Source organism: Rhizobium sp. 01N447_2, assembly GCF_056399245.1.
The window spans coordinates 1-55,132 of the sequence record NZ_JBFTQY010000034.1; the positions used below are offsets into that span (position 1 = coordinate 1).

Here is a 55,132-nt window from a genome sequence, read left to right on the forward strand (position 1 = left end):
TTCTTGGCGCGAGGTTTGCGCACCTTCTTCGGTACATTGGGCGTCGCGGCGGCTGGCGTGTCAGCATTGGTCGTCGTATTGTTTTCGTCGGCCATTATGGTCTCCTGTAAAGCCGGTGCATTTGTCTCCTGCTCGATCGGCAGTGTCAACAACGGTCCGGTCTGTTCTTCTCCGGATACAAGCATCTCGCTGCTGCTAGCCTGAGGGGCTGCCGAAAGAAATGGCATTGCCTCGTCTTGCAGATCTTGCGCAACGGACTTGAGATCCATGTCTCCCCAGATCGAGTTCGGATTGGAATTGAGTTTTCGCCGACCTGATCTGTACTCGACGGCAAAGCTGCGCTGCACTTTTTTCACTTTAAGAAGCCTCGGATGTCTGTGGCAATTTTTCAGCGACGTCTTCAGTATCGCAACAAGCCTTTCAGATAACGACTGCAGGCCATTCGGTCTATCCTTTTTAAGTATTCGGCTCAAACGCGGCTCCAATCACAGAGAACCACTTATGGACGCAACTGTTTAATCAAGAGGCGCACCGCCGAGGGTTTACTTTCGGTGCGACCGCCCGCGGATTGTCGGTGCCAGTGTCGCTTTATGGCGGCATTCAGCCATAATGGTCACTTAATACCGCGCAATATTTAAGGCTATTCGGTAACCTCAGTAAGATCGATCCTGGCCGCGAGCAACCCGGCAACCACCCAGGCCCCCTGGCGAACATTGACAGGCCCCTATCCCTCGGCAAATCATCTGCAATGTCCTACACTACCGACTTTATCTCTAAACTGACACGGGCGGCCAACGCGGTCGACAAACTGAGCACTGACGAATACCGCCGCCTAGTCGAACGCGCGGTAAGAATGGTGCGAGAGATGCGCTTGGAAACCAGCAGTCGCCCCAGCCGCGGAAATTGCGTTGCGATGGGGGACCTCGAGATCGCTGCCTTGATGGTAGAGGCTGCTGCGAATCACGACGAAGTCGAGGGTGTTCTGCTCAAACTCGCCGGCATGATCCGAGCGCTGAAGATCATGGTGGATGAGAAGATTGACGCGCGGAAGGGCGAGTAAGCGAGTTGATGTTGGCATGCCCAAACTGCGATTTGTAGAGAAGCTGAGCAGATATCGTTGATCCGCGTTAACTCTATTAGTTGGCATCCTTAAAAACGTGCCGGAAGTTAGCTGGCTGCCCGAAGCCGGCCTCGCCCGTCTCACTCCTTTCCTTCGAGAAGCTTGCCGAACGTTCAATCGTAACCGCTGTTCCGTTCCCATGCTTTCTCCCCGCCCCAATCCGTGATCGTCTTTCCATGGACGAGCAACAGAGGTTCTCCATGAAGATTTTTGTGGTTGCCGTCCGTGGCCCAAGAAGTTTTAAAAACTGCGTCGGAGTTGAACAGCATCCCATTAAAGCGCGACCCTTGAGTTGCTGCATCCATCCTCCTTGAAGAGTTGCAGCCGTGGAAGAAGCTATTCAGCGATGTCAGCGCGGCGCATCGTATATCTTTTCTAGAATCCCTAGAGCGGATGCGGTCCTTCGGATCCTCGACGCGTCGAAATCCGCGTCGTTCTCTAGAGCTGTCACCTCGGCCACAGTCAGACCAGTGGTTTCTGCGACGTCGTCCAGCGAATAGCCGCGAGCCAGGCGAGCTTCTGCAAGCAGAGCGCCAACGGACGGGGCAGCTGGGGATTTCGCAATCTTCGAGACCATGTTCATGTCGTTTAAGGCTCCTTTTGGCGGCCGGAGAACGTGCATCCGTTTTCTAGTTCCACCGCTGCCGACCGCGTCCGGCAACGGACAGTTTCTTCGATCTCCGCGGGCGCTCTTTCTATCAGTTTGTGCAGCGGAGTACAGGTCTGACGCGACCAGGGCGGACAACCACCCTTGCATGGCAGCGGACGAGAGGTAACCCAAGCTCACAGCTGCGGCGCACACTCACGAAGGCCCACAAGCAGCTTCCGATCTGGCAGGAGCGTTCGCCCCGGAAGGGGAGCTCGTGGGAAGTGGTGTACTGATCATTTCCAAGCGGCGAGCGATGGACAAACATTCGAGAATTGCCTCGGCGTGATACGCTCATGGCCGGCAGGTTTGGCCAGAGCGTGTGCGAAACCTGCCGGGCGCTGTTGATCGGCCGTCGTCTTGAAGAGATCGCCGAAGAACGGCGCATCGAGATCAAGCGCGGCCTGAGCTCAGGGGTCTTTCATAGTCTTGGCATCTTAAGGATTGTAGAACTTCGAACGCCAAACAGGAGGCGGGCAAACCCCGCATCCTGTTTTAGCTTTCGGCTCAGTTCTTGGTGACGAAGTCCTTGCCTTTGGAAGGCGTGACGAGTTGAAGGGAATGTAGACCTTCTTTTCGGCCTTTTCGCCCTTAGCAAGCTTGAGTGCGGTATCAAGCGAGCCCTTGCCCTGGCCGGCGGCATCCTGGGACACGTTAACGTCGAGATCGCCCGCCTGCACGGCGGCAAGCCCGTCCTGCGTGGCGTCGACGCCACCGCCGCCGACCTTGCTCATAATCCTTGCCGGTCTTTTGAAACGCCTGATCGTGCCGTGGCTGCCTTGCGGTGGACAGATTTCGGATGCGCGCAGTCAAGCATGTGGTTGAGAACGGCGCAGCCGATGGCGACTTCGGTCTGCTGACCAAGCCGCGCCCTCGCCCGCAGATGCCGCCCGAGGATGGACCGGACCTGTATCGCCCGATTGCCGTTTCGACCAGCGAGCGTTTGCCGTAGGCGTTAGAGATCTGCCATTTCATGCGACCGCCAAAGACATAAAGTGGATATATATAGGAATATATAAAATAATATATTCTATACCTCACGAGCTTCTCACAAGAATAAGTAATATCTTCCAAATTCGGAAAGATATACTATAAAATATATCCGACACATCTGTTGCGTTGTTTGTCGTTTTCATCAAGTGTCCTGTTGTGAGGAGTTACGATAGTGCAACAGGAAAATTCTTTCCCATGAATGCCGAAATCTTACCGGCGACGTCATCGTCGGGAGGCTTGCACAAGGAGCACGACGACATGGATCACCAAAAGACATCAGCCAAGCGTCTTGGCTATTCGCATCTGCGGCTGGCAACCATCGACGGCGTGTCGCTGCCTGGTCTACAATTGTCACTCGACCGGAAGGAGGGCTCTGCGTCGCCGAAGAAGACCTTTTTCCAACAATTGCTCCTCGATTTTGCTGTCGGTTGCGAGCTATTTTATCCGCTCCAGCTATATGAACATTCCGCAACGAGGGAGGGGCGACAAAAGGCGCTAAACCGTTAAGCGAGAGTTACGATATATGATGAGGAGGATTCGGACCGGCCGCCATGTTCCTCATTTGAAATCCACGTCTATCGGGTTTCCATATTCCAGGATGGAAGCGCCGGCTCGGTCGCCAACGCTTGCAAACTCCAACAACAGGTCGGCGAGCGGATGGAGGATATCATGAACGACCTTGATGCGACGCAAGCAAAGGACGGCCCGGGCACACAGGCTTCAACAGGTGTGAACCAGCACGGCAGGAACATCGGAAGATGGTAAGAAAGTCTATCGGGACGCCGACCGTTAAACGGTACCCGCAAGGCGCAGTTCAAATCTTGCGGCCGGTATCAAATACGCTGACAACGCGCGCTCGCCTGCCAAAATCAAGGAAATTTGACGCGCAGGGTTCGCCCATCAAATTTACTGCAGAAAGGATTCGTTCTCCGTGTCATTTTGTTCTTCGAAACGCATTCGCATCGCCGCACTTGCAGCGACTGCCATCGTGCTGGGCACCCAGATCGCAATTGCGCAAGAACCGTCTATAGGGTCTCAGTGGCTGAACTCGCCGACATCTCGAGTGGAAGCGCTTGCGGTCCTTCAGACCTTGAATGCCAATCTCCTGAGTAACGCCAGTGCTACGTTGACCCTTGATCGCTGGTGCGCCGCGCACAAGCTTGCACCGGAAGGTTCCAAGATTGTAGCGCAGCGTGTGGGGGGGCAAGACAAGCCGGCCGATGAGCACATCCGTGAACTTCTGACCGTCGGACCCGGTGAGCTGATCGCTTATCGCCGCGTCCGCCTGGTCTGCGGCGACCGCGTCTTGTCGGAAGCCGACAATTGGTATGTACCCGCAAAATTAACTGCAGAGATGAATCAGACGTTGAAGACCAGCGACATCGCGTTTGGCAGAGCCGTTCAGGCTCTTAATTTCACTCGCACAAACCTGTCTGCCAAGTTGCTCTGGTCCCCTCTATCCGAAGGCTGGGACATGGAGGGCTTAATAGCGCATCAAACAAGTTCCCTTAGCCTGCCGCCGTTCCTGCTCGAACATCGTGCTGTACTGAAACTTCAGGACGGCACGCCGTTTAGCGCCTTGGTCGAAAGCTACACGGACAAAGTACTAGACTTTCCAGTTCCGCGCCTGCTTTCTCAATAGCGCTTCGGTAGCTCGGTATACTTGCTGAACTGCGCGGGATAAAAATCGACAGCCACTGCATGCGACAAAGGCGCACCGGCTTGCGGAAGCGTGCCGGTCGGGCGATCGACTTGTCGATTCGTTTGATCACGGCGACCACGCACGATAGCCTGAGTGTAACCTGACCCCAGGCCATCGCAGATTGTCGCTTGACAGTCCCCTCGGCAAGCCTCTACCCTTTTTGGCATTCACCAGGGGGGTCCCGGCAAGGGGCTGAGATACTGCTATCGCGCGCAGTGACCCGTTGAACCTGATCCAGTTCATACTGGCGTAGGGACGGTGCAAGCGCTCGAAGGCAGTGGATTCACGCGTGGAATCCGTGCCGGCGTCTTTTCATCATTCCGGCTGAGGACTGGGTCTCCAATCGAAACTTGGAGCCTCAAACCATGAGTATCGCCGCCGCCCCAACCGCCACCACCGGCCCCTTGCCGGCATCCAGGAAGATCTACATTCGGGGGGACATCCATCCCGACATTTGCGTGCCGATGCGCGAAATCAGCCTGCATCCGACATCGGGCGAGCCGCCCGTTGTCGTCTACGACTCGTCCGGACCCTATACGATCGAGGGCGCCGAGATCCGTATCGAACAGGGGCTGCCGTCACTGCGACGTGACTGGGTTCTCGCCCGCGGCGACGTCGAGGCCTATAAGGGCCGCCATGTCCGTCCCGAAGACAACGGCTTTGCCAGCGGCGAAAGGCTGACGCCCGAATTCCCCGCGCTACGCCAGCCGCTGCGCGCAAAGGATGGCAGTGCCGTCACCCAGCTCTCCTATGCGCGCGCCGGCATCATCACGCCCGAGATGGAATTCATCGCCGTTCGCGAGAACCTCGGCCGCAAGGCGCAGGCGGACGCCATGATCCGCGACGGCGAGAGCTTCGGCGCCCATATTCCGGACCATGTGACGGCGGAATTCGTCCGGCAGGAAGTGGCGGCGGGACGCGCGATCATCCCCGCCAACATCAACCATCCGGAAGCCGAACCGATGATCATCGGTCGCAATTTTCTGGTGAAGATCAACGCCAATATCGGCAACTCCGCCGTCACCTCATCGATGGCGGAGGAGGTTGAGAAGATGGTCTGGGCGGCCCGCTGGGGCGCCGATACCGTCATGGATCTCTCCACCGGCCGCAACATCCACAACATCCGCGAATGGATCATCCGCAATTCGCCGGTGCCGATCGGTACCGTGCCGCTCTATCAGGCGCTGGAGAAGGTCGAGGGCATTGCCGAGAACCTGACCTGGGAGGTGTATCGCGACACGCTGATCGAACAGGCCGAACAGGGCGTCGACTATTTCACCATCCATGCCGGCGTGCGGCTTCACTACATCCCGCTCACCGTCAACCGTGTGACGGGCATCGTATCGCGCGGCGGTTCGATCATGGCGAAGTGGTGTCTCCATCACCATCGCGAAAGCTTCCTCTACGAGCATTTCGAGGAGATCTGCGACATCTGCCGCGCCTATGACGTCTCCTTTTCGCTCGGCGATGGCCTGCGCCCCGGCTCGATCGCCGACGCGAATGATGCGGCGCAGTTCGCCGAACTGGAAACACTGGGAGAGCTGACCAAGATCGCCTGGGCGAAAGACTGCCAAGTGATGATCGAAGGCCCCGGCCATGTGCCGATGCACAAGATCAAGGAGAACATGGACAAGCAGCTCGAAGTCTGCGGCGAGGCGCCTTTCTACACGCTCGGGCCGCTGACGACCGATATCGCGCCGGGCTACGATCACATCACCTCTGGGATAGGCGCAGCCATGATCGGCTGGTTCGGCACGGCGATGCTCTGCTACGTCACGCCCAAGGAGCATCTGGGGCTTCCCGACCGCAACGACGTGAAGGTAGGCGTCATCACCTACAAGATCGCGGCTCACGCCGCAGATCTCGCCAAGGGGCATCCGGCGGCACAGCTGCGCGACGACGCGCTCTCCCGCGCCCGTTTCGAATTCCGCTGGGAAGATCAGTTCAACCTCTCGCTGGACCCAGAAACCGCCCGCAGCTTCCACGACAAGACGCTGCCGAAGGAAGCCCATAAGGTGGCCCATTTCTGCTCCATGTGCGGCCCGAAATTCTGCTCCATGCGCATCTCGCACGATATCCGCGCCGAAGCGCAGAAGGAGGGTCTGGATGCGATGGCAGCGCGTTATCGCGAGGGCGGCGACCTCTATATGCCGGTAGAAACCCTGCAACATTCGGGCGAATGAGATGCGTGTGCTTGTCAAAGGGGCCGGCGTTGCCGGCCTGACGGTGGCGTATGAACTGCGCGCTCGAGATGCCGAGGTTACCGTGCTCGATCCATATGACGGTTTCAGGCGTGCTGCTTCGTGGCTCGCGGGCGGAATGTTGGCGCCCTGGTGCGAGCGGGAGAGTGCTGATGACGCGGTACTCATGCGCGGTCTCACCGCCGCCGACAAATGGGAGGCAATGGTGCCGGGAGAGGTGCGACGCAACGGAACGCTCGTGGTCGCCTCGGCTCGCGATCTTGGTGAACTGCGACGCTTTGCCTGCCGCACGACGGGTTATGAATGGCTGGAAGAGCCGGCGATTGCGGCGCTGGAACCCTCTCTTGGCGGGCGGTTCCGGCACGGGCTGTTCTTTCGCCGCGAAGCCCATCTCGATCCCCGGCGAGTGTTGTGTCTGCTGCGCACCAAGCTGACGGTTCAGGGGGTCACCTTCGTGGGCGAGAGCCCACACGAGAGCTTCGACAGTGTCGTCGATTGCACGGGCGCAGCGCGCATTGGCGAGGCAAAGGAGTTACGCGGCGTCCGCGGCGAAATGCTTTACCTTAGAAGCTTTGACGTGGATCTCTCCCGGCCGGTCCGCCTGCTCCATCCGCGTTTCCCCGTCTACATCGTCCCGCGTGGAGACGGTGTGTTCATGGTCGGCGCGACAATGATCGAGACGGAATTCGACGGGCCTATTGTCGCCCGTTCACTGATGGAACTGCTCAACGCTGCATACACGCTATTTCCGGCCTTTGCCGATGCAACCATAATCGAAACGGGTGTCGGAATTCGCCCAGCCTTTCCGGACAATCTTCCACGTGCAAGCCATCAGGGAACGGTGATCTCGCTCAACGGCCTCTACCGCCACGGCTTTCTGCTCGCGCCATCCATGGCGGCCGAGGCGGCTGAACTTGTCTTCAACCAACATACCACGGGAGGAATGCCCCATGAAATTGATCGTTAACGGCGAGGCCCAGGATGTCGCGGCTGAGACGCTGTCGGAGCTTTTAGTCCTGATGGAATACGAGGGTGACTGGCTGGCGACAGCCGTCAACGGTGAGCTGGTCCATCGCGAAGACCGGTTCGATCGTTCGCTCAACGACAATGACAGGATCGAAATCCTGTCGCCGATGCAGGGAGGCTGACGGATGCTGACGCTTTACGGCGCCGAAATAAACTCCCGTCTGCTGCTCGGCACAGCGCGTTACCCCTCTCCTGCCGTCCTCTCCGAGGCCGTCAGGCAATCGGCGACGGAAATCGTCACCGTCTCGCTTCGTCGTGAGATGTCTGGCGGCCGCAGTGGGGGAGCCTTCTTCGAGATGATCCGCGCGCTCGGCGTTCGTATCCTTCCCAACACTGCAGGTTGCCACAGCGTCGCGGAAGCCGTGCTGACCGCAAAGATGGCCCGCGAGCTGTTCGCCACCGACTGGATCAAGCTCGAGGTCATCGGCAACCATGATACGTTACAGCCGGATGTCTTCGGTCTCGTCGAGGCGGCTCGCATTCTCGTCGGCGAAGGTTTCGAAGTCTTCCCGTACACGACCGACGATCTGGTCGTGGCCGAACGACTGCTGGAGGCCGGCTGCAAGGTGCTCATGCCTTGGTGCGCACCGATCGGCAGTGCCGCCGGGCCACTCAATCCGACAGCGCTCAGGGCAATGCGGGCGCATTTTCCTGACGTGTCGCTGATTGTCGATGCTGGCATCGGCCGACCGTCGCACGCAACTGCGGTGATGGAGCTCGGTTTCGATGCGGTTCTGCTCAACACCGCCGTTGCCGGCGCCGGAGATCCCGCGGCGATGGCAGCTGCCTTTGCCGCGGCAATCGCCGCCGGCAAGCAGGCCTTTGACGCTGGCGTGCTGGAGCCACGCGACATGGCCGTCCCCTCCACGCCGGTGATCGGAAAGGCGGTGTTCACATGAAGCTCGCTCCGTTCTACCTGATCGTCGACAGCGCCGAGTGGATTGCCCGGCTGGTACCCCTCGGCGTCAAGCTGGTGCAGTTGCGCATCAAGGATCGCCCGGAGACTGAACGGCGCGCCGAGATCCGCCGCGCATTAGCAGTCTGCGCTAAACATCGATGTCAGCTGACCGTCAACGACCACTGGCAGCTTGCGACCGAGGAAGGTTGCGACTTTGTCCATCTCGGAGATGCCTTCATCGTCTTCCGTCCTTTCCCAGCAAGGAAAACGCACCGGAAAACTCTAGCTAAAATTGGCCCAGTTTGAAGGGTTCAGATCAACTCCCCGAGACGCTTGGCAGTTGAGATGTTGGCAGATTGATTATCTCCCGTGAGAGGAGGAAAGGGCTCGCTTCGCCCCACCCGGCAAGTCCCTCATTCGTGTGGAGCTTCACGAAAACGTTATTTACCTCCGGGATCACGCCTACAGAGAGCTGCACTGGCCTTTTTTCGACGCGCTCAAAGAAAATATTGTGACACTTGGAGAAACGACCATGCTTTTTCGAAAATTGATTCTCGCTGCCGTCATGGCAGCGGCAATTCCTGCTATGGCTCTTGCTGCCACGACTGAGGTGACAATCAAAAACAACAGCACATCCGGTACTGCGAATGTCGGCAGTATTAGTTGCATCGGCTGCACGCCCAACTTCCCCTCCAGCATCTCTAATGGAGCGTCAGTTGTCTTTACGGCGCAAGGCAACACCATCGACGGCTTCATGACGTTTCGCTTCGATATGACCAGAGGTGTCGTTCCGGCTCGGACGTGCAGAGCCTCGTTGAGCGTCAACTATGATCCTGCGACCGGCCAAGCGCTCTCACTTGCCGGAACGCCGGCTTGGGTCGCCATTTCAGGTGGAACTCGGGCCCCCACCTGCACGCAGACCTCCGCTCCGACAATCTCCCGCGGTAAAGTCCTGTGGAACCTCTCTTTCGTCGCCARCTGAGGATACCTTCCTCTGGCAGGTCCGTTTTAAACGAACCTGCTCTTTCTTTCGTTGTACTTACTATGGTCGCCCAACCATGCGTTGAGCTTGTTTCAAATGTCTGTTCTCAGAAATGGTTTGGCGCAAATGCGAGGCGCAAGGCAAGCCGCACTCGCCTGGTTCGGGATTCGGACGCCATCGATCGCCACAGCGTTGTTTGCTCGTTACCATCCATATCCTGGCTTTGGCAGAGCTATCCGCCGATGCCGCGGACCGGATGAAGCCTAGTGTTCAATGCCGCATCCTTCACATTGCATCCTATCGCGCTGATCGACCAGCAGCTCCCAACCGAGCGCGGCGACTGCGAGGGCAATGTGCTGTGGGTCCCAGCCGGCGGAGCGTGCCTTTTCGAAAAGCCTGGTAAGTGAGGGCTCGAGTGCGAATTTGCATTCGATTTGATAGGCGCTGTCATTTTTTCGGATCGGAGAAGACGGTATATTGATGTCAGCCACGAGTAGGCGCCTTTGCTGTTGTTTAATCGGCGGTGAATCTTCGAAGGACGTCCTGCTAGTAACTCACCGGTTCGTGGCACGATCATGCTCTGAACATTTCCGTCTTTTACGAATTGTTTCCGAACTAAACGCACCGGCTACGCTGGGTGCCCGCGCCGGATGATCGAAACTTCCCAATAGAAATCACAAGCCAAGGTCGACCGAGCTAGATTGTTCACCTGTTTGATATTCGTGGCTTGATGCGAGGCCGCCTGAGGATCGCCGCTCGAAGGCAGCCGCAGTCTTGCAAGGCCTGGACCGACCACTCTGCGTGGATGCTTGCCGGCCCGATGGAGACCGCCATATAACGCGCGATGACATTTGATTCGAAAATTTTCGTCGGCCTGAGGCCAACGAGCAAAAAATCAGCTCCGCTACGGGAGCCTTGCCAGTCGAAATGCCAGTGGGACGGCTGCGAAAGAGACGGCACCAATCGTGCGCCCGTTGGGCGAGATGGGGATGGTTTGTATCTTATGTTCTGCCCGCAACATACGAGGGAATACAACAAGGGATATAATTTCGCGAGCAATCTGTCCGATCCTGTGACCRCCCGCTATCAGAAGGAAGCAGCAAGCGGCAGCCGTAAGACGTGGGGGACCCGCATTGATCACGCGACAGAGATGCCGCTTCCTTCGACCGTCCGCTCCGGTACGGCAAAAACCCTTAACGCACGCAAGATTGCTGCACAACATCAAGCAACGAAAGCCGATCTCCAGCGACGCAAGCTCAAGGTATTGGAAGCAAAAGCCTTCGAAACGCTCGGCCTTTCGCAGGACGCGGCGCCTGAGGAGATTAGACGCCGCTATAAGCAGATGCTCAAATTGCACCATCCCGACGCCAACCGAGGAGATCGAAACTCAGAAGATCAGCTCCAGGCGGCAATCGACGCCCATAAGATCCTCAAGTTGAACGGGTTCTGCTAGATCTGAGAAACGGCGACTTCCCACTAGGATACCGCAATTTAGCAGGCGTCCGCCGGCGAATTCCAGCCAATTAAGTCCGGAGTGTGAGGTCAGGAACGTCTGGGCCTGCCCTCCAGTGATCGCGGGCCCTTTAGAATCCCCGCGCCACCGCAGTCGGCGGATGCCTGTCCGCAACATTATCGTGACCACCAAACCGGCATCAAGGTCACAACGAACATGAGCAACACGAGAGCCATGTACACTGTCCATCCAATTGCCAGACGAAACAGTCTCGGCGGGCGGGCGATACGAACTCGCAGGCGATTTATTAAGCCTGCCTCCGGGGGAACGTCCCCCTTCCCACGATGATAGCCTCCGCTAGCCATTCGAGCGCTCTCAATCAAACTACTAAACGCTAGGGACGAGTGGCCGCCCAGCGCACAAGAGTGGTGGTTGCCTGGGATAAACAACAATTGCCGAGCGACCAAAATAAAACACCAGAAACACTCAAAGGTTCCACTTGTATACCTCAGGTTTCACGGAAGTGTATTCGAGGTTGCTTTTCAATTTTACTTGAATAACAGTTGTAATTTTAAATGAAACCCTATGGTCTACGCTCTTATGCAGTCATTCAAAACGAATTGATTTCCCTCCAGCACTACTCAGCGACGCCCAGCGTCTTGTTTCGACGGTGTGGACTTTGCAGCGAGGATTTTTGCACTGCTTGCGGATCCTGCGAGGACAAGCCAGCCGCTTAGTGGAAATTTCGCGCTTTCACCTTCAGGGTGTCGATGTGCAGATCCGGAATGAAGATGTCTCTCGGCTTTGCGGCCGCCACCCTGTCCCGCGAATCCGGACCTCCGGGCGACCCATGCGCGAACTCATCTCCCCTGCCGGTCGGGAGCCGGAACTCGGCATCGCGGTCGGCCAGCCCGGACAGATCGCCGGACAGATCGAAGACTTGCTGGGCAACCAGATGGACGACGTCGCCTTCACGCTGAATTCTCCCATTGATCGCGATCATCGACGCCCCGAGGACGACGCGACGCCGCTGCTCGAAGAGCTTGGGCCAGACGACGACGTTGGCCGGACCCGTCTCGTCTTCGATGGTCATGAAGATGACGCCCTTGGCGCTGCCAGGTCTCTGCCGGACAAGGACAAGGCCAGCCGTCATCAACCAACGACCATCCCGCGCGTTCATAGCTTCCGCGCAGATGACGATCCGGCGTTCCGTCAAGGCTTTTCGAAGGAAGGTGACCGGATGGTCGCGCAGCGTCAGCCCGATGTGACTGTAATCCTGGACAACGTTGTGCCCTTCCGTCATCTGACGGAGGGCGACTTCGGGTTCCTGCTGCTCGGCGATCGCCCTCGCCTCTCGTTCCGAGGCGGCTGCAAAGAGCGGAAGGGGTTCGTCACGCAGGGCCTTGATCGCCCACAAGGCGTCGCGCCGCTGCAGTCCCAGCGACGGCAGGAAGGCGTCGGCTTCGGCGAGCTCGACCAGAGAAGCCGCCGGGACGCCAGACCGTCGCCACATATCGTCAACGCTTTCGAACGGGTGATCCATGCGGGCAGCGACGATGCGCGCGGCATCGGCGGCAGCGAGGCCGCGCACCATGCGCATCCCCAGGCGAACGACGTGGCGATCGGCACCGGCAACGGATTCGAGTATGCAGTCCCACCGGGAATTGTTGATGCAGACAGGCCGAATCTCGACCCCGTGGTTCCGAGCGCAACCGACGATCTGGGCCGGCGCGTAAAATCCCATGGGCTGCGAGTTCAGCAGCGCCGCGCAAAAGACGTCAGGGTGGTGGCATTTCACATAGTTCGAGGCATAGGCGATCAAGGCAAACGATGCCGCATGGGATTCCGGGAATCCATAGCTACCAAATCCTTCGAGCTGGCTGAAGGTCTTCTCGGCAAACTCGGCCGTGTACCCGTTCCTGATCATGCCGGACACGAGCTTGTCCTTGAAGCGCGAGACGCCGCCGGTGAACTTAAAGGTGGCCATGCTCTTGCGAAGCTGGTCGGCCTCGCCGCCGGTAAATCCGGCGCAAACCATCGCCACCTTCATGGCAGACTCCTGGAAGAGCGGGACGCCGAGCGTCTTGCCGAGAACGGCTTCCAGTTCCGGCGTCGGATAGACGACTGGCTCCTTGCCCTCCCGGCGCCGGAGATAGGGATGCACCATRTCACCTTGTATCGGGCCAGGCCGGACGATCGCAACCTGGATCACGAGGTCATAGAAGGTCCGCGGCTTCAGGCGCGGCAACATTGCCATCTGCGCCCTCGACTCGATCTGGAAAGTGCCGAGGGTGTCGGCTTTTCGGATCATCGCATATGTCGCCTGGTCCTCCTGAGGGATCTTCGCCAGATCAAGGTGCTCGTCCTTGTGTTCTTCGATGAGCGCGAAGGCCTTCGCCATGCAGGTCAGCATGCCGAGCGCCAGGACGTCGACCTTCATGAATTTGAGCGCCTCGACGTCGTCCTTGTCCCACTCGATCACTTGCCGGTCGGCCATTGCGGCGGGTTCGATCGGGACGAGATCGTCGAGGCGGTCGTGCGTCAGAACGAAGCCGCCAGGATGCTGTCCCAGATGCCGAGGGGCGCCCATGAGCTGCTGCGCAAGCTTAAGGGTCAGCGCAAGGCGGCGGTCTTCAGGGTTCAGGCCCTGATCACGAAGACTGCGATCGCTGACCAGCTCTTCCGACCACGCCCACATGCCCGAGGACAGGGCTTTAATGACGTCCTCAGGCAAGCCGAGCGCCTTGCCGACGTCGCGGATGGCACCCTTCGCCCGGTAGCGTGTGACTGTTGAGCAGAGTGCGGCCTTGTCCTTTCCGTAGGTCTTGTAGATCCATTGAATGACCTCCTCACGCCTCTCATGTTCGAAATCGACGTCGATGTCCGGCGGCTCGTCGCGCTCCTGGGAGACGAAGCGCTCGAACAGGAGATCATTGGTCGAGGGGTCGATGCTGGTGATGCCGAGGATGTAACAGACAGCCGAGTTCGCCGCCGAGCCCCGCCCCTGGCAAAGGATGTCTTGCGACCGGGCGAAGCGGACGATCGAGAACACGGTCAGGAAGTAGGGAGCGTATTTCATCGTCCGGATGAGATCGAGTTCGTGACGGACGATTCTGAGAACCTCCGGCGGCAGTCCTTCCGGATAGCGGCTGGGCACGCACTCCCAGACATAGTGCTCGAGGGATTCCTGCGGGCTCTTGTCAGGGAGGATTGCCTCCTCGGGATACTGATAGGTCAGCTCTTCCAGCGAGAACCTGCATCGCTCGACGATCTCCATCGTCCGCGCCAACGCTTCGGGGTAGCGTGGAAACAGTCTCTCCATTTCTTGCGGAGGCTTGAGGTATCGGTCGGCGTGGCGTTCACGCTCGAAGCCGACGTCGTCGATGGTGTTTTTGTTGCGAATGCAGGTRACGACGTCCTGGAGCTGCCGTCGGCCCGGCTCGTGAAAGAGGACGTCGTTCGTGACGACTGTTCGGACGCGGTGCCTCATTGCCATGTTCGACAATTCGTGCAGCCTCAACTGGTCGTTCGGACGACGCCGGAGGCAAAGCGAGACATAGGCCCGGTCCCCGAATATCTCAGCCATCTTGCGAAGTTGGACGGCGCAGTTCTCGTCAGCAAGGTCAGGCACCAGGATTCCAAGCAGCCCCTCAGAATAGAGAGCGACGTCGTCGAGGCTCAGGACGCAGTTCGCCTTGCCGCCCCTTCCCTTGCCAAGTGTGAGGAGCCGGGTGAGCCGCGAATAGGCGCCGCGATCTGTGGGATAAACGAGGATCGACATGCCATCCTGCAGATCCAGCCGACAACCAACGACGAGGCTGACGCCTGTCGCGCGCGACGCCTCGAGCGCCCGAACAATTCCGGCCAGGCTGTTGCGATCGACAACGCCGAGAGCGTCGATGCCGAGCTCCCTGGCGGTAACGAAGAGCTCGTCGGCGGAGGATGCGCCGCGAAGGAAGCTGAAATGCGTCGTGACCTGGAGCTCGGCATATCTCATCCGAATATCCCGTGCATGAACCACCTATGGGGGCCTGTTTCGGGATCGATGCCGTCGCCGAAGCGAAAGATCCAGTATCGCTCGCCGCTTTCGTTTTCGATAACGAAATAGTCGCGCACCGCCTCGAGTTCGCTGTCGCGTTTCCACCATTCGCCGAAGACGCGTTCCGGTCCGTCCGCGTGTTTTACGCGATGACGCTTGCCGCGCCAGGTGATGCTGGCCGGCGGATGATCCGGCAGCAGGGCTATTGCCTCGATCGGATCGGGACGCGCAAACAGCCGCACTGGCCGCCGCCAATGGTGGACCCAATCTTCCGTCACGTCCTTGCCGACCGCGGCGATACGCTGGACGCTACGCTCCGGAACATCGGACGCGACTGGCGCGACCCGGTAGACGCGCTGGCCTCGATTGCCGAGGACGTCGATCAGAGGCGTGATGTCGGCGTCCTCATCGTCGACAAGCGAGGAGGCCTTCTGCGTCTCCTCGAGCGATTCCGACATCACGGCGACGAGAGTCAGCTTTTCGATCCCGAAACCCGGCTCGATCGTCTGCGTCCGGTCGCGGAACAGTTTCGTCAGCCAGGCGACGTCTCGCACCGGCTTGGCGGTGCCCGCGCGGATCGCCTGTCTGGTCCCATCGACCTTCTCGACGATGAGATCGGTCCGGCGGACGCCAAGACCCTTCCGTTGGAGTTGGGCGACGAGCTGAACAATCAGTCGGCCGACATACTTGTCGATGGTTTCCGCCGCACCGATTGGTTCAGCGAACGATCGAACGACCTCGATGAGCTCTGGGCTACGGATCGGATCTATCGGTTCGGAAACGCGGCCAAACATCTGGTCGAGACGCCGTCCGATCTCCGGGCCGAAGCGAAGCGCCAAGGGAGCGCGCGGCGTCGCCGACAGCTCGCCGATCGCCCGGAAGCCGAGCATGCGCAGATCGCCCACGATCTTCTCGGGTAGCCGCAGTAGCGAGATCGGAAGGCGTTCGACGGCCCGGATGGTCTCGCCACTCGGTATGATGACGGTTTCGCGGTCAATGGTACGGGCACATGCATGAGCCGCGCCCCATGTATCCGCGATGGCGACCCGTGCTGTCAGGCCCTTGGCGCGGAACCGATTGGCGATGCTCGTCAACATCGGCTCCTCGCCGCCCTGAAGATGGTCAGCACCTTCCGTGTCCATGACGATGCCGTCCGGCGCGTCGACGGCGACGATCGGCGAATACTGCGTCAGCGCCCACATGGTGATGCGCTCAAGCGCCGCCGCATCGGCGGCCGGATCGGCGTCGATCATCCGCAGGCCCTGGAAGAGTGCCTGCGCCTTGGCGGCCGGCATGCCGACGTGGATTCCGGCCTTTCTGGCCGCGGCGTCGGCGGCCGAGACCCAGCGCTTGGAGCCACTCTTCGAAATGACGGCGATCGGCTGCTCAACGGGAATAGCGGGATCGGCCCGCCTGATCCTGTCGGTTGGCAGGTCGGGGAAAAATATCGATACGACCCTCGGCATCGCAGGCTCCTACTTCGAACTCGGCGCACTCACCCGCTTTCACCCTCATCAGCTCCAGGAACCACCTCGCCCGCCCGACGCCTGGAACCGGCAGCTCCTCGCTTGAAATGACGCTCACCCTCCAGCGCGTGGTGGACGCCGTCGGCTGCCCGAAGTCGCTGGCCTCGGTCTGCCGTCGCCACCGCCGCACTGCGAGCGCCATCGTGCCGGTCTTCTCGGCAGCAAGCTGCAGCCGCCGGGACGCCGCCATCGGCAGGCGGACGATCTCGCCGATCACCGCACCGAGACCGCCATACGAGAGGCCCTCCTCCATGTTGGCAAGGACGTCCTCCTCCTTGTCGGACTCGACGAAGACGACCCGGTTCGGATGCAGGCCCGCTTGCGCCAGGGCCGGGAAGAACAGGTCGGGACGTGTCAGGCACCAGACGACCTTGCCTTTGGTACGCGCGGCAATGCCAGCCACGAACAGGGCGGCCGCCGCGCCATCGACGGTGCCGGCCCCGCCGCCGGCGCATTCGTGCAGCGCCCCGTAGGCCAATCCACCGCCCGGAAGCCGCTCATCGATCTGCGCCACGCCGAAAGGCAGAACGCCTCGCTTGCGCTGGCTGGCGCTTTCCAGATGCGCTATCTGCTCGCGCAGGCCGTCGAGGACAGCGTTTGGGCCGACGGCTGAGTTCATGATTTCCCTTCGACGGCAACCCGTTTTCAGCTTGAGTAACAGCAATATGTTCTGTATCTGTTCTCAAGGCCTAAATGAGTCAATGCGCATATGACCCGCTGAAGTTGAGCACGAGTTCAAGGCAGAAAAATCGCCAGCGGATTCAATCGGATGGCGAAGAAGGAATATTTTCGGATGCGCCTTACGCGGCCTGTGGACGATGCGGTGCCGAGACTGAAGGATCACAAGGTCCCGGTCATCGAACTCATCTGTCGTGTCTGCGATCGCCATTCAGCCCATGAGCGCAATCTCTTGGTGAAAGCGTTTGGCGCAAGCGTCAGCTTCGCGGAAATCCGCCGACGCATGGCGATGGGCTGCGAACGGATGCAGACGCCCCAAGGTGACAAGTGCGGAGCACACTTTCCATGTTTGGGGAATGGTCTCGCTGATGGAAACTAGAGGATGACAGGCGAAGAAAGCAGCAGGCGGCCGCGCAAGATCGTGCATGTCGACATGGATGCCTTCTACGCATCGGTCGAGCAGCGTGACAATCCGGAGCTGCGTGGCTTGCCGGTTGCCGTCGGCAGTCCTGCTGCCCGCGGCGTGGTGGCGGCCGCCAGCTATGAAGCCAGAAGGTTCGGCGTTCATTCCGCCATGCCGTCGGTGACTGCGCAGCGCAAATGCCCCGACCTGATCTTCGTCAAGCCGCGCTTCGATGTCTACAAGGCCGTGTCGTTGCAGATCCGGGCGATTTTTGCCGAGTACACCCCGATAATCGAGCCGTTGTCGCTTGACGAGGCCTATCTCGACGTCACTGAAAATCTCAAAGGCATGGAGATCGCTACCGAGATCGCCGCGGAAATCCGCGCCCGGATCAAAGCGACCACGGGGCTCACCGCCTCGGCCGGCATTTCCTACAACAAGTTCCTCGCCAAGATGGCATCCGACCAGAACAAGCCGGACGGCCAGTTCGTCATCACGCCGAAGAACGGTCCGGCCTTCGTCGAACGCCTGCCCATCAAGAAGTTTCATGGTGTCGGACCGGCGACGGCCGAGAAGATGCATCGGCTCGGGATCGAGACTGGAGCTGACCTCAAGGAGAGAACGCTCGACTTCCTCGTCGAACATTTCGGGAAGTCAGGACCGTATTTTTATGGGATCGCCCGCGGGATCGACAATCGTCTGGTCAAACCGGACCGCGTGCGGAAATCCGTCGGTGCGGAAGACACGTTTTCGCAGGACATCCATTCCTTTGAGCCCGCCCGCGAAGGCCTTCAGCCACTGATCGAGAAGGTCTGGGGATACTGCGAGGCCAATGAGATCGGTGCCAAGACGGTGACCCTCAAGGTCAAATATGCCGATTTCAGCCAGATCACCCGCAGCAAGACCGTTCCCGCACCTCTGCCGACGATCACTGATCTGGAGGAGGTGGTCGACCTTCTCCTTGCGCCAATCTTCCCGCCGCGAAAAGGGATACGCCTGCTCGGCGTCACACTGTCCTCACTGGAAGAACGGCGGGCCTCTCGTACAGCACCGCAGTTGCGGCTTGCGCTTTAGGCCGCCAGCATCGGCTGGGCCGGAGCGTTTGAATGGCGCCCGACCCGGACTGTCCCTTATGGCAGAAACTATGGGAAACCGACCCCGCAGACCTATCAATCCGATGGACGCAGCCGAAGCATCGTTCAAGCCGGCGAAGTAGACTGCGGAACCGGCTGTCGGGCCACCGGCCTGCCAAATATGAAGGAACTCGTTTCGATCAAAATAGACCGGCTATGACGAGGCAGGATTTCAAGCGCTCGCCCCGAAGCCCTTGTCATCGCGGGGAATGATATTTGGATTGTCCCCTTCGATCTTCGGATAGAACTGAGATTCATGTGCCCAATCAGCCTCAGCCTCTTCCAGTTCCTCAGGAGAAAGGTAGCGGATTACGAGCTTGTCGAGAACGTCTTCCACGTCCTGGGCCATTCTGAGCAGGTCCATGGACTTGCCGAGATGTCCGCGCTCGCCGAAATAGTCGAAGCACATGCCCCAGACTGTATTGCGAAGGTCGAGAACCTTTTTCATCGTCTCCGGTGAAAAGTATGGGTCGTCTCCAAAATCAAGTGAATCAGACACGTCCTGCGCCCGACGGGACAGGCTTTCTGACCGAGACCTCGAACCATCCGTTTCGAAAACGTCATAGCACTGTCTGCCGACATGCTCGGCGTAGACCGCGATCTTCATGACGTCCTGGGGCGAGATGTCCTGATCATTTCTATACAAGATCGTAGGCATGCAGCATCCTCCATTCTCGGGACGGGGTATCGGATCGCTGTAAGAATGTTCTTATTTTGTTCTTTTTTTAGGAGGAGTCAAGGGCGCTTTTTTCGAGGCCGATAGGCAGAGCTTCAACTTCGGCGTTGGCAACGAGCATGGTCGCGCGGCCGATCCCACAACTCCGCTCGCGACGAACCGCTAGCGGCACCCATCATCGCGAAGACGACGAGATACGGAATTGCTGGCACGTAACCAACGATCCGAAATGTCCACGAACGGCAGTCTCGCAGTTCACCATCACTTTCGGTGTCGCCAGATAGCTATTTGTTCAGCCTGAACCCGCCGTAAAAAGCCCGACTCAAAGTTTCATGCCGCAGGCGGCACCACCGGCCAGAGGCGCTTTGCACTCGCAACTGTGCCAAATTAACCCATTAATTAGCATTCACTTGCATGCGCGGACTGCAATGTTACCGTTGCTGACCGGGGGGATCGCGCATGACAATTGAAGAGCTGATCGATTTGCAGGAAGCAGGCTCAAGGGCGCGGGTACTCGGTCTAAAGGCCCACGAGAACCCATACCTGGCGGCCCATAGGGTGCCGATTAGTGATACTAGTGCTCTCGGAGATTGGCTTGCGCGTCACGACGCGTGGAAGTTCGGTTGGGAAGCGGAGGATGCTTGTCGCGAAGGTAGGATTGTTGTTCACTTCAAGGAACTAATCTCGATTGCCGCACAACGCCCGCTCGATGCGTAGCGATGAGCGGACGGATTGTTCCGGAGCAACTTCGGGATGCTCTTTGCGTGCGTCCGATAAGGCGGGTATCGCTTCTCTAAATGCCGTTCACCGACGACAGACAAGGAGGCGGCTGGCAGCGATCAGCAGGCCCAATTCGCATACGCCGTGGCCGGCTCCCATTTGCAGCTCCCGACTTACGCTGCGCTGGCCGGGAATCTGAGCTTCCGGCGCAGATCATAAAGGACTGCATGTTGCCTCCGATGCTRTCGCTAATTCGAATTGGCCGGGGAATGAGCCCGGTTGCGTGCGATGCCCCGAGTCGGCGACGTCAGGGCGCATCCGACATTTCGCAGCGCTCTACGTTGGGCAGAACGGCCTTGAGTTCCGCGAACAAACTGCCCAAGATCATTTCGATTTGGAGTAGAGTCCAAGGTTGCTGCTAATCGCGAATCCGCAACGCCGATAAAATTCTGACAACTGACCATCTCTCTTCGAGATCAACCAGACGCTGTTATACCCTTCAGCGCTTGCGGTTTCAAAAACCGCCGAAAGGAGTGCGGTCCCTATTCCCGCACCCTGTGCTTCGGGCAGCACCGAAAGCTCGTCGAGGTAAATGACTGGGCCGGTATGGCGCCGCTGTCGTATGCCCAATGCGATCCCGAGCACCTTGCCTCTATCAATTGCCGCAAGCGCAATCGATTTGGGTGTGTCGAGCACACAGGTGATATTTTCAACCGCCGCTTCAAGCGACCAATTCTCGTTCCATGGAGGCCGAGCGTAGGCACTTACCAATACATCGGCCGCGCCTTTGAGATGTTCTGAAACAAGCCGTTCAATCTGAAATAACATAAACCCGCCTCACGTCGCGTGAGGTGACATTTGCCCCAGCTCGACGGGTTGCGCAATGGGGCCATTGCCATGGGAACTGAAGCTTTTCCACTTGGGAACGCTTGCCTCCCGTACGCCTTCCATGGCGCGCATTCCAATGGCGGGCGGATGCCCGCCGATACGATCTGCACCCCGGCCTGATGAAGCCGAGATTGATCCGGCCGCTTTCCAGCCCGCCGCTCTGGTGATCTCGGCCCGAAGATCGATCTCGCTTAAGATCCCGACGCAGCACTCGTAGAAGGTCTCCCCTGCCCTCACCATTTCCACTGGTCTCGTCGGGCCGATGAGCGGCGGACAGCCCGAGCTCCCGCCGCAGCGCCTGCACATCGTTGGAAAGCGCCAGCTGGCGACGCGCACCTTGGCTGCTCCCAGGCGTAGATTTATCATCAAATGGTGCTATTTTGTGCTTAATCACGGACGCGGATGATGCGATCAACGATCAATCTCGACGACACACTCTTGGATAAAGCAAGGTCCTTGACCGGCACCAAGGAAACCGCAGCGCTTGTCCGCCAGGCGTTGGAGACGCTTGTTCGCGTGGAATCGGGAAAACGCCTCATTGCGCTTGGAGGAACCATGCCCGATGCGGAGGCAGCTCCGCGCCGCCGGAGCACTGCGTCTAAGTGATACTCGCAGACACCTCGATTTGGAATGATCATTTCCGCCATATGAATGCCGAGCTGGGTTGGGTCATCGAAGGTGATCGGCTACTTTGTCACCCGAGCGTCATCGGCGAACTGGCTCTTGGCAGTCTGCGGGATCGCCGCAGCGTCCTGGCTTTCCTTACGGCTCAGCGCAAAGCGATCGTCGCCACGCATGACGAAGTCATGACAATGATCGATCGACATGGCATTTTCAGCATGGGCATTGGCTACACGGATGCCCACTTGTTGGCGTCGGTCCTCCTCGAGCAGCGAGCAGCATTGTGGACGAGAGACAAGCGCTTGCGAGCAGCGGCCGAAAAGGCAGGAGCTGCCCTGCACATACCGGTCGACAGATCCCATTGAGTGTTCGAGCCGACCCTCTCTCCTCGAAACGCGGCGTTTCAGCCATGGCGGCGATGGACATGCGCTGGCCGGTCGCATTCTTGCGATACCGTCGCGACTTCCACGGCAAGGGCGTCCCTCCAAACAATGAGCATACCAGGCGAAGGCGCTTCCGCGCCGGCGCCAGTTCGCGCACAGCTTGACCGGTTAAAGGGGTAGCCGCAGGAGGGTTAGCATCGCGCCGCTCGGGAACGAGCGGAACCCGGGACCGACTGCCCCCGGCAAGCCGTTCCGCTTGGGCGACACCCGTGGCGCCTCACCTCGCCGGCCGCGCCAGCGACCGGGCGATATCGACAATGTCGTCGCGCGAGGCGGTCGGGTCGTCCTTGCTCCAGGCAACCCCAAGCCCGATCCTGAAGTCGATGCCCCTGACCGCCTTCAGCTCGAAGGCCCGGTTCGGCAGGCCCTCGGTCCATTCTGGCGCAAAGCCGATGCCAAGGCCGGCCGAGACCAGCGACACCAGCGAATAGGTATCGTCGCAACTATAGGCGATGTTGCGGGTCAGATCGTATTCTTCGAACTTCTCGTTGAAGTACCGCTCTGTATAGGAGAGGTTCTTGCGATTGAAGGCGATGATCTTTTCCGCACGCAGATCGTCGATGGCAATCTCTGCCTGCTCCGCCAGCCGGTTGGTACGGGCGACGGCCAGCAGATAGCGCTCATGAGCGATCGAGGCGAAGCGCAGCGAGCCGATGTTTTCCACCGGTCTGATGAAGCCGAGATTGATCTGGCCGCTTTCCAGACCACGGATGATGTCGCCGGTATTGCCGCTTGCGATATGGATGCGGATATCCGGGTACTTGCGGGCGATCTTTCCAAGAAACGCCGGCAGCACGCCGGTGGTCGCCGGATAGACGGTGCCGATCCTGATCTGCCTTATCGTCTTGCCGGCCACCGCCCTGGTGATCTCGGCGGAAAGATCGACCTCGCTCAGGATCCCGACGCAGCGTTCGTGGAAGATCTCCCCTGCCCTGGTAAGCTCCACCCGCCTGGTCGAGCGGATGAACAGCGGGCAACCGAGTTCCCGCTCCAGCGCCTGGACATGATTGGAGAGCGCCGGCTGGGCGATGCGCACCTTGGCAGCCGCACGGCCGAAATGCAGTTCCTCGGCCACGGCGACGAAGTAGGAGAGCTGGCGTAGTTCCATGGACCCGACCTATCAAACTTCGAGACTACATAATGTAGTCATATCACTCCATATCGTTCGTGGCCAGATCGTTATCAATGAGGAACAAATTGTTCCCATGGATATTCTTTCAAAGCGGCTTCGCGAAAGAGCTGAACAGCTGGGCATTTCGAACGCTGAGGCCGCGAGGCGGGTAGGCCTCGATGAGCGCCGATATGCGCACTATGTAGCAGGCCGAAGAGAACCCGACCTAGCAACACTGCTACGGATAGCGTCGTCACTGGGAACAACACCGAATTGGCTGCTGGGCGTCACAGGACACGCTGACGCAGTTGCTGAAACGACAGATCTCCTGGAGCGCTTCGCGAATGCCGCAAACGGTATGACGCTCGAACAACTACAGCTATGCATCATACAGGCGGAAGCGATCGTCGCAGCAAAAACACGGCGCTAATATCTCAGATGAACATGCCCTTGGTCGTCGGCGAAACCCAACCTAGCCGCCTTGAAAGGAAACGAACCAGCGACCCTGTTGTTACAAAAGCCGATGATGGCGACACGTGCTAACGGCTGCTTTCGGGGTAGAATCGATCAGCGCCAAATGGCTGGGATGAAGGCGCATAGCCACTCAATCGATTTTTCAGGCGAGGCCCTACGCGCAGCAATGCACAGGCCCGCTCAGCGCGGGACTGCACATTCTCAAATTTCAGTATCTCTACCGGTTCCAGCGCATCCTCGATGTCGACGGCTAGATACCTGACCGTGTTATGTCCGTGCAGGATCTGGACCGCGCGAACATTGCCAGTGGCTTTGTAGATCATCGCGACCTTTGTTCGTCGGAGCGAGTGCGGGCCGTAATCTTCAGAGTGCCCCACTGATCGACCAATCGGGCATACTGGCGAGTGCTGGTGATCAGCATGATCAACCCTACTGGGACGGCGAAGTCATCGATGGTGCCGCCTCTTCGTTCAAGCCAGGCAAGCAAAACTTGCCCTGACGTCCGCCGTGATCTCGAACTGTACAGGACGTCCAGTTTTCTGCTGGATTATAACATCGCGTGGTCGGATCTCCTGGCCTGTGACGAGGCTTCCGATCTTAATCTTAACGAGATCGCAGCCTCGCACCTTGCTGTCGATCGCGAGGTCGAACAGCGCCCAGTCTCGCATGCGCCCCTCTCTATCGAGGAAGAAACGAATTGCTCAAATCTGCCGCTCCTTCAAAGGCTTCTTTACACCGACCTTCCGACCGGCGTTCCATGCCCGGCGACCCAGTGCAGCAGGATCATACTTTGCGATACCCATTTGAGTTCTCCTTCGGCCACTATTGGCCGTTGGAAGAACGCGCAAATTCCAGGTTCAAGGGGCCGTCAGTGGAACGACCGCTTCCTATGTCGTACCGCTGAAAGCCGATCTTTGTAATCTGCGTAGTGGGCCGACTGAAGGGACGACGAACGGAGCGACGGCCCTTACTTCACCGTGATGGCAATGCCGCTGAGATCGGCGTTGACTTGCAGGCCTACCTGCTTGCCTGAGAGCTCGAGTTGGGCGCCCTTATCATTGGTCATGACGATCACCTGGGCCCCTTTGCCGACCGCGCCGCCACCGCCCGCCGCACCGTAGACCCCCGTCACATCTCKGGCGCGGCGAATGTGGCGAACGGCACCTCGGAAATAGGTCTTAGAAGCCCCGAAAGCGAGGCCGCCCGAGATGCCGCCGACAGAGATGGGATAGTGGCGACCATGGAAGGTCAGCGTGCCCTCGCCTCCAGAACCACCCACAAAGAAAGCAGCCTTGTAGACTGAGAAGCTGATCGTACCGCTGTCGGCATGCGCGGAGCCGGCGAAGCTGATTCCTGCTGCAGCGACAACCGCAGCCGCGACTGAACGAAATCCGGATGAAATCTTCATGATGCGAGTCTCCTCAAAATCGAGGCTTACCCAGCCAGGAGGGAACATAAGCGTCATGCCAAAGTCACTGCTGAAACAGTCTCGCCCGTCATTAGTTCCAAACACGCGGCCAGAATCCGGCTGCGAGAAGRCCGTCACAAAACGAGGCGGATGGCAGACATAGTCTCCGGTGGCAGGGGCGGTGGCAGCCAACGCCCGGCTGACTCAGGATTACCCCACGAAATCTAGAGCCACGAAAGTGAGGGATGCGCAAAGGTACAAACATTTGACAACCGACAACCTTTGACGGCGTTGCTGAGATATGTTCGGACCAAGGCAAGCTACAATTCCACCTGATGCTGGACGAGCTTTTCTGAACCGGCATGCGCCGCTGTCGTATGCCCAATGCGATCCCGAGCACCTTGCCTCTATCAATTGCCGCAAGCGCAATCGATCTGGGTGTATCGAGCACATAGGTTATATCTTCAACTGCCGCTTCAAGCGACCAATTCTCGTTCCATGGAGGCCGAGCGTAGGCACTTACCAATACATCGGCCGCGCATTTCAGATGTTCTGAAACAAGCCGTTCAATCTGAAATGACATAAACCCGCCTCACGTCGCGTGAGGCGACATTTGCCCCAGCGCGACGGGTTCCGCAATGGGGCCATTGCCATGGGAACTGAGCTTTTCCCCTTGGGAAGGCTTGCCTCCCGTACGCCTTCCAATCAACGATCAATCTCGACGACACACTCTTGGACAAAGCAAGGTTCTTGACCGGCACCAAGGAGAGCGCAGCGCTTGTCCGCCAGGCGTTGGAGACACTTGTACGCGTCGAATCGGGAAAACGCCTCCTTGCGCTGGGAGGTACCATGCCCGATGCGGAGGCAGCTCCGCGCCGCCGGAGCACTGATGGTGATCGCGGAGAAAACGATCAATGTGTACATCGTTCCTCGGCAGGAAGGCGCCCTCAACTATAAATAGCAATACGGCCGGAGCCTGGGATTGACAAGATGTTGCAGAGGTAATCACGAGGCCCAATAAAGTTGAGGAGTTGGTTTCGGAACGGCCGCCGTCGCTGCAAACGCAAAATGAGGAGCCGTTTTCGACCACTATTGCCCGCCTTTGATGATATTCGAACCATCAATCCGTTCTTGAAAGTTCAGGGCCGGCCAAGATGCCAAGGCTGTGATCTTGCCCCTCCCCTGCGGTGAAATCACAGAGCCGGTGAGATCAGCACGACAGTTGGGAAGTATGACCGGTATCGACCAACGTCTCGCGTTAACAGCGGAAGTTGCTGAACCGCAGCATGCGCGCCGATGAAGAAATCCGGCAAGACACCCGTTCGAGACCCACCGGCCCGGCGATACCGCGTGAAGGCCTTTCCGGCAAGAAACAGCGCCGCCCGCGGAAACGGCGCGACGACCAGTCCCGCCTCGTCGATGAACGCGTCCAGTTCCTCGATGCGCTCATAGCGGACCGCAAGTTCGGCATAAATGACATCGTTAATCAGCAGCGGGCCGGCCAGATTGGCCGCTTCGAGTTGCTCAATCGACCAGTCAGCCCAAGTTCCGTCATTGGTCACGAGATCGAGCAGGACATTCGTGTCGATGAGCGTCACACGTCACCACGGGTGAGCGCCATGATCGCGTCGGTGTTGAGACCCTGTCCGGCGTGTCCCCGAAGCTTTTGAAAGCGGCTGGTGGGCTGCTTCCTGTCGGCTCTTGTCAGTATCACACTACCATCTGCAGTCCGATGAAAATCGACCTCGCTTCCGGGAACGATCCCGAGCAATTCTCGAACCGCTTTAGGGATGGTGACCTGCCCTTTCGCTGTGACTGTCGTCGTCATGCCAAAACCTCGTAATACCGCTTTGATATTAGGTATTACTATCCGGTTTCGAATTCAATATCCCCGGGGCTTGATCTCACGAAAGATCGATGAGCGATGCCGCCCGAGTTTCTCGGCGATAATTTCGACGCTGATGCCGGCCGGCCGCCAGCGAGCGATCTTGCAGCGGTCATCCGGGTCGATATGAGAGTAGGTGTGTCTCGTTGCGCTTTCCTTGCGAGCAATAACCCATTGGCATCTTTCGCAAGTCCACTTCAAACCCGAACCCATCCGGCTACATGATTGTGTGGCACATATCTTATGTTCCCCCGTGCGAGGATACCGAAAGCTCTCGGACACGCACCATGTCATGATGTCAGCGTGAAGCGATCCGTCGTCAAGCTAGACGGAACTGTATCTGGCGGAGAAGGGAAGCTCGCGTTCACAATCGCGGTGGCGAGCTTGCAAGCTTGATCAAACGGCACGCGCACGTCACCGCGGCTAGGCCAATCGCGCCGGCCCCCAAGATCACCTTCTTCGACGCATTACCTCAGAAACAAGTTTCGATCTTTGGCCCCGTGAGATAGACATTACAGGTCCATACGCGCGTGCTTCGACGCGTCAATCCCCGGAGTTGCCTCATGAAAATCGCGCCGCAGCAGCGGATCTATGTCTGCTTCTTCCTCTTCGCTGTGTCGCTCGGGGCGCTGCTGTCGAGGATGCCGGATTTGCAGGTTGCGCTTGGCGTCAACAAGTCCGAGCTTGGGTTGACACTGATAGGGGCTGCGATCGGCGCCTTGATTTCGTTGACATTGTCTTCGCCCTTGATCGCCCGGCTCGGCGCGCGTACGACGGCATTCATTACTGTTCTCGGCACGTCTGCGCTGCTGTCGCTGGTGCCGTGGATCGGTGCGGCGCCGGTCGTGTTCTGTGTGCTCTTCGTCGAGGGGCTGCTCGCCGGGGCGCTGGAGATCAATCTCAATGTTGAGATCGACCGCATCGAAGCGCAGCTAGGACGCGGCGTGATGAACAGGGCACATGGTTTCTGGAGCCTCGGCTTCTTCGTCACGGCGCTTGTCTCATCGGTTGTCCGCCAAGCGGGCATTTCGATGGAACTCCATCTCGCCGCGACCTTTGTCGCGGTTCTTGTCATCGGCATCTGGGCGATTTCCGGCATGCGGAATGCTCCGGCGCGGATCGCGTTGTATGAAGGCAAGGCACCGCTGATAGCGCTTCCCACCTGGGGCCTAATGCCGCTCTGCGTGATCGGCATCGCGGCCTTTCTGGTCGAAGGTGCCGGGATCGACTGGTCGGCGATCTATATGCGCGATGTGTTTTCGGTCGAGCCCTTCCTTGGCGGACTGGGATTGACGCTCTTTACCTTCTGCATGGCGCTGGCGCGCCTGTTCGTCGATCCGCTGGTCGATCGATTTGGCGCGCGGGCCGTCGCCACGATGTTGCTTGTTCTTTCGGCGATCGGCATCTGCGCCGTGTCGGGGGCGCCGCATCCCTATGTCGCGCTGGCGGGCTTTGCCTTGATGGGCGCCGGCTGCAGTGCGGTCTATCCTCTCGCCGTCTCGGCGGCGGCCCAGCGCACAGATCGCGCGGCGTATCTCAACGTCGCCGCCCTCGGCCAGATGAGCTTTGTCGTCTTCTTCCTGGCGCCGCCCCTGCTCGGTTTCATTGCCGAACATGCTGGCATCCGGACATCCTATCTCGTCTGTCTTCCGCTGATCATTTACGCGCTCTTTTCGACCAAGGCGCTTGCTACGCGCCGGGCTGCCGGCGGAAGTTGCGCTGCGACTGCTCGGAGCGTCAACGGGTAACGGATTGCGTAGCCAGTTTCCGGGCGCGCGATTGGTTCAGCGAAAAGCCCGAACGAGCACTTGGTAGCGGCGTGCTCTCTCCCTAAGCAACACGGCTGGCGGGCTTGCAGCCCGATTTCCCGGCCTCGGAGATCTGCTGCGAAATGTCTGTGCCCGCTCCGGAAAAGATCATCTGCGTCGGCGTGAACTTCCCCGACCGCAACGAAGAATACAAGGATGGGCAGGCAGCCCCTTCCAATTCCTCCCTGTTCATCCGCTTCCCGCACTCGTTTACCGGTCACGGACGCGCTTCTGTCCCTCAGATATCCGCACATGACGATGGCTGACGCCAATGCCGTGCAGTCGGCTGGAGGCTATCTGCTACCCGTCTTTCGCTTGGAAAACCCATCGATGGCGTCGAGCACAAGACGTTCACCGGCTCCCAGATCGACGTTCCATGTCCTTTGACCGAAACGAAGCTTCGCGATTGCAGCCCGAACTGCCGACAGCGTGACCATCGTCGGCATGCCGTTGCGCCAGTCAATATCCAGCAGCAGTCCACCGCGAACACGCAGACCGCGCAAAGACCCCGCCTGCCACGCGTCGGGCAACGCCGGCAGGAGATGAATTTCCCTCGGAGACGACTGAACCAGCATCTCCAGTATGCCGGCCGCACCACCGAAATTCCCATCGATCTGGAACGGGGGATGGGCGTCGAACATGTTGTTATAGGTCCGCTCGGGGGTAAGAAGAAGCTTCAGCACGTCAAAAGCATGATTGCCGTCTCGAAGCCGTGCCCACAGGTTAATGCGCCAGCCGATCCCCCATCCCGTCGCGTCGTCGCCGCGGATTTCGAGGGAGCGGCGAGCGGCGGCGGCAAGCTCCGGCGTGTCCTCCATATTGATCTGCCAGCTCGGATAGAGACCGTAGAGATGCGAGACGTGGCGGTGATGGATTTCGGGCGCCTGCATATCCCAATCTTCCAGCCATTCTTGCAACTGGCCAGCAGAGCCGATCCTGTCTGGCGGAATTCGAAGCAGGACGCGATCGACGTCCGCGACGAGATCGTCTTCGCCGGCCATGGAGGCTGCAAGGGGACGAAGCAGCCCCAGAAAGTCCCGGATGAGCTGGCGGTCCATTGCCGGACCGGCGCAGATCGACGCGTCGTGCGGATGGACGTTTTCGGGAGACAGAGAAGGGTTCGTCACCAGATAGTCCGTACCTGGAAGCGGAACCAGGACATCGAAGAGGAATTGCGCGGCCCCTTTCGCAACAGGAAACAGCCTACGCCGCATCGCCTCCGGGTCATCGAGGTAGTTGCACAGATCAAGCAGTTGCGCCGTCAGCCAGACGCCGCCTGTCGGCCAGAGGCCCCATTTGGCGCCGTCGATCGGTCCCGCGGCTCGCCAAAGGTCGGTGTTATGGTGCATCACCCAACCACGAGCGCGATAATGCCTGTGGGCGACCACGCTGCCCGTCTCGGCCAGCTCCTCCACCATCGCGACAAGCGGCTGAATACACTCGGGCAGATTGGCGGGCACCGGCAACCAGTAGTTCATTTGGAGATTGATGTTGGCGGTATATTTGCTGCCCCAGGGCGGATCGGTTTCTGCATTCCAGATGCCCTGGAGATTGGCGGGCTGGGTACCGGGACGCGACGAGGCAATCATCAGATAGCGGGCGAACTGCACATAAAGCGCAGCCAATGCGGGATCCTTGCCGCTGGCGAAGTCAGCGATGCGGCGATCGGTCGGCAGGGATGCCGCCGCAGTCGAGCCGAGATCGATGGCGAAGGCACGGAATAGTCTTTGATGTTCTTTGATATGATCGCGACGCATCGGCGCGAAACCACGGTGATGGGCCTGCCCAAGCCTCGCGGCGATGTCAGCATCGGGAGTTCCCGACACGTCGTCATACCGCTTGAAGCTTGTTGCGGCATCGAGGAGGAGCAGCACTTCGTCGGCTGCTTCGACCGACAGTGCTTCGGCCGACCTGCCGACCACTCCGCCGATGTTGATGAGCCTAATGCCGAAGGCGAAGTGCAGCGCAGCGGCAATGCCGGACTCCGGTTTTCCGGTCCCGGAAAAAATCAGTGAACCCTCGCTGCCACTCACCTCCCCGCGCTGAGGGCTGTTCAGCCATATTCGGCAATTGATCGCAGCCTTCCGGTTGGCCGAGAGCCGCAAAACCAGCACGCCGTCGACCGGTGATATGAAGGCTTCGCGCAGAAAGGCGACGCCGTCCGCAACATAGGACACGGTCGCCGTTGCGGTTTCGAGATCGAGCGCGCGGCGATAGTGCGAGACGCCTTTGGCCTGRGCAAATTCAATGTGGAGATCGCCGACCGGCTGGTGGGACATCTGCTTGATCGGCTGGGCCATCAGGTGTCTTTCGGCCATCGCCTCGGCTTCCGCGTAACGGCCGTCGAAGACCAGCTGCCGGACCGTTTCCAGATGTCTGAAAGCATCCGGATTGACCGGCTGATAAGGGCCGCCGGCCCAGAAGGTGGATTCGTTGATCTGCAGCCGCTCGCAAAGCGGGTCGCCGAAAACCATCGCCCCGAGCCGACCATTGCCGAGCGGCAATGCATCCGTCCACAGCCGGGCCGGAGCATCGTACCAGAGAAGATTGTCTGCCATGGTCACGCCGCCGAAATGCCGTTTGCCCGCCGGGCTTCGCGAATTCGCTGGCCGTCTGCGCCGAAGAGCAGCGCTCTGCTTGCAGGAAAACCGGCTGTGACGGTGTCTCCGGGGCGACGGGCCGTCTCGGAGCGATCCTCGACGATCACCGGTTGCCCCGAATTCGCCGTGCCGTAAATGAAGCGAGTTCCGCCGAGGTTCTCAACCACATCAACCTTAAGATCGATCGCGCCACCGGCGTCGTCACGTCCGACGAAATGTTCCGGCCGAATACCGAGTTTGATCGGAATGTCGCCCGCCGCATGCACGGGGCCAAGCCTGAAGACCGCACCGCATTCGAGCCTGACCAGGCCATCAGCTCCGAGCGTTCCATCCAGGAAATTCATCCGCGGCGAGCCGATGAAACCGGCAACGAAGAGATTGTCCGGATCTGCATAGAGCGTGTCTGGAGTGCCTATCTGCTCGATCTTGCCCGCTCGCATCACGACAATCTTGTCGGCAAGCGTCATCGCTTCCGTCTGATCGTGGGTGACATAGATCATTGTTGCGCCGATGCGGCGATGCAGCTTGGCAATCTCCACGCGCATGGAGACCCTGAGCTCTGCGTCGAGGTTCGACAACGGCTCATCGAACAGGAAGACGGCCGGGTTGCGCACGATCGCGCGGCCAATGGCGACACGCTGGCGCTGGCCGCCGGAAAGTTGCGCGGGCTTGCGCTTCATCAGCGGCTCAATCTGCAGCGTCGTCGCGGCGGCAGCGACATTGCGCTCGATCTCGGCCTTGCCCATGCCAGCCATACGCAGCGAGAAGCCGATATTCTGCTCGACGGTCATGTGCGGATAGAGGGCGTAGTTCTGGAAGACCATCGCAACACCGCGCTCGATCGGGTCAGCGTCGTTCATGCGCCGGCCGTCGATCTGCAGTTCTCCAGCGGTGATCTTTTCGAGACCGGCGATCATCCGCAGCAAGGTGGATTTCCCGCAGCCGGAGGGACCGACGAAGACCGTGAAGGAGCCGTCCTCGATGCTCAGATTGAGGTTGCCGATCGCCTGGAAGCTTCCGTAGGACTTGTCTATATGCTGCAATTCTACGCTGGCCAAAGCTTCCTCCCTTTAATCCTTTGGCGGACAGACGCGTCAGTTGATCCGCCGCGTCGAGCCTCGCAGGATGATATCGCATTCGAGAATGACGCTGCGCGTCGCGTCGCCAGACGGTTCTGTCAGGCGTTCCACGAGAATGTCAGTGATCGTTTCGGCAATGCTTGCCACCGGCTGGGCAACGGCGGTGATGCCGGCTTCATAGAGGCGGAAGATGGCCACGTCGTCGAAGCTTGCAAGCGAGATATCCTCGGGCACATGCCGGCCGTTTTCCTTCAGCCAGCTGAGCGCCCCGACTGCCATGCCGTAATTGGCGGAAAAGATTGCAGTCGGCGGGGTTTCGAGTGACATCAGCCGCTTGGTGGCCTCATAGCCTCCGTCCATGCGCCAGTTGCCGCGCGCAGCAAGGGCCGGATCGATTGTTATATCTCTGTCGCGCAGCGCCTGCTCGTAGCCAGCAAGCCGCTCTATACCCGAAGAGTTGCGCGGGTCGCCGGTCAGGATGCCGATGCGGCTATGGCCGAGGTCGATCAGGTGGCTGACGATGCGATGGCTTGCGCGCTGGTTCTCGACCATCACCCGGTCGGCCGCCAGGCCGCGGACGTCATTGTTGTAGAAGATGATCGGAATGTCGTGCTTGATCAGGTCGTCGACGCGATCATAAACCTCCGCGGTACCATCCATGACCAGCGCATCGACGCGCTGCGCCGCGAAGAAATCCAGCGCCTCGGCAACCACGCGAGGATCTCCGCCGTGGCAGTAGGTCAAAAGTGCGCGTCCGGTCTGGCGCACCGAATGGGCAAGGTGCTCGAGCATGCGCGCGTGGAATTCGTCGAAAGTCGGTACCAGGAAGCCGATCATATGTGTGAGGTCGGTGCGGATCGAGGCGGCAGCGGCATTGCGCCGATAGCCGAGATCCTGGATCGCCCGCTCGATCTGCTCACGATTTGAGCGCCGAATGGTCTGGCCGTTGATATATCGGGATACGGTGCCAACAGCGACGTTTGCCACCCTGGCAACATCGATAATCGTGGCTCCCCGCCTCCTTCCGGCCGTTTGGTCCGTCTGTCGCATGTCGAGTGGGCTCCTGCACGCATTTAGGGGGAATGGTGCCTGGTCAGGCACTTTTCCGTCGTATAGCCCAGCGCCCCGCTGCCCACCAGTAGCGCCGGCAGCAAGAGCAACGTCCAACGGTCCCATCACTTGCACCTGCATCAGGCGCCTTCGAAGACGACGGCGCTGTGGATGCGCAGGCGCGGTAGCGTGATGCTGATCGCTCCGTCGTCGCCGGCATTCCACGCCACATCCTCACCGGTCATCGCGTCAAAGACACGCTTCGGCTTTGCGGGAAGCCGGACGGTGGCCTTGACGGGGCCGATCGCCGGTATGTCCTCGATCATCTCCATGATACGGGTCGAGCCGTCATCACCGCGCACGTCCTTGCCCCGGATTTGCGGTGGGCCGTAAAGCAGGTGCAGGATATGGCGGTCGTGCTCGATCTGGCGCGTCAGCGTTGCCCGGCCGGAAGAGGGCAGGTCCGTGACCATGGCCGGATTGGGAACGAGACGGTCGAGGAGCCCGCGAACGACGTATTTGTAGAGCGGTTGACCCATCGCCCGGTAGAGCCGGAAGATGGGATAGGCAATATACGCTGCACCCTTGTTCACGGTCACGGCCGCGCCGAGCATATCGGCATCCGGATCGTCGGGCGCGTGCTGGTGCGAGCAGAAATGCTTGTAGGATCGGTTGAAGTAGGAGGGGAAAATCCCTGCCAATACCGTTGCACCGACGGAGCGAACCGTTTCGGCCTGCTCATAAAAGACAAAGGCCGTTTCCGGCATAGAGGGATCGAGATCCTTGCCGGCCTTCACATAGCTCGGCCTGAAAGCGACGGGGCCAGGACCCCTTTCGATACCGAAGTCGATTGCAAATCTGCCGTCTTCGTCGAGGCCCGAATGCCAGGAGGCGATGATCCTGCCGCCGCCGGTGAGGTAAGACTTCAGACGCGCGGCGAGCGCCGCGTCAACGGGGATCTCGTCCGGCAGGATCAGCAACCGATATTGCTCGAAGCGGCCGGATAGATCGAGCACGTCGAACGGACGTTTCAGCTCCTGCAGCACCTGGGCCGCGCCATCATCGCTCGGATGGTTGCGTGCACCTGTCGGGTTCATGTGTTCGGCCGAGAGGATGGCGATTTCGGAGACCTGCTTTGCGCCCTCGAGGAAGGGTTCGAGCTTCTCGACGCGATGATAGGCCGGAGCAATCGAGGCATAGGTATCGGGATTGATCGCCCCGTTCGGATGAAGCTGATCGCCGACCAGGCATTTGGAACCGAGCGCAATCATCTGGGCGCATTCATATTCCAACGCATCCGGATGCTTGAAACCGCCGAACTCGCCCCAGGAGGTGTGGAACTTGCCGGTATGGGCAAGGAAATCCATGCCGAGCGTTGCCGCATAACGGGCGCTGGATGGGAAGTGATCGTAGCCCCAGCCGCCGGTCGGCAGACTTTCGAGTTCGAGGTGAGAATAGGTCGCGAAGCGCTCCGGCCCGTGCTTGTGGATATGACCGCAATTGTAGAACACCCTGAGGTTGGGGAATTCTTCGAACAGCGCCTCGCTGGTTTCGCGGCGAAACTGCTCGTTGACGGCTTCGTCGTTTTTCAGGCGGTCTGCCGGATTTTCCGGGTCGAGGCCATTGCACTGCATGCGCTCGATGCAGGCCGGGCAGACGCAATCAGGCGTCAGAATGATATCGAAGAACAGCCCCTGTGTCGGATAGCTTTCTGCGACTTCCCGTGCCTGATCGAGAATATAGTGCCGCAGGCCCGCATGGTTGAGGCAAAGCGTATGCCAGGCGGGGCTCAGCTGCTTGCCTGCCGAGGGATCGGCAGGACGGTCATGATGGTAGCGGTTCGAGGCGCTCATGGCGCGCCATTCCGGGTGCTCTCGCGCAGTCAGTTCGTCCCACTGCACGGAAATATAGATGGGGCTGTCGATATCGGCGGCAGCAAGCGCTTTCACCATGTCCCCGAGAAGATCCGGGCGGGCAAGCTGCGGATGCGGCTTGCCGACCTTGGTCGGATAGTAGGACCAGCCATGATGGCACTTGGCGAATATGGTGATGGAATCGACGTGCGCCGCCTTCAGCGTCGAGACGAAGGCGTCCGGATCGAAATCTGCGCCAATGCCGGGGATATGTTCGGAGGTATGGAAATCGAGATGGATCTGGCGATAACGCAGCGGCTTATTGGTGATCTTGGGCATGGTCCTATTCCTTTGCGCCGGCGCGTGTCTGCGATCCGGCGGCGAACTGACGTTGGAAGACAAGGAAAACGAGCAGGGGAACGATGGTGGTGATGATGGCCGCCACCGATCTCAGATCCCAGTTGATTTCGTAACTGCCGGAAATACGGGCGAGCAGCACGGGAAGAGGTACGTTGTTGCGCAGGAAAAGCATCGGCAGCAGCAGGGCATTCCATGTCCAGAGGAACTGCAGGATGCCAACGGCGAAGATTGGTGACAGGCTGTTCGGCAGCACCACGTGGCGGAAGGTCGCAAGCGGTCCGCAGCCATCGATCTTGGCGGCTTCGATGAGTTCACACGGAAAATCCTCGAAGAAGTTTTTGACGAGGAAGATCGACCAGGCAAAGGACATCCCGACATAGGGAATGAGCACGGAAAGAATGTTGTCGATCAGCCCGAGATCGCGCCAAAGCGTGAAAAGCGGGATGATGACGACCTGCTGCGGCAGCACGAAKGCATTGATGATGATGATCAGCAGCACGCGGCGCAGGGGGAACGTCAGGAAGTGGAAAGCATAGGCCGCAGCCGGCGTCAGCAGCATCGTCAAAGCGGTTGCAATGCCCGCCAGCTTCATCGTCGCCCACATGGACTCTGCAAGGGGATATTTGTCCCAGACGCGGCGCCAGGCACTTAACGTCAAGTCAAAATGATCGAAGCGCCACCAGCCGAGCGAAACGCCTTCCGGTGGACGCAGCGATGTAACGACAATACCGATGATTGGGACGATCCAGATGAAGGCGACGATGCCGACGACGACGATAATCCAGCGGGGAGCCTTGCCGATCATTTTGCACCGGCCGTTCGCTGGACGATCGCGGGAATCGAGACAATGAGCACGGCAAGCAGCAAGATAACGGTTGCGGCCRCACCGTAGCCCAGTTTGAACTGAGTCATTGATTCCCGGTACATGAAATAACCGACGGTTTCGGTGGCGCGCACTGGCCCGCCACCGGTGAGGATGTAGATGATGTCGAAGGCGCGCAGCGCACCCAGAAGATTGATGAAGACCGCGACACGCACGCCCGGCATCGACAGCGGCATCATGATGTGGCGCATCGTCGAGAACGGCTTGGCGCCATCCATATAGGCTGCTTCGAGCACCGATTTCGGGATTGCCTGGATGGCGGCGAAGATCAGCATCAGCGGCAGGCCGACGCCGCTCCAGGACGCGGCAATGATCAGCGCCCAGAGCGCCGTACTGGCATCACCGAGCCATGCATGCGCAAAGCCGGAAAACCCGACAAGCTGGATCACCGAATTGAGCAGACCGCCGGCATCGGGTCTATAAATGCCAATCCACATGTAACCGGAAACGGCTTCCGAAATGCCGAAGGCGGCAAAGATCATCACCCGGAATGGCAGTGTCTGTTGCGGCGCGAACGCGCACAGCATTGCCAAAACCCAGCCGATCGCCACCGAAATCACCGTCGTGCCGATGGTAAAGATCAGCGTCGTCAGCAGCGTGTTGCGAAAGGCAGCGTCCGAAAACAGCCGCGCATAATTGCCGAAGCCGATAAAGGCCGGCTTTCTGAGCCCCTGGATATCCCAGAAGCTCAGCCGGATCGTCTCGGCCAGCGGATAGACCACGGCGATCGCAAACAGCAAGATGACCGGTGCGATCAGGATAAGCGCGGCGGGCGTGTCCCTGAGCAGACGCCGGCGACCTTCGATGCCAGCCGCCAGCGCAGAACCCTGCATCACGCCCGCCGCTTCCCGCACCGAGGAGGCGGAGGTACCAGCCATCAGTAGGAACCCTGGGCCTTGGTTTCGATGGAGCCAAGAACCGTGTCGATATTGGCCTCGGACGGATCCTGCAGGAATTTCTGCAACTGAACGCGATATTCGTCGACGAGATCGCCAGGCAACAGGTCGCCCAGCACGAATTGCAACTTCGAACTGGCGACCGCGGCCGTTGCCGTTTTCTGCGCCTCTCCATAAAGAGCGCTGTCGACTTGGCTGCTCGGCGATGCATAGCCGTTCTTGGCAAGCAGGTTGGCAGCCTCCGCACTGGTCCAGTAGTCGAGGAAAGCGTCCGCCGCCTTGGGATTGGCGCCGTTGCTCGTCACCAGGAACTCTTTGGCATCGACGCTCGAGGTGTCGTCGTGGCCCATGCCAAGCGATGGGAATTGGAAGAGATCGTAATCGGTGCCCTCGACGAGCTTGTAGTCATTCTTGGCCCGGTTGTTCATCCACATGCCGATCAGAAGATAGTTCTTCGCATTGGCCTGGAAAATCTGATCGGCCTCGCCGTCCCAGTCATTGGCGAGCATTGTATTCGTCGCGCCGCAGCAGCCGGCCGACAGCATCTCGGCATATTTGCTGAGCGCCGTCTTCACCGCCGGATCCGTCCATGGAATTTCGTGAGCCGCGAGCTTGGTAGCCGTCTCGACACCTGCGGTTCTCAGAAGCAGGTTTTCAAACCATTCGGCATGCGCCCAGTATTTGCCGGGAATTGCAACCGGCGCCGCGTAGCCTGCCTCGGTCAGCTTGCTAAACGTCGACAGGAACTCATCCCACGTCTTCGGCGGCGCCGTGATCCCCGCCTTGGCCAGATGCTCCTTCTTGTACCAGATGCCGGAACGGTCGCCGAATGTGTAGGTCAGCCCGTAGGCCGCGCCATTAATCGAACCCAGATCCTTCCATGACTGGCTGATGAGTTTGTCCCAGCCGAAGCTCTTCCACTGATCGTCGATCGGCCGCAGCATGCCGGCATCCGACAGTTCCTTGCGAAAGGCGGGCCAGGTGTTGATCAGAACGTCGACCACTTCACCTCCCAGCAGCGCAGTACGGATGCCGCCACGCATATCGCCCTGCCCGGTGATGTTGACCTCGCGGATCCTCACGTTGGGATATTTCTTCACAAACCCCGCCTGAATCGTCTTCATCATCTCAGCCTCGGAACCACCGATCCAGTTGAGAACGACAAGCTCGCCACTCACGGCATCCTGCGCCCGGGCGCGGCCGGCCAACGCCGCCAATGCGGCACTTCCTGCCCCGGCGAGCAGAGTGCGGCGATGGATTTGAGGCATAAATCTGCTGCTGCTGGTCATCTCACGTCCTCCCAAACGATGACTGCTGCCCTCCGGCATGCAATTTAATTGAAACGTTATCATCTAATTTGCATGAGGCAAGTGCTTTCTGCCTTGCGTCGAAATGGGGATCGCCTCCTCCCCCATAAGGACTTCGCCGCGATATCATCCCTGACAGGAAATCCCATATCCGCGCGGGAATGCACCCCGTTGCCACACCGGCCCCGGCGAACGCATAATTGGTCAAAAATGGTGCCAACATCGCAGCTCTGCGGTCGGCACTTCGCTGGCAGTGGACGCCAAGTCGCGCCGCCGACGATGCGACCCATGCTGATTAGGGTCTGGCGCTCATTAGGCAGACGCCAAAGATTGCGCCGCGGCGAGCGGCGGCATTACAGCGCCAGGTGACCTTTCGCCTCAATCGGCCAAAGAACGCACGAAGCTGAGCGAAAAGCCCACTTGGTTTGCAACCTGCCATCTTTCGCAAACGGCGACCAACGACTGCCGCGCCGACGCGTTCACCAAAATGGCAGAAGCAGACAAGGCCCTTCGGTTGCCCGTCGCTGAGTTCGAAGAACCGTTTGGCCTTTCCATAGCTGTCGTTTTCCATTCCTGCCGCCCGCCGAATGGGATCAGCGAATGCAACTGCCGGCCAGGAGCGATCATCATGACAACGGGTTTGGCTGAGGAGGCAAACACCGGCCGTGCGGATCAAGAAACGTCCGCGGCGTCGGTCTTATCGGGACCACCGCATGGCGTTTGCTGGCAGGTCCGCAGTGTCGCCGAACAGAGTTGTTGGCAGGTATCGAACCTACGGTCCTGAAATTCACAAAGGCTGACGGTTCGCCCTCGTCTCTATTCGAGCCTGAGTTTCGGCATCGAACAGGTTGATGCTCTGCGCATCGACGCTAAAGCGAACCTGATCGCTTCTGCGACCCTGGAAACGCGCTTCAGCTCTTGCCACGATCGCGTAGCCGCCAACCATAGCGGTGACCATCGTGTCCGGACCCGTTGGCTCCACGACGTCTATCACGCCGTGGATCGCCGCATCGTCCTTCTCGACGACCTTAAGCTCTTCCGGTCTTACCCCAAGGACGCAGTCCCGGGGCATGGCTGCGTTATCTGGGATACTGACAGGAACGATCACGCCACCGCTTTCAAACCGGGAACCGCCGTCGTCCGAGATCAATTTGCCCCTGATGAAGTTCATCGCGGGTGATCCGATAAAGCCGGCGACGAACATGTTCGCAGGCCGTTCGTAGATGGTTCTGGGATCGGCAAGCTGCTGAACATAGCCGCCTTTCATCACGGCGACTTTGGTCGCCAACGTCATCGCCTCGATCTGATCGTGGGTCACGTAGACGATGGTCGTGCCGAGGCGTTCGTGCAGCCTTTTTATCTCGGTCCTCATCTCTACGCGCAATTTCGCATCCAGGTTTGAGAGCGGTTCGTCGAAGAGAAACAGGTCGGGACTCCGGACAATTGCGCGCCCCATGGCAACGCGCTGCCTTTGGCCTCCTGAGAGATTTGCTGGAAGCCGATCCAGAAGATGTTCGATCTGCAACATCTCCGCGGCTTTTTGAATCTCCGCCCTGCGTTGTTGCTCCGGGACACCCCGCATCTCAAGGCCAAAACCGATGTTGCGAGCGACCGACATTGTCGGATAGAGCGCGTAAGACTGGAAAACCATTGCAATATTCCGGTCCTTCGGCGGAAGCGCCGTGACCGATCGATCCCCGATCGCAATATCACCAGACGACGGCTCATCAAGTCCTGCAATGATATTGAGCAAGGTAGACTTGCCGCATCCTGACGGTCCAAGGAGAACGAGAAAGCCACCATCCTCGAGGTCGACGTCTATTCCGTGCAGCACCTTGAGTGCGCCATATGACTTTTGAATATCCCTGATGGACAAGCTCGACATGATCGCCTCCTAACCCTTGACGGCGCCTGCGGTCAGGCCCTGAACCATCGCGCGCTGGACGATCGCAAAGAGAATGACGACTGGCAGAATGCTCAGTATGCCGCCCGCAGCAAGAACGCCCCATGGCAATTGAAACTCGCCGACCATCAGTTGCAGACCGACCGGCCAGGTCCGCGACCCCTGTCCGGTCGTCAGCATCAGCGCGAAAATGAACTCGTTCCAGGCGGCGATTGCGATGAACACCGAGCTTGCAACAAGACCGTTGCGCGCCAGCGGCAAGACGATGCGCACCATGGCGCCCAATCTGGTCGACCCATCGATACGGGCGGCGCTTTCCAGCTCTTTCGGGGCTGCGTCGAAGAAGCCTTTAAGCATCCAGACGAACAGCGGCAGCAGGAAGCTGGTATAGGCAAGCGCCAAGCCGAAGCGGCTGTCGACGAGGCCAACGGTCCGCATCATCACAAAGAGCGGAATGATCACCATGACGGCCGGGAACATCCGTACCAGGAGGTAGCTGAGCATCAGTCGGTCGCGGCCCCTGAACGATAGCCGCGAGAATGCATAGGCTGCAAGTGTTCCAGTCAGGACGCAGATTGCCACCGTAATCGTTGTCACCACCAGGCTGTTTGTGATCAGCACCGGGAAATTCGACTGCGTCCAGATTGCGCGGTAGTTCTGAAAGGTGATCGTGCGAGGAATGTACTGCATCTGGGACGTCACGATGTCGGCTTCGTTTTTCAAGGACGTCAAAAACATCCAGACGATCGGTCCGAGGCAGAAAATCGTCATCGTGACGAGTACAGCATAGGTCAGGATGTCGGCCATGAGCCGGCGACCGCGACTGGTTTTGAACATTGTCATTCTTTCGAGACCCGTGTGAATCTGATGTAGAGGGTTGCGAACACCATGAGGATGACGAACATGACGACCGAGAGTGCCCCCGCATACCCGAAGTTGAATTCGCGATAGGCGGTTTGGAACGCGTAGAGCGACAGCACCTGTGTGGCGTTGCCTGGCCCCCCGCCGGTCAGAACGAGCAGCAGATCGGGTGAGTTCACCAGGCTGATCACGCGCAGGATAACCGCCGCGGTGATGACCGTTCTCAGCATCGGCACGGTGATCAGTTGGAACTGCCGAACTGGCCCTGCGCCGTCGACTGCAGCGGCTTTGTAAAGATCCTCGGGGATGCCTTTGAGACCGGCCAGAAACAGCAGCGCGAAGAATGGAAACCCGTGCCATGCCTCGACCAGGATAGTCGCGGCCAAGGCTGTGGCCGGATCGGCGAACCATGCCTTGTAGGTGCTCAACACGCCGCTCCGCACTAGCAGGTCGTTGATGACACCCAGACGGGGGTCGAGCAAAAGCGCCCACATGTGTCCTGCGACAACGTTCGGCAAAAAATAGGGAAGCAGGATCAGCACACCAAATAGCTTCGTGCCTGGAACATTGCGGTTCAGCGCGATCGCAGCGATGAAGCCAAGCGTCACCTCGATTGCGATGGCTGCGGCCACCCAGATTGCTGTGTTCTTCAATGATATCCAAAACACGCGATCCGACATCATGGCGACGTAGTGCTTTGCCCCGACCCAGCCGTTGAGACCTGGTCGGGTGAGACGCATTTCACGGACGCTGATGACGAAGCCATAAAGGGTCGGATAGGCGACCACCAGCAAAAGCAGGATCAGGCTCGGAAACAGCAGGAAGTAGACCCAGTAGCGTGTTTCGGACAGATCGCCGAGGCGGGTAAGTGGACCACGGTGCAAGGCTGGCTCCATGTTTTCACGGCGGCTTGCCGTCCTCTCGGACGCGACGACATCTTGTCGCGTCGGCGTCACTACCGGAGCGCGGTTTCCAGACCCTCGATCATACGGTCGACGGCCTGCTCAGGGGTGAGTTGACCTGTCAGAACGGATTGGAACGTTGGATTGACGACATTTTCGGACCAGCCCGCAGCGCCGACAAAACTGTTCGGCAGACGACCGAAGTCGAGCGTCTGCGAAGCGGCCTGGTAGATTGGATTGGACTTGATCCGCTCATCTTCAAGTGCTGCCGTTGATGCCGGGAAATAACCTGTCGCTTCCAACAAGGCTATCGCCGCGTCCTTTTCTCCCCAGAAGCTGATCCAGTCCCAGGCAGCATCGATATTGTCGTCCTTCATGATGCCGTTGCCGGCATAGGCAACACGCGCGATATGTGCCTTCGGTCCCGCAGGCATTGGAGCCGTGGCGAACTGTTCTCCCGGTTTCAACGCGGCCGAGATTTCGATCAGCGATCCGGTATGGTGCCAGACCATGGCAGTCTGGCCAGTTCGGAAACCTTCCATGATCTGCCGATAGCTGTCGTTCGGCGCACTTGGAGGAGCGACTTTCTCTTTCAGGAACAGACTTGAATAGAAGGTGATCGCCTCTACCGCAGCAGCCTTGTCGATGGCCGCCTGACCGTCCTTCACAATGGGCGAGCCGAAGGCCTCCATGACGTCGATGGCGTATTTGAACGCCCCCGCACCCCCGCGCATTCCGAAAGCGTAGCGCCCCTTTGCCGGATCGGTGAGCTTCCTGCAAGCGGCGACAAACTCATCGAAAGTCTTTGGTGGGCCTGAAAGGCCCGCCTGTTCGAAATAGTCTTTTCGGTAGTACATCCAGTCGACGAAAGCATATGCCGGAACCGCGTAAATCGCGCCGTCCTGAGACATGCCAGTCCACCGGTTGTCCGGCAGATTGGCTTTTCCCTTCCATCCTTTCACCCGCTCGGTGATGTCGGTCAGYGCGCCCATCGCCGTCAGATCGGCAAAGCGTTCCGCGATAACCATTCCAGTGTCGGGCCGCCCGCCGGCCACGACCGCCGACGAAACCTTGGCCATATATTCCGAATTCGGAATGCTCTCTTGCGTGACGGTGACGCCTGGATGGGATTTTCCGAACAGCTCGATGATTTTCACCAGGCCGGCCATTTCCGATTGGCTGGCGAAGTGATGCCAATAGTTGATGGCGATGGCAGCACTTGTGGAGCGGACACCGCTGGCAAGCGCTAGCGCTGCTGTCGCAACAAGGAATTCGCGTTTGGTGATCTGCATCTCTTCATCCTCTCAGATATCAGAATGGCGATCTGATCGATCAGATGGAGATAACAGCCTTTTGCATGTACGGCAACACCAGAGTTGACCGAAGGATAGGCTGGGATCAAGCCAAGCCGAGGTTGCGATTTATTGCCGCTTGGAAATGGGCTTGAAGCGCCTTCTCGGCCGCGTCGGCGTTTCTCGAAGAGCATGCCTCAAGGATTTCCAGATGCTCCTTCAGCGTTCGAATAAGCATAGGAGGCGTCACCTTTCGCTCCAATCGCAGCAAACGTAGATAGTTGTGCATGCGACGGTATGCAGTATCGATGAGTGGATTACGCAAAGCGGCGATGATTTGACCGTGAAGATCGAGCTCGAGAAGATTCATTTCCGCGAGATGGTCAGGCGTCAGCCCATCCTTCTCCAGCTTCCGCAAAAGCCTGGAATGCCGGACTTCCAGGCTATTCATCAAGTCCTCGCCGGCTTCTTCGGCGAACACGCGAACGGCCGAGCGTTCAACGATCGCGCGGAACTGGTAGGTCGAGCGCGTTAGCTCAAGGCCGGGCCGCACGAACTGGATGCCGGAGCGAGGATGGATTGTCAGAATGCCTTCGGCTTCGAGCATGCGCAACGCATCGCGAAGCGGCGCAACCGGCACGCTGACGATCTCGGACAGTTCGCTCTGGGAGATAAATGCGCCGACAGGGACTGTTCGTTCAAACAGGCTTTCGAGGATGCGATCATAGGCGAGATCGCTGAGCCGGGGGGCAGCTACCTCTGGTACGGTTGCTTTCGCTTTGCGCACTTGCGATTTTTTCATCCGTCCGATAATACCTCTGATAGATCAGTGATCAACATAAAACGATCAGAGAGCACACTCCATGCCCCTATCCGGATTTCGTATAACCCGATTTCAATTCGCCCGCGACAGAGTAATCGGTGACAGTCAGGTCCGTGCAGATGACGTCAACGTGGCCGCTCTCGAACTGATCGGCGAAACGGGAAACGTTGGGCTCGGCTTTATTCAAACGCTCTTTCATCCCCTGCCGGATCAGGCCGAGATCGAAGCCGTGTTCAAACATGAAGCATGGCCGGCAATCGTGGGGCAAGAAGCGATCGGGTTGGTCCATCGCGTCAGTCGCCCGCGAGGCGGCAATCAGCGGGCTTTCTCGCTGCCGTTTCACGAAGCTCTTCAGGTCGCATTGTGGGACCTTGCGGCCAAAGAAGTGGGACTGCCTTTGCATAAGCTGCTAGGAAGCCGCCGTGACCGGGTCCGCGCCTATGCCAGCGGTCTCGACTTTCATCTTAGCGACGAGGCATTCTGCGCGCTGTTCTCGCACGCCGCCGCCCTTGGCTACCAGGCATTCAAGATTAAGGTCGGTCATCCCGACTTCAGGCGGGACATACGCCGGCTCGACCTGCTCAAAGAGGTCGTCCCCGCCGGGTCGCTGGTTATGATCGACCCAAACGAAGCCTGGAATTCCAAAGAGGCGCTCATCAAATTGACGGCGATCCGCGACGCGGGCCACGACCTGCTGTGGGTGGAGGATCCGATTCTTCGCCATGACTTTGAGGGCCTCCGTACGCTCCGTCACGCCGTGATCTGGACGCAGATCAACAGCGGCGAGTATCTCGATGCAAATGGAAAGCGTCTCCTGATGGAGAACTTCGGAACCGATCTGCTCAATGTTCATGGTCAGGTAACGGATGTCATGCGGATCGGCTGGCTCGCGGCAGAACTCGGCATCCCGGTCAGCCTCGGCAACACCTTCCTGGAAGTCGGCGTGCACATGGCTGCCGCCCTTCCGGAGGTCGAGTGGCTCGAATATTCATTCCAGAATTTCGATCATCTCGTAGAGCAGCCAATAGAAATCCGCGATGGCTTTGCCTATGCGCCGACCCGCCCGGGACATGGCCTCGCCTTGAGCGATGCAGCCAGGCAAGACTGGTCGCGTCCAAAGCGGCTCGATCGATCAGAACTTGGACCAGCGCCTGTCAATCCGAGACTTCCAGCCCTCCCTTAAGGCTGGCGCGCGCAGCGATGTTGCCTGCTGCTGCACAAGCGGAACACGTTTGACGGATGTCAGGCGTTGCGGCTAGTTCAGACGTCGCCCTGTCAATTTGTCGAAGAGATGGACTGATCCGGCATGACCCTTCAGATGGATCTTTTCTCCGATGGCGATGTCCGTTTCGCGGGGCAGTTCCACCGTCAGCATGCGAGTGTCCCCGATCTCGACATACGCGTATGTCTGACTTCCCAGGCGTTCCGCAACGGATACCTCTCCCGAAAACCATGCCTCCTCGGGTGAACAACGGGTGAGATCTTCCGGGCGGATGCCAAATACGATCGAGGCCGCACGACGTTCACCAGCATGTTTCGCGACCTCGATCTGGCGTCCGAGAACGGTGATCGAATTGCCGTCCGCAAGCGCTGCGTCGATGGTGTTCATCGTCGGGCTGCCGATGAAACGCGCCACGAAAAGACTTGCCGGTTTGCGATAGAGATCCAGGGGCTTGCCGATCTGCTCGACCCCGCCAGCGTTCATCACTGCGATCCTGTCAGCCAAGGTCATGGCCTCGACCTGGTCATGGGTGACGTAGACCGTGGTTGCTTTCATGCGATTGTGAAGTTTGGCGATCTCCAGCCGCATTTCAACGCGCAGGGAGGCATCGAGATTGGAGAGCGGTTCGTCGAAAAGAAACGCCGCCGGCTCTCGAACGATCGCGCGGCCCATGGCGACACGCTGGCGTTGACCGCCAGACAGTTGGGCAGGACGGCGCTTGAGGAAATCCTTGATCTTGAGGACGCAGGCAGCGTTTTCGACCCGCCTGCCGATTTCCTCCGACGTCGCACCACGCATCTTGAGGCCAAACGACATGTTGTCTTCGACAGTCATGTGCGGATAGAGCGCATAGTCCTGAAATACCATGGCGATGTTTCGCTCGGCGGGCGATAACGTGTTGACCGTGGCGCCGCCGATAGCAAGTTCGCCTCCGGTTATATCTTCGAGCCCCGCGATCATGCGCAGCAGAGTGGACTTGCCACAGCCGGAAGGCCCGACCAGCACGAGAAATTCGCCGCTGGCGATATCGATGTCGATATCGTGGATGACCTGCAGTTCCCCGTAGGATTTGCGGATTTTGTTGAGCGCGTCTCTCTCATCGACGATTCGCCTCATGGCCGCCTTGAATGACAGTGGAATATCGAGACGATCATCCCATGATTGGCGCCCAGCATTCAGCCAGTTTAAATGGATGGCAGCTACGGCTGCGAGTTTAGCGCTCTGTTGAGATCACGCAACCCGAGCATTAGTACCATAGGGTCTGCTGGCGAAGGCAGGAAGCCGACAGCCTCATAGAAGGCCCGCACGTCATCAGAAATCGCCTGCGTCGCGCACTTGCCGGCTGACAGCTCGAAGTTCCATCACGGCGCTCGTCCAGCCGGTTAACGGGGAAAAGCGCCTTGTCCTAGACCTCGCCTCATCGGAGGCGAGGTCATCGTTTCTGTTTAATTGGCAAAGAAACGGGGCCGAGCCGGATGCGTGGTCGGCTTTCTCTTCCACGGGGCCAAGACAGACGGCATGCCGGCTTCGAGACAGGCCGCCACGAAGGCTTCGCGCGCGACGATGCTAGGAATGGCCCCGTTGAGGGCGCCCCGGCACGTCTTCACCGCTCGCTCATGACGCTCTCCGTGACGCAGCGGCCATTCGTTCTCGAGAAAATCCAAGGCGTCGTATGCGCCTGTGAAGGTGCGCTCCAAACCGCACTGCAGCCGGATTCTCACCGGCCGCGTCCATGGAACATCGTTCAGCGGCATCTTTTCCTCCTTTCATGCCACCAATGGTCCTGATGAAAATGATATTGGGGGTGGTGGGCGGTCGTTCAAGAGCCGTCTCGCTTGGCGCGTTCGGGTCGCCAGGGAATGATCTCGCCGTTCTGTGGGTGCATCGTTGCGGGTCTCCAAACTTTCAGAGAGTTCGCGCGTTAATGTCGCACGCTCGAACTGGCAGGGACCGCTGATGATCAAAGGATTTCSATTTGATGTGCTCGCCAAAGGCGGCTATGTGGCGCGCGGCGTCGTCTTTCTCCTCGTCGCGGGGCYTGCCCTCCTCTCAGGCCTCATCGGTGGTCGGCCCGAAACCAAGTCTGCGCTTTCGACACTTCTTGAGCAGCCGCTCGGCCGCGTCTGGGTCGGATTGATCGGCATCGGTCTTTTGGGATTTGTTGCGTGGAGGTTGGCGCAGTCGCTAGCCGATAGCGACGGGCACGGGACGAATGGAAAGGCGTTAGCGATCCGGTCCGCGCTCCTCGGCAGTGCCATCACCTATCTAGGGCTTGCCGGATATGCACTTGGAAAAGCCCTTTTCATGGGCGGAGGTAGTGAAGGTTCTGGCGAGAAGGATCTGGCCGGATGGGTCATGTCGCAGCCTTTCGGTTCCTACCTTGCGATCGCCATCGGGGCTGGGTTCATCCTCGGCGGAGTTCTCACAGCCGCTAAGGGCATCAGTAGGAAGTTCGAGCGCTATCTTCAGCTACCTGGCCAGAACGAAATCGTGACATTAATTTGCATCTACGGTCTCGTCGCCCGCGGCATGGTGTTCGCGATTACCGGCGTACTGTTCGCCTATGCAGGTTTCCGGGTAGATCCTGGACAAGCCGGCAGCATGGGCGACGCCTTGGAATGGCTCCACCAGCTTCCACTGGGATCATTTCTCTACGTCGCCGTCGCCATGGGATTGGCAGCTTTCGGAATCTACAATCTCGTCGAGGCACGGTATCGTATCGTTCGCAGCCCATCGATAGCCGACGCCAAGCGTTCGATCCCGATGGCGGGTTCTTGACATCGCTTTCCATGTGACGAAGCGCCGTCACACGGAGCTCGAGCCGGCAGACGGGACCTCAATGTCGATAAGCAGCCCTTCGTCCGACCAGGTTTTCTCAAGACGTCCTTTAAGCTGTTTTTCGACCATTGCGCCGACAATCACCGTACCAAAACCTCGCTTGGCCAATTTGGGTGGAGTGGGTGCGCCCACCTCCTGCCACCGGATGTTAAAGCCGGCCCCGGACGGTCGGGGCTTCCAACTGATTGACAGCCTGCCTTGCGCAGCGGCAAGCGCACCGTGATGGGCCGCATTGACAGCGAGTTCATGGAGCACGAGCGCAAGGGGCTGGACAACCGGTGCAGGCATTCGGATGTCCGGCCCACTGAAAATTGCGCGGGTGGCTGCGAACGGAGTCACTTGTTGGCGAATGAGCTCCTCAAGAGAAATGCTTGTCCATCCCCGTGCAGCAAGCAAGGTATGGGCACGGGCGAGCGCCTGCACGCGGTGTTGAATAGCGGCGGCGTAAAGGGCGGGGTCATCGGCATTGCTCAGACGGACGATGCTGTCGACGATTGCCAGGACGTTCTTGGATCGGTGGTCGACTTCCATCAGCAGGCGATGCTCGGAGGCCTCCAGTGCCTCGATCCGCCGGTACTCCGTCATGTCGATTTGAGAGCCAAAGAAATACTGGATCCTTCCGTCATCCCCATGAATGGGACTTAGATGCAAGCGGTTCCAGAACTGCGCTCCGCTTCTCTTGTAATTGAGGATCTCGACGCTGATCTCACGCTCGTCGGCGATCGCGGCACGAATTGCAGCAACGGCGATCGGAGATGTGGCAGGACCTTGCAGGAAACGACAGTTGCGGCCCAGCACTTCTTCGGCAGCATACTCTGTCAGTTCAAGGAATGCCTTGTTTGCAAGGACGATCGGCTGATCGGACTTACGCGCGTCGGTGACGACCATCGGCATCCTGGTGCGTTCAAATGCGATCGCTGCCAGCTCTTTCCGATCGGCGGAAGCTGCTTTTGAAGATGCCGAAGGCAAATCCCCATGCAGTTTTTCTCTCGAATGGCCTGTCATGCTTCCACGCTCACTAAGATGTCGCTTGATAACGTGGCTCGCGTATCTTTGTTTCGGAGAAGATCGCTTGTTGACGTACGCGATTCACTCATCCGACACCTGCCGGACGAAGTGCCACACACCCACGATCTTGGCCGACACGATGGCCTCCGCTATAGAATCTGGTGTGGTCGATCAGCCTTGCAGCTCCGGAGGATCAGGCGCACCATATGATCATGAAACTCTTTTCCAGTTCCAGCCGCTCCCGAGAGCGCTTTCTCGAAGCCATCCTGCAAAGCGCGATCGAGTATGCAATCATCTCCACGGACCTGGATGGGCTGATAACCACGTGGAACGAGGGCGCGCGCCGGATCCTCGGATGGGATGAGACCGAGATCATCGGCCAGCGCGCGGCCATGATCTTCACCGAAGAAGACCAGCAGGCCGGAATTCTCCAGCGGGAAATGGCCGCCGCTTTAACGGAAGGTCATGGTAGTGATGAGCGCTGGCACGTTCGCAAGGACGGCTCATTGTTCTGGGCATCCGGGCAGATGATGGCGTTGACGTCGGACAACGGGGAAGTCGAGGGCTTCGTAAAGATTCTGAGAGACCGCACCGAGCAGCGAGAGAATGAGGAGCGACAGCGCGTCCTGATGCACGAGCTCTCTCACCGCATGAAGAATACGCTGGCCGTCGTTCAGGCTATCACCAGCCAATCCTTCCGTAACGCCAGCTCTATGGAGGATGCGGAGCAATCGATCTCGGCACGCATCAATGCTTATTCGAAGGCGCACGACATTTTGCTTCAGCAGAACTGGCTGGGCACGACCATGGCAACGATCGTCGAGGCGACCGCGATCAATCTTGGACTTGAGGCGTCAGGACGTTTCAAAGCACGCGGTCCTGCGGTTGAACTGGGGCCACAGGCGGCTCTTTCGTTTTCCCTCGTGCTGCACGAACTTGTCACCAACGCCAACAAGTATGGCGCGCTGTCGGTCGATACCGGGACGATTGAAATCGAGTGGTCCGTGCGCGGCGAGGCGGGCGAAAAGCGCCTGGACTTCAGGTGGCAAGAAGCCGGGGGACCAGCAGTGGTGGCGCCGAGCAACAAGGGGTTCGGCACGCGGCTCGTCAACTCCAGCCTCGCGGCTTTCGGAGAGGTCGCTCTTGATTACGCGCCGACAGGGCTCATCCTGAAGCTCAATGCGTCGCTCCAGAAGCTGCAATACAAGACCTATTCCGACGCCGAGGAATAGGTGGAATGCTGAGCCGGCACTGGGGAAACCAGAGCGAAGTCGCCCGCATGCGGCTGGTTCTGTTGGCCTTCCGTAGCTGGAATGGAATCGCGGATACCGCTCTTCAATCGGTACCAGCGGCGTTCCGCAAACTCGTTTTTGGGCTGAGCGTCGCAATAGGTCGACGAGGACGGCTTCGCAATCGCTTGGGGATTCTTGCAACGCGCGATGACAGCCGCTGGACGATCATGTAGGGTCACCATCGGTCGGATTGGCTGTCTTAAGTTGGACCCCGCTCCAACGAACGGTTCAGCGTGGCATGCGAGTTAGGCGATGTGGGAGTTCGCAGATGCTTGAGTTGTCCAGTCTTGAATCAGAGTGTTTCTACTGGGCCAGACGCCGGGAAGTGGGAAGCGCCTGGGAAGTTGTGCAAATTTCGACCGTTTTCGGGGCCGCCCGCGACTATTGGACTGTCGCCAGCACCGGATCGGACGTCCATCGTATGGTTGATGACTACGAGTTTCTGGTCCGGATCGCCATGCCGAAGGCCCTCATTCTTCACCCGCAGCAGGCCGCTGAATAAACATCGATAACAAAAGTCCTATCGTCGACCTTCCCGCGGACGTACCGGGGAAGCCAGATGTTTTTTCAGGACGCAGGTCATCAAGACTAGTCTCGGCCTTGTCCGCCAGCCACGCGCGCACAGGCATCCGCCAACAGAGCGGGCTCAGATTGGGAAAAATCAACGAGTCCTCCGCTGGCGAATTCAATCGAATGTCGGGAAAGGAATGTTCGCACGCGCCGAACGGGACGGTGGATCATGCGATTCGAGATCAAAGGCGAGACTGCTTGTTCCGCCGCCCAGACAAGGCCTTTGCGCTCGTTTGATTCCTTATGCAGGCAAGCTTGAACGCTTGCGGTTTTCGCGAGGAGCGTAGGCTCGGTTCAATCAGCCAAGCGGTGGAACCGCCATTCTGCTCAGGTGTTCCTCTTGATCAGCAAGGAGCTTCCAAATGACCTATGTCGCATCGCCGAGCTACCACCGTGAGGACGCCAACCGCGCTCCGAACCTCCGTCAATGTCTTGAAACTGCCAGGCGCCACCTGGACGAGACTTCGCAGGCCTCGGAAACCGAGAAAATCGAGACGCTCGTGGCTTCAGCCATCGAGGCGGGTTGGGACGAGAATGAAGTGCGCGAAGCATTGAGTGCCTACGATAGGCAAGACGTAAAGAGGCCGAAGCAGGAGCCACATGTGCCAACTATGGGCGTGGTTCCCTCGTCATCTTTTTGAATAGTGGAACGTGTTGGCGCGGTCGTCATGTTCCGCGAGGATCTGCCGGAGAACATCGTCAAGCGAAACGCCTGCGCAATCCTGAGGATCAACGACCACCCTTCGCAGCGCGGCAGAAACGGCCTTTCAGCGCTGGCAATCATGTCGCCCTCCTGCCTGCGCCCGTAAGAGCATCACGGTTCGGCAAGCGGACCGCCAAACCAACGGAACCCCGTCTGCGGTCATGATCTGGATACAAATTAGTGTCGATCGGTCCTAGTGGACAGCTTGCGATGTCGGCGCGTTGATGCGCGTGGCCGACAGCCCGGGATACGTCCCGATCAGCAGTGTGGCAATGTCGTCGATCGTCCGATAGCCGTCTCCGTAGAAGTTGAGTGCCGCGTGGCAAAGGACGTCCGAAGCCTTGTTGTCGGGCGTGATCTCGTAGAATTCATACCAGCGCCGGACAGCCTCGGATACTACCGCGACCACCGGCTCGCCATCTCGTCCAGCCATGTGGATCTCCTTGTTCAGCGATGAGATCTAGGACCGTGCCGAAAACCTTCAACCACCAAGCAGGCACGGCGCGGGCGCCTTGGTGCAAGGTCGGGCCCCCGCGTAAGATTGTACGCACGCTCGGCGACGCAGCGTATATCCTGATCAAGGACTGGCCATCCGATGGCACCCCGAATGGAAGCGGTCTTCGTTGCGCAATCGAACCTTCCAGAGACTGTAGGCGGCTCGAAGCAATGACGAGTTCGCGCTGTTTTGCGCCATTCGGCGCCTCATCGAAATCAGGTTTTCATCGCGGAATGCTGCGGTCGCACCTCGAGACGATTAAGCCGGCGCCTGTTTGCTTTCCGCTTTTTCGTCGGCGACGTCCTCGACGCGCTCCGCTTTTTCGGCGAGCGTCTTGCTCATCTTGCGCAACTCCTCCTCATCGAGCTTTTCGATCCCGACGAATTTATTCTGAGCCTGCGAGGTTTAGGATGAGCTCGTCAAGCTTCGCCTGCAGGGCCTTGCCATCGCGGTTCTGTGAGTTCTGGAGAACGAAGACCATCAGGAACGTGATGATAGTCGTGCTCGTGTTGATCACGAGCTGCCAAGTCTCGGAATAACCTAAAAGGGTCCAAGCGCCGCCCGATCACAAGTGTGACGGCGACAACGAAGGTTCCCGGCCTGCCCGAAAGGTCGGCGATATTGGTAGCGAACTTTGAAAAAACTTGGACATACACTCCTCCGGCGCTGGCAAAACGCGACAACAAGGTTGCGGTTCCGCAGCCGCATTAGAGCGAACTGAGGAACTCTTCCGTGGTAAGCAGATCGAGCTGCACAGAAAATCTGTCGCCCAGCACTTCAAGTGATGCGTCGTGCGTCTCGTCGGCGCCGCTGCACACGGCATCGCGCAGCACGATCACGCGATATCCCAGATCGATCGCGCCCATCGCTGCAGCAAGAACGCAGACGTCGGTCTCCCCTCCGGTGAGAACGAGTGCATCGACTGCTTCCGATGAAAGGATTTGGTGAAGTTCACCGCCTATCCAAGGCGAGTACGTCACCTTGTCGAATATGCGTGCCGGCGGGATAAGATGCCTCAGCGCTGGCACGATGTCGAGCAAACCCGGATCGAGTTGCTCGCGCGTCATTGTCCGCCATTTTTCGTAGTAGGCCCGCCACATCCCCGACATCTGTTCCGGCTTTTCCGGCGTGATGAAGCGAGTGAACACCGTCCGCTCGGCATACCGACTGGCTACTTCCTCGATTTGAGGCGACACTTCCCGCATCCATGGTACGTGCCAGGGCGTGTCCTCAGCGAACACCCGCTGCATGTCGATGCAAAGATGGATCCAATTCTCGTTCATCGGCTTTCCTCCCCCTCGATTTCAACTTCGTGCGCATGGAGAGGTTCCTAACGGCAACCACGAAGACTCTCGACGACCTTTTCCTTGATGCGCTCGAGGGCATCTATTTCGCCGAAAGGCAGATCCTGAAGGCAGGCCGAAATGGCGCGCCGCCCAGTCCGAAGCAGGCAAAGCAGGATTCCTGCAGCACCGCGACGAGATGCAGGCCGGTTCGAGCGCCATGAACCGGTCTTCGAAGTCGTCGGAAAACACGCGCGTGGCAAGACCTGCGTAGCCATCCAGGGCGTCATTGCCCAAGGCGAGGAGATCATAACGGGAAGGCCATGTGGGATAGACGATGCTTGCACCGTTTGCTGGACACGGCAGCCTGTCTCGCCCGGTCAGCCGGCCAGCCCCAGACGGACGACGCTGTCGACGACGGCGAGGTCGTTTTCGAACGATGGTCGACCTCCAACAGCAGACGGCGCTCCGACGCTTCGAGGGACTGCACCTTTCTGAATTCGCTGACGTCGATATGGAGGCGACGAGGTGGGTTATCCGGCCTTGTTCGTTCAGGTATGACGACCCTGGTCGGAGGCATTGTGCTGCTGACTGCAGCCTTGGCTTTCGAACCGGGGGCTGATTCCGCGCTCTCCGGCGACTGGGGCACGGTCGCATGGCTCGGTTGGTTCTGCCTGGTGATCTTCGGCTCGTTGATAGGCTACACGACCTTCATGCGCCTGCTGCGGGACATCGGCGCATGCCGCGCCGGGAGCTATGCCTTCGTTTCGCCCGTGATCGCTGTCGTCCTTGGCGCTGCCTTCTGCTGAATGGGTCACCGCAGCCGACGTGGTTGGCATCATCGTCATGCCAAGTGGCGCTTATCTCGCCATGTCAGGAGCGACGGTAACCGAAGCAACCGCTCTCGAAGGCTAAATTCGGTTGCTGCTGCGAGCTGCCAAGCCGTCCGCATCATTCGCATCAGTCTTATTGAGCATCTCGTTCAATATTTTCTGCGCATGCCTGTCGCTTCACGTGGCCGTAGCGATCCGCTCTTTCCTCGTTTCCGTCTTCTGCAACAACTTTCTCGAAGACCGT

At 59.0% G+C, this 55,132-nt stretch carries 53 protein-coding genes, 11 pseudogenes and 1 riboswitch; of the genes and pseudogenes, 27 read left to right on the forward strand and 37 right to left on the reverse strand.

What is annotated here, in order from left to right:
• Nucleotides 1-356 (reverse strand): annotated as a pseudogene (locus AC1ECN_RS21790) (transcriptional regulator); the annotation flags it as partial.
• Nucleotides 357-748: 392 nt separating this feature from the next.
• On the opposite strand from AC1ECN_RS21790, the gene AC1ECN_RS21795 reads away from it, so the two are divergent.
• Nucleotides 749-1,060, forward strand: a complete 312-nt coding sequence (locus tag AC1ECN_RS21795; protein ID WP_163862364.1) for a hypothetical protein — start codon at nucleotides 749-751, stop codon at nucleotides 1,058-1,060.
• A 409-nt stretch (nucleotides 1,061-1,469) separates the two neighbouring features.
• Here AC1ECN_RS21795 and AC1ECN_RS21800 read toward each other — a convergent pair whose 3' ends face one another.
• From AC1ECN_RS21800 to AC1ECN_RS21810, 3 genes and pseudogenes are all read right to left on the reverse strand, one after another.
• Nucleotides 1,470-1,703: a helix-turn-helix domain-containing protein gene (locus AC1ECN_RS21800; protein WP_020397289.1), complete on the reverse strand. Its 234-nt coding sequence runs from the start codon at nucleotides 1,701-1,703 to the stop codon at nucleotides 1,470-1,472.
• Between the two features lie 570 nt (nucleotides 1,704-2,273).
• Nucleotides 2,274-2,500, reverse strand: a pseudogene (locus AC1ECN_RS21805) (rhizopine-binding protein); the annotation flags it as partial.
• Nucleotides 2,497-2,747, reverse strand: a pseudogene (locus tag AC1ECN_RS21810) (hypothetical protein); the annotation flags it as partial. The pseudogenes AC1ECN_RS21805 and AC1ECN_RS21810, both read right to left, overlap by 4 nt.
• A gap of 207 nt (nucleotides 2,748-2,954) precedes the next feature.
• On the opposite strand from AC1ECN_RS21810, the gene AC1ECN_RS21815 reads away from it, so the two are divergent.
• From AC1ECN_RS21815 to AC1ECN_RS21845, 7 genes and pseudogenes are all read left to right on the forward strand, one after another.
• On the forward strand, nucleotides 2,955-3,266 hold the full coding sequence (locus tag AC1ECN_RS21815; RefSeq protein WP_163862361.1) for a hypothetical protein: 312 nt from the start codon (nucleotides 2,955-2,957) through the stop codon (nucleotides 3,264-3,266).
• Between the two features lie 424 nt (nucleotides 3,267-3,690).
• Nucleotides 3,691-4,401: a hypothetical protein gene (locus AC1ECN_RS21820; RefSeq protein ID WP_130783766.1), complete on the forward strand. Its 711-nt coding sequence runs from the start codon at nucleotides 3,691-3,693 to the stop codon at nucleotides 4,399-4,401.
• Between the two features lie 222 nt (nucleotides 4,402-4,623).
• A riboswitch (TPP riboswitch) is annotated at nucleotides 4,624-4,735 on the forward strand.
• Nucleotides 4,736-4,826: 91 nt separating this feature from the next.
• Complete coding sequence (thiC, locus tag AC1ECN_RS21825) at nucleotides 4,827-6,644, forward strand: phosphomethylpyrimidine synthase ThiC (protein ID WP_130698730.1); 1,818 nt, start codon at nucleotides 4,827-4,829, stop codon at nucleotides 6,642-6,644.
• Nucleotide 6,645: 1 nt separating this feature from the next.
• Nucleotides 6,646-7,629 (forward strand): glycine oxidase ThiO, encoded by a 984-nt coding sequence (gene thiO / locus AC1ECN_RS21830; protein ID WP_018068075.1) that lies wholly within the window; start codon nucleotides 6,646-6,648, stop codon nucleotides 7,627-7,629.
• Complete coding sequence (gene thiS, locus AC1ECN_RS21835) at nucleotides 7,613-7,810, forward strand: sulfur carrier protein ThiS (protein ID WP_018068076.1); 198 nt, start codon at nucleotides 7,613-7,615, stop codon at nucleotides 7,808-7,810. The genes thiO and thiS overlap by 17 nt, the downstream gene beginning before the upstream one ends.
• A gap of 3 nt (nucleotides 7,811-7,813) precedes the next feature.
• The gene (locus tag AC1ECN_RS21840; RefSeq protein WP_018068077.1) at nucleotides 7,814-8,587 is read left to right on the forward strand and encodes a thiazole synthase; all 774 of its coding nucleotides are present in this window, start codon (nucleotides 7,814-7,816) and stop codon (nucleotides 8,585-8,587) included.
• A pseudogene (locus AC1ECN_RS21845) lies at nucleotides 8,584-8,814 on the forward strand (thiamine phosphate synthase); the annotation flags it as partial. The gene AC1ECN_RS21840 and the pseudogene AC1ECN_RS21845, both read left to right, overlap by 4 nt.
• A gap of 88 nt (nucleotides 8,815-8,902) precedes the next feature.
• Here the strand turns inward: AC1ECN_RS21845 and AC1ECN_RS21850 are convergent.
• On the reverse strand, nucleotides 8,903-9,064 hold the full coding sequence (locus AC1ECN_RS21850; RefSeq protein WP_157629617.1) for a hypothetical protein: 162 nt from the start codon (nucleotides 9,062-9,064) through the stop codon (nucleotides 8,903-8,905).
• On the opposite strand from AC1ECN_RS21850, the gene AC1ECN_RS21855 reads away from it, so the two are divergent.
• Nucleotides 9,008-9,568, forward strand: a complete 561-nt coding sequence (locus tag AC1ECN_RS21855; protein WP_477954074.1) for a hypothetical protein — start codon at nucleotides 9,008-9,010, stop codon at nucleotides 9,566-9,568. The genes AC1ECN_RS21850 and AC1ECN_RS21855 overlap by 57 nt on opposite strands.
• 263 nt (nucleotides 9,569-9,831) lie before the next feature.
• Here AC1ECN_RS21855 and AC1ECN_RS21860 read toward each other — a convergent pair whose 3' ends face one another.
• A complete protein-coding gene (locus tag AC1ECN_RS21860; protein WP_018486537.1) occupies nucleotides 9,832-10,059 on the reverse strand; it encodes a hypothetical protein in 228 nt (75 codons plus the stop codon).
• A gap of 353 nt (nucleotides 10,060-10,412) precedes the next feature.
• On the opposite strand from AC1ECN_RS21860, the gene AC1ECN_RS21865 reads away from it, so the two are divergent.
• Nucleotides 10,413-11,021 (forward strand): J domain-containing protein, encoded by a 609-nt coding sequence (locus AC1ECN_RS21865; protein WP_477954077.1) that lies wholly within the window; start codon nucleotides 10,413-10,415, stop codon nucleotides 11,019-11,021.
• Between the two features lie 733 nt (nucleotides 11,022-11,754).
• Here AC1ECN_RS21865 and AC1ECN_RS21870 read toward each other — a convergent pair.
• The 3 genes from AC1ECN_RS21870 to AC1ECN_RS21880 are packed head-to-tail and all read right to left on the reverse strand — an operon-like array spanning nucleotide 11,755 to nucleotide 17,205.
• Entirely contained in the window at nucleotides 11,755-15,018 is a 3,264-nt protein-coding gene (locus AC1ECN_RS21870; protein ID WP_477954078.1) for an error-prone DNA polymerase, read from the reverse strand.
• The gene (locus tag AC1ECN_RS21875) at nucleotides 15,015-16,526 is read right to left on the reverse strand and encodes a Y-family DNA polymerase (RefSeq protein ID WP_477954080.1); all 1,512 of its coding nucleotides are present in this window, start codon (nucleotides 16,524-16,526) and stop codon (nucleotides 15,015-15,017) included. The genes AC1ECN_RS21870 and AC1ECN_RS21875 overlap by 4 nt, the downstream gene beginning before the upstream one ends.
• Complete coding sequence (locus AC1ECN_RS21880; protein WP_130657850.1) at nucleotides 16,447-17,205, reverse strand: ImuA family protein; 759 nt, start codon at nucleotides 17,203-17,205, stop codon at nucleotides 16,447-16,449. The genes AC1ECN_RS21875 and AC1ECN_RS21880 overlap by 80 nt, the downstream gene beginning before the upstream one ends.
• 174 nt (nucleotides 17,206-17,379) lie before the next feature.
• Here AC1ECN_RS21880 and AC1ECN_RS21885 point away from each other — a divergent pair, with 174 nt between their 5' ends.
• Entirely contained in the window at nucleotides 17,380-17,643 is a 264-nt protein-coding gene (locus AC1ECN_RS21885; protein ID WP_130704817.1) for a hypothetical protein, read from the forward strand.
• Nucleotides 17,644-17,646: 3 nt separating this feature from the next.
• Nucleotides 17,647-18,741 (forward strand): DNA polymerase IV, encoded by a 1,095-nt coding sequence (dinB, locus tag AC1ECN_RS21890; RefSeq protein ID WP_130704799.1) that lies wholly within the window; start codon nucleotides 17,647-17,649, stop codon nucleotides 18,739-18,741.
• A gap of 231 nt (nucleotides 18,742-18,972) precedes the next feature.
• On the opposite strand, the gene AC1ECN_RS21895 is transcribed toward dinB, so the two are convergent.
• Entirely contained in the window at nucleotides 18,973-19,458 is a 486-nt protein-coding gene (locus AC1ECN_RS21895; protein WP_163862344.1) for a hypothetical protein, read from the reverse strand.
• Between the two features lie 477 nt (nucleotides 19,459-19,935).
• On the opposite strand from AC1ECN_RS21895, the gene AC1ECN_RS21900 reads away from it, so the two are divergent.
• Entirely contained in the window at nucleotides 19,936-20,193 is a 258-nt protein-coding gene (locus AC1ECN_RS21900; protein WP_130704797.1) for a CrpP-related protein, read from the forward strand.
• 387 nt (nucleotides 20,194-20,580) lie between these two features.
• On the opposite strand, the gene AC1ECN_RS21905 is transcribed toward AC1ECN_RS21900, so the two are convergent.
• Entirely contained in the window at nucleotides 20,581-21,024 is a 444-nt protein-coding gene (locus tag AC1ECN_RS21905; RefSeq protein ID WP_130704795.1) for a GNAT family N-acetyltransferase, read from the reverse strand.
• A 465-nt stretch (nucleotides 21,025-21,489) separates the two neighbouring features.
• On the opposite strand from AC1ECN_RS21905, the gene AC1ECN_RS21910 reads away from it, so the two are divergent.
• A complete protein-coding gene (locus tag AC1ECN_RS21910) occupies nucleotides 21,490-21,690 on the forward strand; it encodes a type II toxin-antitoxin system VapB family antitoxin (RefSeq protein WP_027688372.1) in 201 nt (66 codons plus the stop codon).
• Entirely contained in the window at nucleotides 21,687-22,070 is a 384-nt protein-coding gene (locus tag AC1ECN_RS21915; RefSeq protein WP_130704793.1) for a type II toxin-antitoxin system VapC family toxin, read from the forward strand. The genes AC1ECN_RS21910 and AC1ECN_RS21915 overlap by 4 nt, the downstream gene beginning before the upstream one ends.
• Before the next feature lie 295 nt (nucleotides 22,071-22,365).
• Here the strand turns inward: AC1ECN_RS21915 and AC1ECN_RS21920 are convergent, their stop codons facing one another.
• Complete coding sequence (locus AC1ECN_RS21920; RefSeq protein WP_130720581.1) at nucleotides 22,366-23,256, reverse strand: LysR family transcriptional regulator; 891 nt, start codon at nucleotides 23,254-23,256, stop codon at nucleotides 22,366-22,368.
• Nucleotides 23,257-23,353: 97 nt separating this feature from the next.
• On the opposite strand from AC1ECN_RS21920, the gene AC1ECN_RS21925 reads away from it, so the two are divergent.
• Nucleotides 23,354-23,689 carry a helix-turn-helix domain-containing protein gene (locus AC1ECN_RS21925; RefSeq protein WP_130704781.1) on the forward strand — a complete coding sequence of 112 codons (336 nt, stop codon included), beginning with the start codon at nucleotides 23,354-23,356 and terminating at the stop codon, nucleotides 23,687-23,689.
• A 109-nt stretch (nucleotides 23,690-23,798) separates the two neighbouring features.
• Here AC1ECN_RS21925 and AC1ECN_RS21930 read toward each other — a convergent pair whose 3' ends face one another.
• The 3 genes and pseudogenes from AC1ECN_RS21930 to AC1ECN_RS21940 form a co-directional block, all read right to left on the reverse strand.
• Nucleotides 23,799-24,056, reverse strand: coding sequence for a hypothetical protein (locus AC1ECN_RS21930; RefSeq protein WP_165420722.1), 258 nt, complete (start codon nucleotides 24,054-24,056; stop codon nucleotides 23,799-23,801).
• 644 nt (nucleotides 24,057-24,700) lie between these two features.
• A complete protein-coding gene (locus tag AC1ECN_RS21935) occupies nucleotides 24,701-25,141 on the reverse strand; it encodes a lipid-binding SYLF domain-containing protein (protein ID WP_130704730.1) in 441 nt (146 codons plus the stop codon).
• Nucleotides 25,142-25,505: 364 nt separating this feature from the next.
• Nucleotides 25,506-25,724, reverse strand: a pseudogene (locus AC1ECN_RS21940) (GNAT family N-acetyltransferase); the annotation flags it as partial.
• Nucleotides 25,725-25,852: 128 nt separating this feature from the next.
• Between AC1ECN_RS21940 and AC1ECN_RS21945 the strand changes: the two are divergent.
• A pseudogene (locus tag AC1ECN_RS21945) lies at nucleotides 25,853-26,026 on the forward strand (type II toxin-antitoxin system VapB family antitoxin); the annotation flags it as partial.
• 308 nt (nucleotides 26,027-26,334) lie between these two features.
• Here the strand turns inward: AC1ECN_RS21945 and AC1ECN_RS21950 are convergent.
• The 3 genes and pseudogenes from AC1ECN_RS21950 to AC1ECN_RS21960 form a co-directional block, all read right to left on the reverse strand.
• A complete protein-coding gene (locus AC1ECN_RS21950; RefSeq protein WP_018068049.1) occupies nucleotides 26,335-26,739 on the reverse strand; it encodes a type II toxin-antitoxin system VapC family toxin in 405 nt (134 codons plus the stop codon).
• Nucleotides 26,736-26,969: an AbrB/MazE/SpoVT family DNA-binding domain-containing protein gene (locus tag AC1ECN_RS21955; protein ID WP_027688365.1), complete on the reverse strand. Its 234-nt coding sequence runs from the start codon at nucleotides 26,967-26,969 to the stop codon at nucleotides 26,736-26,738. The genes AC1ECN_RS21950 and AC1ECN_RS21955 overlap by 4 nt, the downstream gene beginning before the upstream one ends.
• Nucleotides 26,970-27,038: 69 nt before the next feature.
• A pseudogene (locus AC1ECN_RS21960) lies at nucleotides 27,039-27,194 on the reverse strand (helix-turn-helix domain-containing protein); the annotation flags it as partial.
• 395 nt (nucleotides 27,195-27,589) lie between these two features.
• Between AC1ECN_RS21960 and AC1ECN_RS21965 the strand changes: the two are divergent.
• The gene (locus AC1ECN_RS21965) at nucleotides 27,590-28,774 is read left to right on the forward strand and encodes an MFS transporter (protein WP_130704732.1); all 1,185 of its coding nucleotides are present in this window, start codon (nucleotides 27,590-27,592) and stop codon (nucleotides 28,772-28,774) included.
• A gap of 98 nt (nucleotides 28,775-28,872) precedes the next feature.
• Nucleotides 28,873-29,061 (forward strand): annotated as a pseudogene (locus AC1ECN_RS21970) (fumarylacetoacetate hydrolase family protein); the annotation flags it as partial.
• Between the two features lie 66 nt (nucleotides 29,062-29,127).
• Here AC1ECN_RS21970 and AC1ECN_RS21975 read toward each other — a convergent pair.
• The 13 genes and pseudogenes from AC1ECN_RS21975 to AC1ECN_RS22035 form a co-directional block, all read right to left on the reverse strand.
• A complete protein-coding gene (locus AC1ECN_RS21975) occupies nucleotides 29,128-31,392 on the reverse strand; it encodes a glycoside hydrolase family 95 protein (protein WP_130704734.1) in 2,265 nt (754 codons plus the stop codon).
• 2 nt (nucleotides 31,393-31,394) lie between these two features.
• Nucleotides 31,395-32,492, reverse strand: a complete 1,098-nt coding sequence (locus AC1ECN_RS21980) for an ABC transporter ATP-binding protein (RefSeq protein ID WP_130704736.1) — start codon at nucleotides 32,490-32,492, stop codon at nucleotides 31,395-31,397.
• Between the two features lie 36 nt (nucleotides 32,493-32,528).
• The gene (locus tag AC1ECN_RS21985) at nucleotides 32,529-33,563 is read right to left on the reverse strand and encodes a LacI family DNA-binding transcriptional regulator (RefSeq protein ID WP_130704738.1); all 1,035 of its coding nucleotides are present in this window, start codon (nucleotides 33,561-33,563) and stop codon (nucleotides 32,529-32,531) included.
• Between the two features lie 140 nt (nucleotides 33,564-33,703).
• On the reverse strand, nucleotides 33,704-35,755 hold the full coding sequence (locus AC1ECN_RS21990) for an alpha-L-fucosidase (protein ID WP_130674419.1): 2,052 nt from the start codon (nucleotides 35,753-35,755) through the stop codon (nucleotides 33,704-33,706).
• A 4-nt stretch (nucleotides 35,756-35,759) separates the two neighbouring features.
• Complete coding sequence (locus tag AC1ECN_RS21995) at nucleotides 35,760-36,581, reverse strand: carbohydrate ABC transporter permease (RefSeq protein WP_477954086.1); 822 nt, start codon at nucleotides 36,579-36,581, stop codon at nucleotides 35,760-35,762.
• Nucleotides 36,578-37,537: a carbohydrate ABC transporter permease gene (locus AC1ECN_RS22000; RefSeq protein ID WP_477954088.1), complete on the reverse strand. Its 960-nt coding sequence runs from the start codon at nucleotides 37,535-37,537 to the stop codon at nucleotides 36,578-36,580. Before AC1ECN_RS22000 ends, AC1ECN_RS21995 begins: the two co-directional genes overlap by 4 nt.
• Nucleotides 37,537-38,844, reverse strand: a complete 1,308-nt coding sequence (locus AC1ECN_RS22005) for an ABC transporter substrate-binding protein (RefSeq protein WP_130704742.1) — start codon at nucleotides 38,842-38,844, stop codon at nucleotides 37,537-37,539. The genes AC1ECN_RS22000 and AC1ECN_RS22005 overlap by 1 nt, the downstream gene beginning before the upstream one ends.
• A 403-nt stretch (nucleotides 38,845-39,247) precedes the next feature.
• A pseudogene (locus AC1ECN_RS22010) lies at nucleotides 39,248-39,472 on the reverse strand (hypothetical protein); the annotation flags it as partial.
• A 177-nt stretch (nucleotides 39,473-39,649) separates the two neighbouring features.
• Entirely contained in the window at nucleotides 39,650-40,747 is a 1,098-nt protein-coding gene (locus tag AC1ECN_RS22015) for an ABC transporter ATP-binding protein (RefSeq protein WP_164566601.1), read from the reverse strand.
• 9 nt (nucleotides 40,748-40,756) lie between these two features.
• On the reverse strand, nucleotides 40,757-41,608 hold the full coding sequence (locus AC1ECN_RS22020; RefSeq protein WP_392397329.1) for a carbohydrate ABC transporter permease: 852 nt from the start codon (nucleotides 41,606-41,608) through the stop codon (nucleotides 40,757-40,759).
• On the reverse strand, nucleotides 41,605-42,522 hold the full coding sequence (locus AC1ECN_RS22025) for a carbohydrate ABC transporter permease (protein ID WP_164566605.1): 918 nt from the start codon (nucleotides 42,520-42,522) through the stop codon (nucleotides 41,605-41,607). Before AC1ECN_RS22025 ends, AC1ECN_RS22020 begins: the two co-directional genes overlap by 4 nt.
• Before the next feature lie 59 nt (nucleotides 42,523-42,581).
• On the reverse strand, nucleotides 42,582-43,820 hold the full coding sequence (locus AC1ECN_RS22030) for an ABC transporter substrate-binding protein (RefSeq protein ID WP_130704750.1): 1,239 nt from the start codon (nucleotides 43,818-43,820) through the stop codon (nucleotides 42,582-42,584).
• Between the two features lie 106 nt (nucleotides 43,821-43,926).
• Nucleotides 43,927-44,622 (reverse strand): GntR family transcriptional regulator, encoded by a 696-nt coding sequence (locus AC1ECN_RS22035; RefSeq protein WP_130704752.1) that lies wholly within the window; start codon nucleotides 44,620-44,622, stop codon nucleotides 43,927-43,929.
• Between the two features lie 151 nt (nucleotides 44,623-44,773).
• Here AC1ECN_RS22035 and AC1ECN_RS22040 point away from each other — a divergent pair, with 151 nt between their 5' ends.
• Complete coding sequence (locus AC1ECN_RS22040; RefSeq protein ID WP_130704754.1) at nucleotides 44,774-45,826, forward strand: mandelate racemase/muconate lactonizing enzyme family protein; 1,053 nt, start codon at nucleotides 44,774-44,776, stop codon at nucleotides 45,824-45,826.
• A 72-nt stretch (nucleotides 45,827-45,898) separates the two neighbouring features.
• Here the strand turns inward: AC1ECN_RS22040 and AC1ECN_RS22045 are convergent, their stop codons facing one another.
• Both AC1ECN_RS22045 and AC1ECN_RS22050 read right to left on the reverse strand, forming a co-directional pair.
• On the reverse strand, nucleotides 45,899-46,981 hold the full coding sequence (locus AC1ECN_RS22045) for an ABC transporter ATP-binding protein (protein WP_477954092.1): 1,083 nt from the start codon (nucleotides 46,979-46,981) through the stop codon (nucleotides 45,899-45,901).
• A 329-nt stretch (nucleotides 46,982-47,310) separates the two neighbouring features.
• Nucleotides 47,311-47,619 (reverse strand): DUF982 domain-containing protein, encoded by a 309-nt coding sequence (locus tag AC1ECN_RS22050; protein WP_130674424.1) that lies wholly within the window; start codon nucleotides 47,617-47,619, stop codon nucleotides 47,311-47,313.
• A gap of 202 nt (nucleotides 47,620-47,821) precedes the next feature.
• Between AC1ECN_RS22050 and AC1ECN_RS22055 the strand changes: the two genes are divergently transcribed.
• Complete coding sequence (locus AC1ECN_RS22055; protein ID WP_477954094.1) at nucleotides 47,822-48,643, forward strand: DUF1206 domain-containing protein; 822 nt, start codon at nucleotides 47,822-47,824, stop codon at nucleotides 48,641-48,643.
• Between the two features lie 27 nt (nucleotides 48,644-48,670).
• On the opposite strand, the gene lov is transcribed toward AC1ECN_RS22055, so the two are convergent.
• Nucleotides 48,671-49,708, reverse strand: coding sequence for a blue-light-activated histidine kinase (gene lov / locus AC1ECN_RS22060; RefSeq protein WP_130674425.1), 1,038 nt, complete (start codon nucleotides 49,706-49,708; stop codon nucleotides 48,671-48,673).
• 209 nt (nucleotides 49,709-49,917) lie between these two features.
• On the opposite strand from lov, the gene AC1ECN_RS22065 reads away from it, so the two are divergent.
• From AC1ECN_RS22065 to AC1ECN_RS22080, 4 genes are all read left to right on the forward strand, one after another.
• Entirely contained in the window at nucleotides 49,918-50,943 is a 1,026-nt protein-coding gene (locus AC1ECN_RS22065) for a sensor histidine kinase (RefSeq protein WP_130783786.1), read from the forward strand.
• A 328-nt stretch (nucleotides 50,944-51,271) separates the two neighbouring features.
• Nucleotides 51,272-51,505: a hypothetical protein gene (locus AC1ECN_RS22070; RefSeq protein WP_018068012.1), complete on the forward strand. Its 234-nt coding sequence runs from the start codon at nucleotides 51,272-51,274 to the stop codon at nucleotides 51,503-51,505.
• 430 nt (nucleotides 51,506-51,935) lie between these two features.
• On the forward strand, nucleotides 51,936-52,214 hold the full coding sequence (locus AC1ECN_RS22075; RefSeq protein ID WP_130783787.1) for a hypothetical protein: 279 nt from the start codon (nucleotides 51,936-51,938) through the stop codon (nucleotides 52,212-52,214).
• Nucleotides 52,215-52,241: 27 nt separating this feature from the next.
• A complete protein-coding gene (locus AC1ECN_RS22080; protein ID WP_164563659.1) occupies nucleotides 52,242-52,382 on the forward strand; it encodes a hypothetical protein in 141 nt (46 codons plus the stop codon).
• 87 nt (nucleotides 52,383-52,469) lie between these two features.
• Here the strand turns inward: AC1ECN_RS22080 and AC1ECN_RS22085 are convergent, their stop codons facing one another.
• From AC1ECN_RS22085 to AC1ECN_RS22095, 3 genes and pseudogenes are all read right to left on the reverse strand, one after another.
• On the reverse strand, nucleotides 52,470-52,709 hold the full coding sequence (locus tag AC1ECN_RS22085; protein ID WP_130674428.1) for a hypothetical protein: 240 nt from the start codon (nucleotides 52,707-52,709) through the stop codon (nucleotides 52,470-52,472).
• 321 nt (nucleotides 52,710-53,030) lie between these two features.
• A pseudogene (locus AC1ECN_RS22090) lies at nucleotides 53,031-53,428 on the reverse strand (low affinity iron permease family protein).
• A gap of 51 nt (nucleotides 53,429-53,479) precedes the next feature.
• Complete coding sequence (locus AC1ECN_RS22095; RefSeq protein ID WP_130704763.1) at nucleotides 53,480-54,055, reverse strand: cysteine hydrolase family protein; 576 nt, start codon at nucleotides 54,053-54,055, stop codon at nucleotides 53,480-53,482.
• Nucleotides 54,056-54,090: 35 nt separating this feature from the next.
• Between AC1ECN_RS22095 and AC1ECN_RS22100 the strand changes: the two are divergent.
• Together AC1ECN_RS22100 and AC1ECN_RS22105 are read left to right on the forward strand one after the other, a co-directional pair.
• Nucleotides 54,091-54,367 (forward strand): annotated as a pseudogene (locus tag AC1ECN_RS22100) (YciE/YciF ferroxidase family protein); the annotation flags it as partial.
• A gap of 269 nt (nucleotides 54,368-54,636) precedes the next feature.
• Entirely contained in the window at nucleotides 54,637-54,864 is a 228-nt protein-coding gene (locus AC1ECN_RS22105; protein WP_245493723.1) for an EamA family transporter, read from the forward strand.
• Nucleotides 54,865-55,132: the final 268 nt, after the last annotated feature.

What these genes read in the sequence shown, in the direction of transcription:
- AC1ECN_RS21795 (WP_163862364.1), top strand. Translation starts at nt 749, where the DNA reads ATGTCCTACACTACCGACTTTATCTCTAAACTGACACGGGCGGCCAAC.
- AC1ECN_RS21800 (WP_020397289.1), bottom strand. Translation starts at nt 1,703, where the DNA reads ATGAACATGGTCTCGAAGATTGCGAAATCCCCAGCTGCCCCGTCCGTT.
- AC1ECN_RS21815 (WP_163862361.1), top strand. Translation starts at nt 2,955, where the DNA reads ATGAATGCCGAAATCTTACCGGCGACGTCATCGTCGGGAGGCTTGCAC.
- thiC (WP_130698730.1), top strand. Translation starts at nt 4,827, where the DNA reads ATGAGTATCGCCGCCGCCCCAACCGCCACCACCGGCCCCTTGCCGGCA.
- thiO (WP_018068075.1), top strand. Translation starts at nt 6,646, where the DNA reads ATGCGTGTGCTTGTCAAAGGGGCCGGCGTTGCCGGCCTGACGGTGGCG.
- thiS (WP_018068076.1), top strand. Translation starts at nt 7,613, where the DNA reads ATGAAATTGATCGTTAACGGCGAGGCCCAGGATGTCGCGGCTGAGACG.
- AC1ECN_RS21840 (WP_018068077.1), top strand. Translation starts at nt 7,814, where the DNA reads ATGCTGACGCTTTACGGCGCCGAAATAAACTCCCGTCTGCTGCTCGGC.
- AC1ECN_RS21875 (WP_477954080.1), bottom strand. Translation starts at nt 16,526, where the DNA reads ATGCCGAGGGTCGTATCGATATTTTTCCCCGACCTGCCAACCGACAGG.
- AC1ECN_RS21880 (WP_130657850.1), bottom strand. Translation starts at nt 17,205, where the DNA reads ATGAACTCAGCCGTCGGCCCAAACGCTGTCCTCGACGGCCTGCGCGAG.
- AC1ECN_RS21885 (WP_130704817.1), top strand. Translation starts at nt 17,380, where the DNA reads ATGCGCCTTACGCGGCCTGTGGACGATGCGGTGCCGAGACTGAAGGAT.
- dinB (WP_130704799.1), top strand. Translation starts at nt 17,647, where the DNA reads ATGACAGGCGAAGAAAGCAGCAGGCGGCCGCGCAAGATCGTGCATGTC.
- AC1ECN_RS21895 (WP_163862344.1), bottom strand. Translation starts at nt 19,458, where the DNA reads ATGCCTACGATCTTGTATAGAAATGATCAGGACATCTCGCCCCAGGAC.
- AC1ECN_RS21900 (WP_130704797.1), top strand. Translation starts at nt 19,936, where the DNA reads ATGACAATTGAAGAGCTGATCGATTTGCAGGAAGCAGGCTCAAGGGCG.
- AC1ECN_RS21905 (WP_130704795.1), bottom strand. Translation starts at nt 21,024, where the DNA reads ATGTTATTTCAGATTGAACGGCTTGTTTCAGAACATCTCAAAGGCGCG.
- AC1ECN_RS21910 (WP_027688372.1), top strand. Translation starts at nt 21,490, where the DNA reads ATGCGATCAACGATCAATCTCGACGACACACTCTTGGATAAAGCAAGG.
- AC1ECN_RS21920 (WP_130720581.1), bottom strand. Translation starts at nt 23,256, where the DNA reads ATGGAACTACGCCAGCTCTCCTACTTCGTCGCCGTGGCCGAGGAACTG.
- AC1ECN_RS21925 (WP_130704781.1), top strand. Translation starts at nt 23,354, where the DNA reads ATGGATATTCTTTCAAAGCGGCTTCGCGAAAGAGCTGAACAGCTGGGC.
- AC1ECN_RS21930 (WP_165420722.1), bottom strand. Translation starts at nt 24,056, where the DNA reads ATGATCTACAAAGCCACTGGCAATGTTCGCGCGGTCCAGATCCTGCAC.
- AC1ECN_RS21955 (WP_027688365.1), bottom strand. Translation starts at nt 26,969, where the DNA reads ATGACGACGACAGTCACAGCGAAAGGGCAGGTCACCATCCCTAAAGCG.
- AC1ECN_RS21965 (WP_130704732.1), top strand. Translation starts at nt 27,590, where the DNA reads ATGAAAATCGCGCCGCAGCAGCGGATCTATGTCTGCTTCTTCCTCTTC.
- AC1ECN_RS21985 (WP_130704738.1), bottom strand. Translation starts at nt 33,563, where the DNA reads ATGCGACAGACGGACCAAACGGCCGGAAGGAGGCGGGGAGCCACGATT.
- AC1ECN_RS21990 (WP_130674419.1), bottom strand. Translation starts at nt 35,755, where the DNA reads ATGCCCAAGATCACCAATAAGCCGCTGCGTTATCGCCAGATCCATCTC.
- AC1ECN_RS22005 (WP_130704742.1), bottom strand. Translation starts at nt 38,844, where the DNA reads ATGACCAGCAGCAGCAGATTTATGCCTCAAATCCATCGCCGCACTCTG.
- AC1ECN_RS22015 (WP_164566601.1), bottom strand. Translation starts at nt 40,747, where the DNA reads ATGTCGAGCTTGTCCATCAGGGATATTCAAAAGTCATATGGCGCACTC.
- AC1ECN_RS22020 (WP_392397329.1), bottom strand. Translation starts at nt 41,608, where the DNA reads ATGACAATGTTCAAAACCAGTCGCGGTCGCCGGCTCATGGCCGACATC.
- AC1ECN_RS22025 (WP_164566605.1), bottom strand. Translation starts at nt 42,522, where the DNA reads ATGGAGCCAGCCTTGCACCGTGGTCCACTTACCCGCCTCGGCGATCTG.
- AC1ECN_RS22035 (WP_130704752.1), bottom strand. Translation starts at nt 44,622, where the DNA reads ATGAAAAAATCGCAAGTGCGCAAAGCGAAAGCAACCGTACCAGAGGTA.
- AC1ECN_RS22045 (WP_477954092.1), bottom strand. Translation starts at nt 46,981, where the DNA reads ATGAGGCGAATCGTCGATGAGAGAGACGCGCTCAACAAAATCCGCAAA.
- AC1ECN_RS22050 (WP_130674424.1), bottom strand. Translation starts at nt 47,619, where the DNA reads ATGCCGCTGAACGATGTTCCATGGACGCGGCCGGTGAGAATCCGGCTG.
- lov (WP_130674425.1), bottom strand. Translation starts at nt 49,708, where the DNA reads ATGACAGGCCATTCGAGAGAAAAACTGCATGGGGATTTGCCTTCGGCA.
- AC1ECN_RS22065 (WP_130783786.1), top strand. Translation starts at nt 49,918, where the DNA reads ATGATCATGAAACTCTTTTCCAGTTCCAGCCGCTCCCGAGAGCGCTTT.
- AC1ECN_RS22070 (WP_018068012.1), top strand. Translation starts at nt 51,272, where the DNA reads ATGCTTGAGTTGTCCAGTCTTGAATCAGAGTGTTTCTACTGGGCCAGA.
- AC1ECN_RS22075 (WP_130783787.1), top strand. Translation starts at nt 51,936, where the DNA reads ATGACCTATGTCGCATCGCCGAGCTACCACCGTGAGGACGCCAACCGC.
- AC1ECN_RS22080 (WP_164563659.1), top strand. Translation starts at nt 52,242, where the DNA reads ATGTTCCGCGAGGATCTGCCGGAGAACATCGTCAAGCGAAACGCCTGC.
- AC1ECN_RS22085 (WP_130674428.1), bottom strand. Translation starts at nt 52,709, where the DNA reads ATGGCTGGACGAGATGGCGAGCCGGTGGTCGCGGTAGTATCCGAGGCT.
- AC1ECN_RS22095 (WP_130704763.1), bottom strand. Translation starts at nt 54,055, where the DNA reads ATGAACGAGAATTGGATCCATCTTTGCATCGACATGCAGCGGGTGTTC.